The 56,598-nt window shown below is 68.0% G+C and carries 52 protein-coding genes and 1 pseudogene (2 of these 53 only partly in view); 28 read left to right on the forward strand and 25 right to left on the reverse strand.

The window, feature by feature from the left end; all coding sequences use genetic code 11:
- The 3 genes from IB259_RS04280 to IB259_RS04290 all read left to right on the forward strand — a co-directional run.
- A protein-coding gene (locus tag IB259_RS04280; protein WP_054454611.1) for a glyoxalase/bleomycin resistance/dioxygenase family protein crosses the window boundary here: on the forward strand, positions 1–163 show its end. Its footprint begins 188 nt before the window's first position; only the last 163 of its 351 coding nucleotides appear in the window; the start codon falls outside the window, past its left edge; its stop codon occupies positions 161–163.
- 8 nt (positions 164–171) lie between these two features.
- Positions 172–1,101, forward strand: coding sequence for a CysB family HTH-type transcriptional regulator (locus IB259_RS04285; RefSeq protein WP_192327699.1), 930 nt, complete (start codon positions 172–174; stop codon positions 1,099–1,101).
- Positions 1,102–1,219: 118 nt separating this feature from the next.
- Positions 1,220–3,424 carry a rhodanese-like domain-containing protein gene (locus IB259_RS04290; RefSeq protein ID WP_192327702.1) on the forward strand — a complete coding sequence of 735 codons (2,205 nt, stop codon included), beginning with the start codon at positions 1,220–1,222 and terminating at the stop codon, positions 3,422–3,424.
- Between the two features lie 25 nt (positions 3,425–3,449).
- Here IB259_RS04290 and IB259_RS04295 read toward each other — a convergent pair whose 3' ends face one another.
- From IB259_RS04295 to IB259_RS04320, 6 genes are all read right to left on the reverse strand, one after another.
- Positions 3,450–4,823, reverse strand: coding sequence for a 3-deoxy-D-arabino-heptulosonate 7-phosphate synthase (locus tag IB259_RS04295; RefSeq protein ID WP_192327705.1), 1,374 nt, complete (start codon positions 4,821–4,823; stop codon positions 3,450–3,452).
- A gap of 68 nt (positions 4,824–4,891) precedes the next feature.
- Entirely contained in the window at positions 4,892–5,377 is a 486-nt protein-coding gene (locus IB259_RS04300; protein ID WP_054454605.1) for a heme-binding protein, read from the reverse strand.
- 141 nt (positions 5,378–5,518) lie between these two features.
- Positions 5,519–6,127 (reverse strand): response regulator transcription factor, encoded by a 609-nt coding sequence (locus tag IB259_RS04305; protein ID WP_119451527.1) that lies wholly within the window; start codon positions 6,125–6,127, stop codon positions 5,519–5,521.
- 17 nt (positions 6,128–6,144) lie between these two features.
- Positions 6,145–7,584 (reverse strand): ATP-binding protein, encoded by a 1,440-nt coding sequence (locus IB259_RS04310; RefSeq protein ID WP_192327708.1) that lies wholly within the window; start codon positions 7,582–7,584, stop codon positions 6,145–6,147.
- Between the two features lie 64 nt (positions 7,585–7,648).
- The gene (locus tag IB259_RS04315) at positions 7,649–8,809 is read right to left on the reverse strand and encodes an HPP family protein (protein ID WP_370127593.1); all 1,161 of its coding nucleotides are present in this window, start codon (positions 8,807–8,809) and stop codon (positions 7,649–7,651) included.
- A 92-nt stretch (positions 8,810–8,901) separates the two neighbouring features.
- Positions 8,902–9,354, reverse strand: a complete 453-nt coding sequence (locus tag IB259_RS04320) for a MarR family winged helix-turn-helix transcriptional regulator (protein ID WP_054454602.1) — start codon at positions 9,352–9,354, stop codon at positions 8,902–8,904.
- A gap of 80 nt (positions 9,355–9,434) precedes the next feature.
- Between IB259_RS04320 and IB259_RS04325 the strand changes: the two genes are divergently transcribed.
- The gene (locus IB259_RS04325; RefSeq protein ID WP_175180890.1) at positions 9,435–11,222 is read left to right on the forward strand and encodes a chloride channel protein; all 1,788 of its coding nucleotides are present in this window, start codon (positions 9,435–9,437) and stop codon (positions 11,220–11,222) included.
- Here the strand turns inward: IB259_RS04325 and IB259_RS04330 are convergent.
- On the reverse strand, positions 11,208–12,101 hold the full coding sequence (locus IB259_RS04330; RefSeq protein WP_175160735.1) for a LysR family transcriptional regulator: 894 nt from the start codon (positions 12,099–12,101) through the stop codon (positions 11,208–11,210). The genes IB259_RS04325 and IB259_RS04330 overlap by 15 nt on opposite strands.
- 132 nt (positions 12,102–12,233) lie before the next feature.
- Here IB259_RS04330 and argC point away from each other — a divergent pair, with 132 nt between their 5' ends.
- Positions 12,234–13,166, forward strand: a complete 933-nt coding sequence (gene argC, locus IB259_RS04335) for an N-acetyl-gamma-glutamyl-phosphate reductase (protein WP_192327711.1) — start codon at positions 12,234–12,236, stop codon at positions 13,164–13,166.
- 39 nt (positions 13,167–13,205) lie between these two features.
- Here argC and IB259_RS04340 read toward each other — a convergent pair whose 3' ends face one another.
- Positions 13,206–14,111, reverse strand: a complete 906-nt coding sequence (locus IB259_RS04340; RefSeq protein ID WP_254593287.1) for a LysR family transcriptional regulator — start codon at positions 14,109–14,111, stop codon at positions 13,206–13,208.
- 122 nt (positions 14,112–14,233) lie between these two features.
- On the opposite strand from IB259_RS04340, the pseudogene IB259_RS04345 reads away from it, so the two are divergent.
- From IB259_RS04345 to IB259_RS04360, 4 genes and pseudogenes are all read left to right on the forward strand, one after another.
- Positions 14,234–15,814 (forward strand): annotated as a pseudogene (locus IB259_RS04345) (ATP-dependent acyl-CoA ligase); the annotation flags it as partial.
- Positions 15,815–15,850: 36 nt separating this feature from the next.
- Positions 15,851–17,164, forward strand: coding sequence for an MFS transporter (locus IB259_RS04350; RefSeq protein ID WP_054454595.1), 1,314 nt, complete (start codon positions 15,851–15,853; stop codon positions 17,162–17,164).
- Positions 17,161–18,309 carry a thiolase family protein gene (locus tag IB259_RS04355; RefSeq protein ID WP_054454592.1) on the forward strand — a complete coding sequence of 383 codons (1,149 nt, stop codon included), beginning with the start codon at positions 17,161–17,163 and terminating at the stop codon, positions 18,307–18,309. The genes IB259_RS04350 and IB259_RS04355 overlap by 4 nt, the downstream gene beginning before the upstream one ends.
- Complete coding sequence (locus IB259_RS04360) at positions 18,306–18,629, forward strand: hypothetical protein (protein WP_175180894.1); 324 nt, start codon at positions 18,306–18,308, stop codon at positions 18,627–18,629. Before IB259_RS04355 ends, IB259_RS04360 begins: the two co-directional genes overlap by 4 nt.
- Before the next feature lie 12 nt (positions 18,630–18,641).
- Here IB259_RS04360 and IB259_RS04365 read toward each other — a convergent pair whose 3' ends face one another.
- A complete protein-coding gene (locus IB259_RS04365; RefSeq protein WP_192327717.1) occupies positions 18,642–19,472 on the reverse strand; it encodes a prolipoprotein diacylglyceryl transferase family protein in 831 nt (276 codons plus the stop codon).
- A gap of 29 nt (positions 19,473–19,501) precedes the next feature.
- Complete coding sequence (locus IB259_RS04370; protein WP_054454586.1) at positions 19,502–20,266, reverse strand: IclR family transcriptional regulator; 765 nt, start codon at positions 20,264–20,266, stop codon at positions 19,502–19,504.
- A 219-nt stretch (positions 20,267–20,485) separates the two neighbouring features.
- On the opposite strand from IB259_RS04370, the gene IB259_RS04375 reads away from it, so the two are divergent.
- The 9 genes from IB259_RS04375 (at position 20,486) to IB259_RS04415 (ending at position 30,371) form a co-directional block, all read left to right on the forward strand.
- On the forward strand, positions 20,486–22,030 hold the full coding sequence (locus IB259_RS04375) for an acetolactate synthase large subunit (protein ID WP_192327720.1): 1,545 nt from the start codon (positions 20,486–20,488) through the stop codon (positions 22,028–22,030).
- 31 nt (positions 22,031–22,061) lie between these two features.
- Entirely contained in the window at positions 22,062–22,856 is a 795-nt protein-coding gene (locus IB259_RS04380; protein ID WP_054454582.1) for an SDR family NAD(P)-dependent oxidoreductase, read from the forward strand.
- 30 nt (positions 22,857–22,886) lie between these two features.
- A complete protein-coding gene (locus IB259_RS04385; protein WP_054454580.1) occupies positions 22,887–23,930 on the forward strand; it encodes a glycosyl hydrolase in 1,044 nt (347 codons plus the stop codon).
- A 19-nt stretch (positions 23,931–23,949) separates the two neighbouring features.
- Positions 23,950–24,435 (forward strand): VOC family protein, encoded by a 486-nt coding sequence (locus IB259_RS04390; RefSeq protein ID WP_054454578.1) that lies wholly within the window; start codon positions 23,950–23,952, stop codon positions 24,433–24,435.
- Positions 24,436–24,484: 49 nt separating this feature from the next.
- Positions 24,485–25,087: an amino acid synthesis family protein gene (locus IB259_RS04395; RefSeq protein ID WP_119451517.1), complete on the forward strand. Its 603-nt coding sequence runs from the start codon at positions 24,485–24,487 to the stop codon at positions 25,085–25,087.
- A 12-nt stretch (positions 25,088–25,099) separates the two neighbouring features.
- Positions 25,100–25,942, forward strand: coding sequence for an alpha/beta fold hydrolase (locus IB259_RS04400; RefSeq protein WP_192327723.1), 843 nt, complete (start codon positions 25,100–25,102; stop codon positions 25,940–25,942).
- Between the two features lie 54 nt (positions 25,943–25,996).
- Positions 25,997–27,682, forward strand: coding sequence for a bifunctional 3-(3-hydroxy-phenyl)propionate/3-hydroxycinnamic acid hydroxylase (locus tag IB259_RS04405; protein WP_192327727.1), 1,686 nt, complete (start codon positions 25,997–25,999; stop codon positions 27,680–27,682).
- A complete protein-coding gene (locus IB259_RS04410; protein WP_192327730.1) occupies positions 27,679–29,274 on the forward strand; it encodes a sulfatase-like hydrolase/transferase in 1,596 nt (531 codons plus the stop codon). Before IB259_RS04405 ends, IB259_RS04410 begins: the two co-directional genes overlap by 4 nt.
- A gap of 134 nt (positions 29,275–29,408) precedes the next feature.
- Positions 29,409–30,371, forward strand: coding sequence for a tripartite tricarboxylate transporter substrate binding protein (locus tag IB259_RS04415; protein ID WP_225596774.1), 963 nt, complete (start codon positions 29,409–29,411; stop codon positions 30,369–30,371).
- Between the two features lie 60 nt (positions 30,372–30,431).
- Here IB259_RS04415 and argE read toward each other — a convergent pair whose 3' ends face one another.
- From argE to IB259_RS04450, 7 genes are read right to left on the reverse strand one after another with little or no spacing between them, the layout of a single operon-like run.
- Positions 30,432–31,583: an acetylornithine deacetylase gene (gene argE / locus IB259_RS04420; protein WP_054454564.1), complete on the reverse strand. Its 1,152-nt coding sequence runs from the start codon at positions 31,581–31,583 to the stop codon at positions 30,432–30,434.
- A gap of 12 nt (positions 31,584–31,595) precedes the next feature.
- Entirely contained in the window at positions 31,596–32,006 is a 411-nt protein-coding gene (locus tag IB259_RS04425; protein ID WP_119451512.1) for a RidA family protein, read from the reverse strand.
- A gap of 45 nt (positions 32,007–32,051) precedes the next feature.
- Entirely contained in the window at positions 32,052–32,777 is a 726-nt protein-coding gene (locus IB259_RS04430) for an amino acid ABC transporter ATP-binding protein (protein WP_054454887.1), read from the reverse strand.
- Positions 32,778–32,791: 14 nt separating this feature from the next.
- A complete protein-coding gene (locus IB259_RS04435; RefSeq protein WP_054454560.1) occupies positions 32,792–33,751 on the reverse strand; it encodes an agmatinase in 960 nt (319 codons plus the stop codon).
- Between the two features lie 27 nt (positions 33,752–33,778).
- Positions 33,779–34,441, reverse strand: a complete 663-nt coding sequence (locus tag IB259_RS04440; RefSeq protein ID WP_088140317.1) for an amino acid ABC transporter permease — start codon at positions 34,439–34,441, stop codon at positions 33,779–33,781.
- Complete coding sequence (locus IB259_RS04445; RefSeq protein ID WP_192327736.1) at positions 34,431–35,111, reverse strand: amino acid ABC transporter permease; 681 nt, start codon at positions 35,109–35,111, stop codon at positions 34,431–34,433. Before IB259_RS04445 ends, IB259_RS04440 begins: the two co-directional genes overlap by 11 nt.
- Positions 35,112–35,122: 11 nt before the next feature.
- Complete coding sequence (locus tag IB259_RS04450; RefSeq protein ID WP_119451510.1) at positions 35,123–35,974, reverse strand: transporter substrate-binding domain-containing protein; 852 nt, start codon at positions 35,972–35,974, stop codon at positions 35,123–35,125.
- Positions 35,975–36,159: 185 nt separating this feature from the next.
- Here IB259_RS04450 and IB259_RS04455 point away from each other — a divergent pair, with 185 nt between their 5' ends.
- The 4 genes from IB259_RS04455 (at position 36,160) to IB259_RS04470 (ending at position 39,512) form a co-directional block, all read left to right on the forward strand.
- A complete protein-coding gene (locus IB259_RS04455) occupies positions 36,160–37,032 on the forward strand; it encodes a LysR family transcriptional regulator (RefSeq protein ID WP_054454549.1) in 873 nt (290 codons plus the stop codon).
- A 116-nt stretch (positions 37,033–37,148) separates the two neighbouring features.
- On the forward strand, positions 37,149–37,940 hold the full coding sequence (locus IB259_RS04460) for an amino acid ABC transporter substrate-binding protein (RefSeq protein ID WP_054454547.1): 792 nt from the start codon (positions 37,149–37,151) through the stop codon (positions 37,938–37,940).
- 143 nt (positions 37,941–38,083) lie between these two features.
- Positions 38,084–38,737, forward strand: a complete 654-nt coding sequence (locus tag IB259_RS04465; RefSeq protein WP_054454544.1) for an amino acid ABC transporter permease — start codon at positions 38,084–38,086, stop codon at positions 38,735–38,737.
- A 22-nt stretch (positions 38,738–38,759) separates the two neighbouring features.
- Positions 38,760–39,512 (forward strand): amino acid ABC transporter ATP-binding protein, encoded by a 753-nt coding sequence (locus IB259_RS04470; protein ID WP_054454542.1) that lies wholly within the window; start codon positions 38,760–38,762, stop codon positions 39,510–39,512.
- Positions 39,513–39,574: 62 nt separating this feature from the next.
- On the opposite strand, the gene IB259_RS04475 is transcribed toward IB259_RS04470, so the two are convergent.
- Positions 39,575–39,985, reverse strand: coding sequence for a hypothetical protein (locus IB259_RS04475; protein WP_147400278.1), 411 nt, complete (start codon positions 39,983–39,985; stop codon positions 39,575–39,577).
- Positions 39,986–40,129: 144 nt separating this feature from the next.
- Between IB259_RS04475 and IB259_RS04480 the strand changes: the two genes are divergently transcribed.
- The 3 genes from IB259_RS04480 to IB259_RS04490 all read left to right on the forward strand — a co-directional run bounded on the left by IB259_RS04480 (position 40,130) and on the right by IB259_RS04490 (position 43,344).
- A complete protein-coding gene (locus tag IB259_RS04480; RefSeq protein ID WP_192327740.1) occupies positions 40,130–40,756 on the forward strand; it encodes an ATP-binding cassette domain-containing protein in 627 nt (208 codons plus the stop codon).
- The gene (fetB, locus tag IB259_RS04485; RefSeq protein ID WP_192327743.1) at positions 40,747–41,544 is read left to right on the forward strand and encodes an iron export ABC transporter permease subunit FetB; all 798 of its coding nucleotides are present in this window, start codon (positions 40,747–40,749) and stop codon (positions 41,542–41,544) included. The genes IB259_RS04480 and fetB overlap by 10 nt, the downstream gene beginning before the upstream one ends.
- A gap of 189 nt (positions 41,545–41,733) precedes the next feature.
- Positions 41,734–43,344 (forward strand): glycosyltransferase family 39 protein, encoded by a 1,611-nt coding sequence (locus IB259_RS04490; RefSeq protein WP_192327747.1) that lies wholly within the window; start codon positions 41,734–41,736, stop codon positions 43,342–43,344.
- 74 nt (positions 43,345–43,418) lie between these two features.
- On the opposite strand, the gene IB259_RS04495 is transcribed toward IB259_RS04490, so the two are convergent.
- Complete coding sequence (locus IB259_RS04495; RefSeq protein WP_054454512.1) at positions 43,419–45,647, reverse strand: NADP-dependent isocitrate dehydrogenase; 2,229 nt, start codon at positions 45,645–45,647, stop codon at positions 43,419–43,421.
- 516 nt (positions 45,648–46,163) lie between these two features.
- Between IB259_RS04495 and ilvA the strand changes: the two genes are divergently transcribed.
- Positions 46,164–47,750, forward strand: a complete 1,587-nt coding sequence (ilvA, locus tag IB259_RS04500) for a threonine ammonia-lyase, biosynthetic (protein WP_119451545.1) — start codon at positions 46,164–46,166, stop codon at positions 47,748–47,750.
- A 10-nt stretch (positions 47,751–47,760) separates the two neighbouring features.
- On the opposite strand, the gene IB259_RS04505 is transcribed toward ilvA, so the two are convergent.
- Both IB259_RS04505 and kdgD read right to left on the reverse strand, forming a co-directional pair.
- Complete coding sequence (locus IB259_RS04505) at positions 47,761–48,696, reverse strand: hypothetical protein (RefSeq protein ID WP_192327749.1); 936 nt, start codon at positions 48,694–48,696, stop codon at positions 47,761–47,763.
- Between the two features lie 59 nt (positions 48,697–48,755).
- Positions 48,756–49,670 (reverse strand): 5-dehydro-4-deoxyglucarate dehydratase, encoded by a 915-nt coding sequence (gene kdgD / locus IB259_RS04510; protein WP_192327752.1) that lies wholly within the window; start codon positions 49,668–49,670, stop codon positions 48,756–48,758.
- Between the two features lie 303 nt (positions 49,671–49,973).
- Here kdgD and IB259_RS04515 point away from each other — a divergent pair, with 303 nt between their 5' ends.
- Positions 49,974–50,951: a tripartite tricarboxylate transporter substrate binding protein gene (locus IB259_RS04515; RefSeq protein ID WP_192327755.1), complete on the forward strand. Its 978-nt coding sequence runs from the start codon at positions 49,974–49,976 to the stop codon at positions 50,949–50,951.
- 528 nt (positions 50,952–51,479) lie between these two features.
- On the opposite strand, the gene IB259_RS04520 is transcribed toward IB259_RS04515, so the two are convergent.
- On the reverse strand, positions 51,480–52,439 hold the full coding sequence (locus IB259_RS04520) for a LysR family transcriptional regulator (protein WP_192327758.1): 960 nt from the start codon (positions 52,437–52,439) through the stop codon (positions 51,480–51,482).
- A gap of 161 nt (positions 52,440–52,600) precedes the next feature.
- Between IB259_RS04520 and IB259_RS04525 the strand changes: the two genes are divergently transcribed.
- On the forward strand, positions 52,601–54,307 hold the full coding sequence (locus IB259_RS04525; RefSeq protein WP_192327761.1) for a thiamine pyrophosphate-dependent enzyme: 1,707 nt from the start codon (positions 52,601–52,603) through the stop codon (positions 54,305–54,307).
- On the opposite strand, the gene IB259_RS04530 is transcribed toward IB259_RS04525, so the two are convergent.
- From IB259_RS04530 to IB259_RS04540, 3 genes are all read right to left on the reverse strand, one after another.
- Positions 54,295–55,038 (reverse strand): class II aldolase/adducin family protein, encoded by a 744-nt coding sequence (locus IB259_RS04530; RefSeq protein WP_175162810.1) that lies wholly within the window; start codon positions 55,036–55,038, stop codon positions 54,295–54,297. The genes IB259_RS04525 and IB259_RS04530 overlap by 13 nt on opposite strands.
- A 16-nt stretch (positions 55,039–55,054) precedes the next feature.
- Complete coding sequence (locus IB259_RS04535) at positions 55,055–56,047, reverse strand: tripartite tricarboxylate transporter substrate binding protein (protein WP_054454500.1); 993 nt, start codon at positions 56,045–56,047, stop codon at positions 55,055–55,057.
- A gap of 187 nt (positions 56,048–56,234) precedes the next feature.
- Positions 56,235–56,598: the final stretch of an aldehyde dehydrogenase gene (locus IB259_RS04540; protein WP_192327764.1), read on the reverse strand. The gene runs 1,133 nt beyond the window's last position; only the last 364 of its 1,497 coding nucleotides appear in the window; its start codon lies off the right edge, out of view; the stop codon is at positions 56,235–56,237.

A 56,598-nucleotide genomic window follows, 5' to 3' on the forward strand; every position in this document is an offset into this window, starting at 1 on the left:
AGTGAAGCCCGATTACCTCGCGCTCAGGACCGGCGACTATGACGTCATCCTGGCGCGCCTGCGCCGGGCTGGACACCATCCGGTCTGCTCCTTGCCAGACGCCGAGCCGCGCGTGATGTACGTGAAAGATCCGTCCGGCAATCAGCTGGCATTCCTGGGCTGAGGCGCGCGATGAACTTCCAGCAATTGCGCTCCGTGCGCGAGGCCGTACGCCAGGACTTCAACCTGACCGACGTGTCCGAAAGCCTGCACACCTCGCAGCCCGGCGTCAGCCGTCAGATCCGCGAACTCGAGGAAGAGGTGGGCGTCGACATCTTCGTGCGCTCGGGCAAGCGGCTGATCGGCCTGACCCCGCCCGGCGAGCTTATCCTGCCCTTGGTCGAGCAGATCCTGCAATGCGCCGATAACATCCGCCATGCCGGGGCGGAGTACGCCGACAGCCGGACGGGCGTGCTGTCCATAGCGGCCACCCATTCGCAGGCGCGCTACGCCTTGCCGCCCGTCATCAAGGAGTTCCGCGAACGCTATCCCGAAGTGGTGCTGCATCTGCATCAAGGTTCGCCCAAGCAGGTGTCGGAGATGCTGCTGGAGGGCGAGGCCGACATCGGCGTGGCGACGGAAGCGGTGGCCGATTATCCGGGGCTCGTCAACCTGCCTTGCTACCGTTGGAGCCACAGCATCATCGTGCCTCGCGGCCATCCTCTGGAACGGCAGCAGGACGGGGTCACGCTGTCGCAGCTGTCGCGCCATCCCATCATCACCTATGGGCGGGGCTACACGGGCCGGGCGCATATCGACGAGGCCTTCGCGCGAGCCGGCATCACGCCCGACATCGTCATGACGGCGATGGACGCGGATGTGATCAAGACCTATGTGGAGCTGGGGCTGGGCTTGGGCATCGTGGCCTCGGTGGCCTGGGACGCCGAGCGCGACACGCGCCTGTGCGCCATCGACGCCCGCCACCTGTTCGAGATCAACCTGACGCGGCTGGCGATACGGCGCGGCGCATGGCTGCGCGGTTACGCTTTTCACTTTATCGAGATGTTCGTGCCGACTTTGACGCGCGAGATCGTCGAACGCGAGCTCAAGGGCGAAGGCTGAGGCAAGCGGCGCAGGGACAGTCGTCCCGCGCATATCCATAGTTGCATCGCTTCGTTCCCGCCGCGGCGCCGCGCACGTAGGCTGACCTTTTCTTCCACACGGAATTCAGGGCCATCCCATGAGTACATCTGCACCGCTGTCCGCAACCGCGAGCATCCACAACCAACGCGCACGGGCCGTGCGCGAGTTCATCGCCCATGCACGGCGGCTGGCGCCCGATGCCGCCAGCGTCACGCGCGAACAACTGGCCGAAGTGGCAACGCTGCTGGAAGCGCTGGGGCGCCGCCGCGAGCTGTTCCCGGCCGAAGCGTTCGCCTTGGTCCCGGGCAGGCCGAACGCCATCTACCGGCTGGCGGAGGACCTGGACGGCGGCCATGCCCTTTACCTGTCGCTGGGCGCGCCGGGCAAGGCCCAGCCGCCGCACGACCACACCACCTGGGCCATCATCGCCGGCGTGCAGGGCAATGAGCGCAATGAGGTCTATGCGCGCGAGCGCAGCGCCGATCCGCTGCGCGATGTGCTGACCCACGTCCAGCGCGTGGATGTGCAGCCGGGCAGCTCCATCGTGCTGGGGCCGGCGGACGTACACACCATCGAACTGGTAGGTGACGAGCCTGGCGCGCACCTGCATTTCTATGGCCTGGCGCTGGACCGCCTGCATGGCCGTGTGGTGTTCGAAAGCACGGCGGGCGGCACCTACCGCACATTCTCGCCGCCTGCGGCGATCTATCATGCGCGTATTTCCACGCAGGCGCTGCAGGACGAACTGCGCGGCGCGGGCGAGATCGCCTTGCTGGACGTGCGCGAGGCGGGCCGTCATGCGCGCCGCCATCTGCTGCACGCCGTGCCAGCGCCCTTGTGGCGCCTGGAACTGCTGATCGACAAGCTGGCGCCGCGCCGCGATGCGCGCATCGTGCTGGTGGATGATGACGAGACGCTGGCACACCAGGCCGCGGCCAAGCTGACGCGCCTGGGCTGGAGCGATATTTCGGTGCTGGCGGGCGGGACGGACGCCTGGGAGCGGGAGGGGCGGGAGTTGTTCTCCGGCACCAACGTGCCCAGCAAGGCGTTCGGCGAAGTCATCGAGCATGAGAAGCGCACACCCTGGATCGACGTCGACGAACTCGATGCGCGCGTGGCGCGCGGTGACGACATCGTGGTGGTCGACAGCCGCACGCCGGAGGAATTCCATAACTTCACGCTGCCCTTCGCGCACAGTCTGCCTGGGGCGGAACTGGTCTATCGAATCCGCGAGCTGGCGCCGGACCCGGCTACCTTTGTGGTGGTGAACTGTGCGGGACGCACGCGCAGCATCGTCGGCGCGCAAACGTTGATCGACGCCGGCATACCCAACCGTGTCGCGTCGTTGCGCAACGGCACCATGGAGTGGCTGCTGTCGGGCCGCGAGCTGGCCCATGGCAGGCATGCGGCGCTGCCTGAGCCGGACGGCCAGACCTTGACTGCGGCCCGCCAACAGGCGGCCGGCGTCGCGCGCCTAGCAGGCGTCGCGCACATCGATACCGCCGCCTTGCTGGCATTCGAGGCGGAGCAAGACGTGCGCACGCTTTACAAGTTCGATGTGCGCACCCGCGAGGAGTACGAGACCGGCCATCTGGAGGGCTGGCGCTGGGCGCCCGGCGGCCAACTGGTGCAGGCCACGGACGAGTACCTGGCCACGCGCCGCGCCCGCGTGGTGCTGGCGGATTGGGACGGCGTGCGCGCCTTGACCACCGGCGCCTGGCTGGCCCAGCTAGGCGCGGTGGAGGTCTATCTGTACCGACCGCCGGCATCGGCCGCGTTGCAGAGCGGGCCGGAGCCGCGGCGGGTGCTGCGCCACCGGCCTGACGCCGGCGGTTTGCGGCCGCAAGCCTTGCGGGCCGCGTTGGAAAGCGGCCAGGCCGTGCTGTTCGACGTCGATGCACGGGTTGCGTACGAACGCGGCCACGTGCCGGGCTCCCGATACTCGGCGCCCGACCGCCTGGCCGAGTTCCTCCCCGAAGACCGGGACCGGACCATCGTGCTGACTTCCGCCGACGGCGTGCTGGCAAGCGTCGTGGCGGCCGAGCTGGCGTGGCGCAGCCAGCGGCCGGTGCGCTACCTGCTGGGAGGCACCCGCGCCTGGAAGGAACAGGGCCTTGAACTGGCCCGTGGCGGGCAAGGCGTGCTGACGGGGGACGACGACCAGAGCGTCAGCCCTTATCTGTTGGACGACCTGGCCGCGCGGGATCAGGGCTTCCGCGACTATCTGGACTGGGAGCTGGGACTGGTGGCGCAGCTGGAGCGCGAAGGCAGCCAGGAGTTTCGGTTGATCGCGCGGGAGTGACGGGAGCGGCCAGCGGGCCCCGGCTTCAGCGTGCAGTGCCTTTGATCGCGGCCATCAGGTCATCCGGGTGCGCCATCAGTTCGCGCGCCTGGCATAGCGTCGGGTACTGCTGCAGCACGCCGGTCCATTGCGCCGATTGCAGCAGCTGTTGCCAGACGGGCTCCAAGGTATCGCGGGCTGCGTCCAGGCCCTGCGCCAGCAGACCGGCATACTCCAGGCTGGGCGGCGCGGATAGCAGCTGCATGCGGCTGGCGGCGCTGAGCAGGCGCGGGATCGCGTCTGCCGGGCCATCGCAGACATAGAGCACGGTGGTATCGAGCCGCGGGCCTTCGGCCGGCAACGCCCGCAGCGCCGCGCCGCGCAGGGGGAACCGGCCCTGGCGCGTACTGAAGGCGTAGTCGGTCCGCGGATCGGCTTGCGCCAGCAGGCGCAGCCCGCGCAACAGGCGCGGGAAGTCGGTGGCGGCTGCGTCGGCCGAGGCCTTGGCTTCGAGAAGCAGGCACAGGTCCCAGGCCGGCGGCCCGCCATCGCCTTCCGCCTGGCGCAGCAGCGCGGCATCCCATTCGGTCTTGGCGCGGTCGGCGTTGGCGGGCATCGAAGGCGGTACGCGCATGGACGACACGGCCTGGTAGGCTGGGCTGCCATCGGCGTCGTTGAGGCGGCGTGCCAGGGCCTGGAGCGCTTGCAGCGCTTGCGCCTCGACGGCGTCGCCGCGCAACCGCGAGGCGTTGCCTTCGGCCAGGGCGCTGGCGCTGCCCGGGCGCGGGCCTTGCTGTTCCCACAAGGCGCGGTAGCGGCGCACGTCGCTGTCGGCCGTCAGGACGTCCAGGCGTTGCAGATGATCCAGCGCGGGGCTGGCGAGCAGACGGTCGAGAGCGGCAGAGGCCGGCTGGGCTTCGGCGGACAAACCAAGAAGCCGGCGCGCGGCATCGGGCAGCGCCGTCCAGGAGTCGGATGCTGCCGCAGCCTGCAAGGCGGCCATGGCGTCGCGCGCGGGGCCTGCCGGCATGCGTTCAAGCTTGGCGGGATGGGCGACTGCGTTGGCGGCGGCAATGATCTCGCGGCGGTCCTGGGCTGCGCGCGCGGCCAGGGAGGCATACTCGCGCACGAGCGGCAGGCGGTGCCGCAGCAGCATGGCCTGGAATGCCGGATCGCCGTCGGACTCGCGCATGGCGTCGCGGATCAGGCGCGCCAGGGCGTCGAGAAAGGCTCGCTCGACCGCGGCCGGCGGCGCGGCGCCATCTTCGACCGACTGGCGCGCCTGTTCGATGGCGACGGCCAGAGCGGTCGCGGGCGGGGCGTCTTCCGTGGGGATGCGGGAAATGGCCGGCACGCGATAGCGCCGGGCGGTGCGGCGCAGGATGGCGTCGAGCAGGGATAGGGAGGGCGGCTGGGGCATGGCGCCCCAAGCCTACCGCGATGCCGCCGGCGCGGCAAACGCACCGCGCCCTGGCCGGCAGCGGCTTCTTACTTGAACAGCGCGGCGTTTTCCTGCAAGGCGGTGTCGGCGCATTGCGCGTCCAGGTTGCCGCCGGGTGCGCCCGCCACGCCGATGGCGCCGATCACGGCCGAGCCGGCCTTTACGGGCACGCCGCCGCCCAGCACCAGGAAGCCCGGAATGTCGGTCAGGGTGGCTGCGGCGGGATTCTTCTGGACGTTTTCCAGCATCGTCAGCGTCGGGGTCTTGGCGGACGCGGCGGTAAACGCTTTCGCACGGCTGGCTTCGATGGTGTGCGGGCCGGCATTATCGGCGCGGGCGAAGGCCTTGAGCAGGCCGGCGCGGTCCACGACCGAGGCGCTCACGTTGTAGCCCTTGGCCTGGCAGGCGGCGACGGTGGCCGTCGCCAGCTTCTGCGCGTCGGCCATGGACAGGTTGCTCTCGTTGAGCACGGCGGCGTTGGCGGCGCCGGCGCAGGCGAACAGGGCGGCGAAAGCGATGAATTTGGGCGACATGTCTGTGTCCTTAGTGGGTCGGTGACAGGAACAGACAGATTAAAGATGACGGCCGATCGGCGGTATTCGGTCGGCTACGCTGGGGCCTCCGTAGGGCTACGGAGGGAGGCTGCGCAAGGCTGCCCGCAGCGTCGACAGCCTTCAGGCCAGCAGCCCTGCGTATTCGCGGATCAGTCCGGCCAGGTTGTCCGCTTCCAGCTTGGCGAAGACGTTGGCGCGGTAGGTCTCCACCGTGCGCGGCGACAGGTCGAATTCGCGCGCGATCTCCTTATTGCTCAGGCCTTGCACGACGCGTTCCAGCACATCGCGTTCGCGGCCGGAAAGCTTGTCCAGCCGTTCCTGCGCGGCCTGCGTCACGGCGAGTTTTTCGCGGCTGGCGATGTGGGTGCGCACGGCGGCCTGCACGGCGTCCAGGAAGACGTCGTCGTCCACGGGCTTTTGCAGGAATTCCATGGCGCCACCCTTGAACGCGCGGCGGCACAGGTCCACGTTGGCGTGGCCGGTCAGCATGACCACGGGCAGGTCCGATTGCTCGGCCAGCCGGCTCAGCACGTCCAGGCCGCTGATGCCGGGCATGCGGATGTCCAGGACCACGCAGCCGATGGCCTGCGGGTGCAACCGGGCCAGGAAGGCCTGCGGGTCGCCATGGCCCTCGCTGCGCAGGCCGACGCTGCGCAGCAGCAGCGCCAGGCCGTCGCGCACGGCGTCGTCGTCATCGACCAGATAGACCAGCGGGGATTGTTCGAACATGGGAGATTCCTGCGTCATCATGCGGCGGCGGCGGCGCGCGGCAGGCTGACCGTGAAGCAGGCGCCTGCCGGGCTGAGATTGCGCGCGGCGATACGGCCGTCCATGGAGCCGGCCAGCGTGTCGCACAGCGCCAGGCCCAGGCCCATGCCTTGCGGCCGCGTGGTGTAGAAGGGAGCGAACAGGCGCGGCAGCGCGTCGGCGGCGATGCCGGGGCCGGTGTCGCTGACGCTGAACAGGTAGGCGTCGCCATCGGCGCGGCCTTCCAGCAAGATCTGGCGCGGTCCGGGAACGTCGGCCAGCGCATCGGCGGCGTTCTGCACCAGATTGTGCAGGATCTGCTCCAGGGCCACGCGGTCGCCGAGCGGCCGCACGCCTGGGCTGGCGTTGTGCCAGCTCAGCCGTATGCCTAGCCGGGCCAGTTCCGTTTCGCGCAGAAAGCGCAGCGACGCCACCAAGGCGTCGGGGTCCAGCGCCTCGCGCCGGGCGGGCGAGCTGGGCTGCACCAGGGCGCGCATGCGGCTGATGATTTCGGCCGCGCGCTTGGCCTGTTCGGCGCTGGCCAATAGCGCGTGGCGCACGGCGGGGCGTTCCTCTTCGTCGTCCAGCAGCCGCTCGGCGGCGCGGGTCTGGGCCAGGATGGCGGTCAGCGGCTGGTTCAGTTCATGGGCGATGCCGGCGGCCATTTCGCCCAGCGTGCTCAGGCGCGCCATGGCGCCCAGGCGCAGTTGTTCCTGGTGGCGGCGGGCCTGGGCGCGCGAGCGCTGCCACGCCGCGGCGCCGGCCACCAGCAGCGCGCTGGCCAGGCCCCAGGCGAGCCAGGTGGCCCAGGGCCAGGCGCCGGGCGTCAGCGTGCGCGTGCTGCGCATCTGGAAGGGTTGGCTGGCCGCGCCCAGCGGCTTTTGCAGGGCCAGCGGCCAGCCGAGGCTGCCGGCGTCGGGCTGCTTGTCCAGCAGCCGCAGCGGGGTCTGGTCCACCGTCAGGGTGAGGTTGGCAAGGCCGGGAGGAAAGTCGGCCGCGGGTATCAGCTGGCTGGCGTCCAGCAGCAGGCTCCAGCCCGAGGGCGCCACCAGCCAGTAGCGGGCGCTGTCCACTGGCAGCGTCACCGGCCGGCCCTGGCCGCGCGCGCGGTCGACGGCGGCCGCAAGGCCCGGAGGTTCCGCCACGCTGCCGCTCCAGGCGCCGCCGGGCAGGTAGCCCAGCCCCAGCAGTTGGGGCATGGCCGGCCGCAGGCTGGGATAAAGGCGTTCCGGAGCAGGGGGATGGGAAAGGGCGGCCAGCGTCGCCAGCACGGCTTCATGCTGCACCGTTTTTTGGCTCAGCATGCGCTGCGCCACGCTGGTGCTCTGGGTGAAGCGTTCGTACTGGTCCACATAGTCCTGCCGCCCGATCCAGAGGGCGCCGAAGGTGAACAGGACCAGCCAGCAGAAGAAGGCGCGAGCGCGCGATAGGGGATTCACGCCTGAAATTATGCCTTGCGGCCAACGCGGGCAGGAATCCGTAGGGCTACGGAGGGGTGGGCGCTCAGGCCGCCAGCCGCTGGGCGTCCGGGTCCGGCGCCTGCGAGCTGGCCGCGAGCGCGATCTGGTACAGCGCCGCCACCAGGTCCGATTGCGTCACCAGTCCGACCAGGTTGCGCGCTTCATCCAGCACCGGCACGCAATGCAGGCTGTCCGACATGGGGCGGGCCAGCTCGATGACGGGCAGGCCGGGGGTGGCGAAAGGCACTTCGCTGCGCATGCAGTCGGCCACCAGCAGGTCGGGCGCGGCATCCGCATCGGCGGCGACGGCAGCCAGCCGGGTCCGGCGCGCCAGCACGTCGCCCTGGCTGACCATGCCGGCGTAGCGGCCGGCCGAATCCAGCACCGGCAATGCCTGCAGGCGATGCTTGTCGAACAGGCGCACGGTGTAGTCCAGCGGGTCCTGGGCCTGTACCGTGACTACGTCGCGCGACATGATGTCGGCGCAATGCACGTCGCCGAAGCGGCGCACGCTGGCGCGCATTTCCGCGGCCAGGACGATTTCTTCCAGGTCTTCCTTGCTGATGTCCAGCAGCTCGCCGCGCTGCGTGAGCGCGTCGTCCAGGTCGGCCAGACTGAAGCCCAGGCGGGCGCTGGGCGCGAGGTCGCGGGTGTTGTGGCCAGCGGCCGGGTCGGCGTGGCGGCGCGGATAATTGCGCTTGAGCGCGCCATTGAAGACCACGGCGATGCACAGCAGGATGGCGGAGTTCAGCGCCACGGGCCAGAGCGCAAAGCCGTAGCCCAGGCTGGCGACCGCGGGGCCGCCCAGCACGGCGGTCAGCGCCACTGCGCCGCTGGGCGGATGCAGGCAGCGCAAAGAGAACATGGCGCCAATGGCCAGCGCCACCGCCACGGCGGCAGCCACGCCGGGCACAGGGATGAACTGGGCGCAGAAGACGCCGATCAGGGCCGATACCAGATTGCCGGCCATGATGGACCAGGGCTGAGCGAGCGGACTGGCTGGGGCGGCGAACAGCAGCACGGCGGACGCGCCCATGGGGGCGATGAACCAGGGGCTGGCGTCGCCCAGCGCGTGGCGGCCCACCCATTCCGTGCAGAACAGGCCAAGCAGCGCGCCCAGCACGCCGTAGAGCTTCTCGCGTCCGTTGACGCCCACCGGGGCTGGCGCGAACGAGCCCAGCCAGCGCTTGATTGCTACACCCAAAACGATCTCCTCGCGCATCGATATGTCGCGGGGCGACAATTTATCACGCGAGGCAAAGCTGCGCTGCATAAGCTTATGCAGCAGCGCGTGGATCAGGCGTTGCCGGAGTCGTCGCCGATGCGGGTCAGCAGGCGCGTCAGCAGCGGGCGCATGGCGCGTAGCTCTTCCAGGTGGGAGGCCGAGAGGTCTTCGAGCATGCGCTCGGCCTTCGCGGTCAGCACGACCTCTACGCGGCGGCCGTCCTCGGGGTCCGCCTCGCGGCTGACCAGATCCAGGCGCGCCAGCCGGCCCACCAGTTCGGCGGCGGTGTGGGGCCGGATCAGGAGGCGTTCGGCGATTTCGCCCACGTACAAGCCGCGGCGGCCAGGGACGTTCTTGCGCGTGCCCTTGATGGCGAGCAGGGCCTGGTGCTGCTGCGGCATCAGGTCCAGTCCGGCGGCGGCGTTTTCGCTGAAGGCGGCAAAGCGGCGCAGCGCATAGCGGAAGTCGGCCAGGAGCTCGTAGTCCGTGGCGGTCAGCTGGGGTGGGGGCGAGGGCGGTTTCACCTGGGCGATTCTAATATATGTCGTGATACGATATATATGACATTTCGCAAATCCCTGCGCAATTCTTCCCGTCTTCGAACATGCCTCCCACTTCTTCCTCCGCCCGGGCCGCGCTGCGCCTGGGCGACTTCACCACGGACAAACGCGTGGTCCTGCTCATGGGCCTGGCCATCCCGGTCGGCCTGGCCAGCGTAGCCGCGGCCTGGGCCCTGCTGCGGCTGATCGCGCTGTGCACCAATCTGGCGTACCACCAGCAGTTCTCGTTCAAGGACCAGCCCATCACGACAGGCCACCTGGGCCTGGCTTCAGTCGCCATTCCGGTGGTGGGCTGCCTCATCATCGGCTTCATGGCGCGCTACGGTTCGGAAAAGATCCGCGGCCACGGGATTCCGGAGGCGATGGAAGCCATCCTGATCGGCAAGAGTCGCATCCAGCCCAAGGTGGCGGTGTTGAAGCCCGTGTCTTCCGCCATCTCCATCGGCACGGGCGGCCCGTTCGGGGCCGAAGGCCCGATCATCATGACGGGCGGCGCCATCGGCTCGCTGCTGGCGCAGACCATCCACCTGGACGACGGCGAACGCAAGACCCTGCTGGTGGCCGGCGCGGCCGCGGGCATGACGGCCATCTTTGCCACGCCCTTGGCGGCGGTGCTGTTGGCGGTTGAGCTGCTGCTGTTCGAATGGAAGCCGCGCAGCTTCCTGCCGGTGGCGATGGCGGCGCTGGTGGCGGCGGCCACGCGCGCCTTCGTACTGGATGGCGGACCGATATTCGCGTATTCGGGTTCGCTGGGGTTCACGCCCGCGCATCTGCTGGCCTGCGCCGCCGTGGGCGTGCTGGCCGGGCTGGGATCGGGCGTGCTGACCTCCATGGTCTATGCGGCCGAGGACCTGTTCGAAAAACTGCCGCTGCACTGGATGTGGTGGCCGGCCTTCGGCGGCCTGGTGATCGGCCTGGGTGGCTTGATCGAGCCAGCGGCGCTGGGCGTGGGCTACGACAACATCCGCCATCTGTTGGCGGGCGACCTGGCATTCCAGGCCGTGTTGCTGCTTCTGGCGGTCAAGGTCATCATCTGGTCCGTCGCGCTGGGTTCGGGGACCTCGGGCGGGGTGCTGGCGCCGCTGCTGATATTCGGCGGCGCGTTGGGGGCATTGGCCACGCCGTTGCTGCCGCAGGCCGATCCGGGCTTCTGGGCGCTGCTGGGCATGGCCGCAATGATGGGCGGCACCATGCGCGCGCCGCTGACCGCGACCCTGTTCGCGGTGGAACTGACCGGCGACATGGGCGCGCTGCTGCCAGTATTGGCCGCCTGCGTGTTCGCGTATGGGATGACAGTGCTGCTGCTCAAGCGTTCCATCCTGACCGAGAAGATCGCGCGGCGAGGCCACCATATCAGCCGCGAATACCGCGTGGATCCCTTCGACCTGCTCCGGGTCAGCCAGGTGATGACCACGCCGGTCCAGACGCTGCCGGCCGACTGGACGGTGGCGCAGGCCATCGCGCATTTCACGACGGCGCAGCCGGTGCATACCAGCTATCCGGTGCTGGATGCCGAAGGCGTGGTGGTAGGCGAAGTCACGCGCGCCGATACGCTGGCCTGGGCCATCGACGACGAGCAGACCGGGCGTACGTTGGCCGAGGCCCTGCAAGGCCGCGACCTGGTGTACGGCCATCCCGAGGAACTGGCCAGCCAGATCGCCGACCGCATGGCGCTGACCGGCGCCGGCCGCATACCCATCCTGGACCGGGCCAACGGCCGGCTGGTGGGCATCGTGGGGCGCAAGGACCTGTTCCGCTCGCGCGCGCGGCGGCTGCGCGAGGAAAGCCAGCGCACCGCGTACTTCCGCCGCACGCCTTCAGCGGGCGGGTGAGGCGCGCAGCTCCCACAATACGTCCAGCACGTGCCGGGTGGCTTGCTCCACCTGCCCGGCGCGGTGCGCGATGCCCAGCGGGCGCCAAAGGGCCGGCCGCAGCGCGCGCATCTCGATGCGCGGATCCGGCTGCGGCGCGGTGGCCTCGTGCGGCAGCAGCGTGGCGCCGTAGCCCGCGGCCACCAGGCTCTTGATGGCGTCGTTGTAATTCAGCTGGATGCGGGCGCGCGGGTTCAGGCCGGCGGCGGCGAACCATTCGCCCGTCAGGCGCGACAGCCGCGTGCTGGCGTCGTTCAGGATCAGCGGCCGTTCGGCCAGCCAGGCCGGCGTCAGGCGCGCGGGCGCTTTCCAGCTGGCGGGCAGGAAGGCCATGACCGGGTCGCGCCGCCAGGGGCGCAACACCAGGCCTTCCAGCGGCGGCTGGGGCAGGGCCACCAGGCCCACGTCCAGCGAACTGTCGGCCAGGCGCAGGAGCGTTTCCTGCGAAGTCAGCACAGCCACTTGCACGTCAATGCCGGGATGGTTGCGCCCCAGCGTTTCCAGGGCCTGCGGCAGCAAGTGGGCTATGGCGCCGGTGGAAGCCCCCAGCCGCACGCGCCCGGACAAGCCCTGCACCTGCCGCTGCACGTCGTCCAGCGCCTGGTCGGCATCGGCCAGCAGGCGGCGCGCGCGTTCCAGCAGGGTTTCGCCGATGGCGGTGGGGCGGACCTGGCCGCGCTTGCGCGTGAGCAGCGGCGCGCCAATGCGCTCCTCCAGGTCGGCCACATGCAGGCTGACGGTGGGCGGGGCCAGATGCAGCGCGCGCGCCGCGTCGGCGAACGAGCCCAGGTCGGCAATGGCAACCAGGGTGCGCAGGCGGTCCAGGCTGATTTCACGCATGGCGGTGTCGTTCAGGAAAGCTGAATTGGATAGTCATGATATTCGACTTTTGTTATCTGCCAGTCCAGCCGATGATGGAGTCCTGCGCCCGGAACCCCTTCCGGCGCGCCTTTGATCCAGGACGCAAGCGCCATGACCCAACCTCTAGTTTTCATCGACGGCGACCAGGGCACCACCGGCCTGCAGATCCATGAACGCCTGCATGGGCGCACGGACCTGCGGCTGCTGACGCTGCCCGAGGCGGAACGCAAGGACCCGCAACGCCGTGCGCAGGCGATCAACGGCTGCGACATCGCCATTCTCTGCCTGCCGGACGAACCGGCGCGTCAGGCTGCCGCGTCCATCGTCAATCCCGCGGTACGGGTGATAGACGCCAGTTCCGCCCACCGCACGACGCCCGGCTGGGTCTATGGCTTTCCGGAAATGAACGCGGAGCAGGCCGGACTGATCGCCCAGGCGCTGCGGGTCAGCAACCCGGGTTGTTATCCCACGGGCGCGGTCGCGTTGCTGGGTCCGCTGGTGCGGGCCGGGCTGGTGCCGGCCGACTATCCGGTGGTGGTGCACGCGGTATCAGGCTATTCGGGCGGCGGGCGCGCGGCGGTGGACACCTACGAAGCCGCGGACGGCGCGCCGGGACCGGCGTTCCAGCTCTACGGCCTGGGCCTGGCGCACAAGCACACGCCCGAGATCGAGCGGCATGCGGGCCTGACGCAGCGGCCGGTGTTCGTGCCGGCCTACGGCGCGTATCGCCAGGGCATCGTCCTGACCGTGCCGCTGCAGTTGCGCCTGCTGCCGGCGGGCGTCGACATGGAACGCCTGCACGCCTGCCTGCAGCAGCATTACGAGGGCGCGCGCCATGTGCAGGTCGTGGCGCCGCAGGACGCGGCCGCCCATACGCACCTGGATCCGCAGGCGCTCAATGGCACCAACGACCTGCGCCTGGCCGTGTACGGCAATGCGCAGCACGGCCAGGTGTTGCTGACGGCGGTCTTCGACAACCTGGGCAAGGGCGCGTCGGGCGCGGCGGTGCAGAACCTGGACCTGATGCTGGCCGCGCTGAAATAACCACCATGGCCCTGGGCTGCCGCAACGGCCCGCGCTGGCTCAGGCCGTAGCCCGGTCCGCCAGCGTCTCCACCACCAGGCGGCGCAGCCAGACGGTGCCCGGATCGCTTTCGAAGCGCGCGTGCCAATGCACCGTCACGGACAGCGGCGGCAGCGCGATGGGCAGCGGGCGTATCTGGAACGCGTCGTCGTGGTTGAACCAGATCGCGGCCCGCAGCGGCAGGGTCATGGTGAGATCGGTGCGCCGCACGATCTCGGCGGCCGCCGAGAAATGCGGCAAGGTCAGATATGGCCTGCGCGGCAGGCCGGCCTCGCTCAGCACGTCGTCCAGCAAGCGGTGGGCGCTGGCGCGCGAGGCCACCAGGATGTGGTCCAGGCGCTTGTATTGGCTACGGGTGAGGCCCGCCGACAACACCGGATGGCCGCGCCTGCCCATGCAGGTGTAGCGTTCGCTGAACAGTTCCGCGTGGCAGGTCTCGCTGCCCAGCCCGGCCAGGTTGCCGATGGCGAGATCGACCTCGCCGTCTTTCAGCGCCTGCGGCAGCCGTTCCAGCGGGATCTCCAATACTTCCACCTGCAGGCGCGGCGCCAGGGCGTGCACGCGTTCCATCAATGACGGCAGGAACACCATTTCACCGATATCGGACATGGACAGGCGAAAGCGCCGGGTGCTGCTTGCGGGCTCGAAGCGCTGCCGCAGGTTGACCGCTTCCGCAAAGCTGTTCATGCCGCGCTCTATGGGGTCGGCCAGGGCAAACGCGACCGGCGTGGGCTGCATGCCGGACGCCGTGCGCGCGAACAGGGGGTCGTCGAATTTTTCGCGCAAGCGCGCCAGCGCGTAGCTCACGGCGGGCTGCGTCAGGTTCAGGCGCTGCGCCGCGCGCGTGACGCTGCGTTCCTGCAGCACGGTCAGGAAAACCCGCATGAGGTTCAGATCGAAGTCCACGCATGCCTCTCATATCAGCTTGATTTATAAGATAAATAATATCCATAAATTTGACATATAAATAGTTGATTCCTAGACTAATTTCATAAGGCTGGGGCAACGCTTGCCGATGGCCGCAACACAGGGGAAGCACCGCCATGCATGCGTTGACACTGCCGTCGTTGTTGCTGGAGCAGGGCGCCCGATGGGGCGAGCGCACATGGGTGCAGGCGCCAGGCGGCGCACTGCGCTACGGCGATGCTCCCGGGCATGCAGCGGACTGGGCCGCGCGCCTGGCTTCGGCCGGCGTCGCCCGGGGCGACCGGGTCGGGCTGATGGCCGGCAACCGGCATGAATTCCTGTCCATCGTGCTGGGCTGCGGCTGGCTGGGGGCGGTGGTGGTGCCCATCAACACGGCGTCGCGCGGCATGCAGTTGCAGCACATCCTGGCCAACAGCGGTTGCCGCTTGCTGGTGGCCGACGCCGCGTCCTGTCCGGCGCTGGCTGCACTGGACATGCAGCCCCTGGCCTTGCACCGCATCTGGCTGCTGGACGGCTACGCCGACGCGCTGCCGGTGCAAGCGTGTCCGCCTCCTCCCGCACCGGACACGCCGCTGCCGCCGGCAGCCGACCTCGGGCCGGGAGATACGCTGGCCATCCTGTACACCTCGGGCACGTCAGGCCTGTCCAAAGGCGTGTGCTGTCCGCACGCGCAGTTCTATTGGTGGGGCAGGATCGCCGCGCGCAACCTGGAAATCGCCGAGAGCGACGTGCTCTACACGAGCCTGCCGCTGTTCCATACCAATGCCCTGAACGCCTGCTTCCAGGCGCTGGTCACGGGCGCGACCATCATCTGCGACGAGCGCTTCTCGGCCAGCCGCTATTTCGACCGGCTGGAGGCCACGGGCGCCACGGTGACCTATCTGCTGGGCGCCATGGTGCCCATGCTGCTGGCGCAGCCGCCTGCCGCAGCCGAACGGCGTCAGCGCGCGCGGATTGCGCTGGCGCCCGGGGTGCCCGAACGCTTCCATGCGGCATTCGCCGAACGCACGGGCATCGCGCTGCTGGAAGGCTACGGCTCGACCGAAACCAACTTCGCGCTGGGCGGCACGCTGGACGAGCAGCGGCCGGGCACGATGGGGCGCGTCGCGCCCGAATTCGATGCGATGGCGGCTGACGAGCACGACGCGGCGGTGCCAGACGGCACGCCGGGCGAATTGCTGTTGCGCTCGCACATCCCATACGCCATCGCCACCGGTTATTTCGGCATGGACGACAAGACGGTGGAAGCCTGGCGCAATCTCTGGTTCCACACGGGCGACCGGGTGGTGCGCGATGCGGACGGCTATTTCCGCTTCCTGGACCGCACGAAGGACGCCATCCGCCGACGCGGCGAGAACATTTCCTCGTACGAGGTGGAGCAGGTGCTGCTGGCGCATCCGGCGGTTGCCGCCGTGGCGGTCTACGCGGTGCGTTCCGATCTGGCGGAAGACGAGGTCATGGCGGCGCTGGTCTACAAGACCGGGCAGGCCATCGCGCCCGAGACGCTGTTGGACTTCTGCCAGCCCCGTATGCCGTATTTCGCCGTGCCGCGCTATCTGCGCGTACTGGACGATTTGCCGCGCACCGAGAACGGCAAGATCCGCAAGTTCCGCTTGCGGGACGAGGGCATTACCGGCGACGCCTGGGACCGCGACGCCGCCGGCTATCGCGTGGCGCGCTGAGCGTCATCAATCCATTCAAACAGACTAGGGGCGGCAATGACGATGGCATACAAAGGGGCGGCCGCGGCCGCTGGCGACGATGCGCGCAGAAAACGCACGCGGCGCGTGGTGATGGCGTCCGTCGCGGGCAACGCGATGGAATGGTATGACTTCTTCATCTACGGCACGGCGGCGGCGCTGGTGTTCGGCGAACTGTTCTTTCCCAAGGGCACCGACCCGCTGCTGGGCACCATGGGGGCGTTTGCCGGCTTTGCGGTCGGCTTCCTGGCGCGGCCGCTGGGCGGCGTGATCTTCGGCCATATCGGCGACCGCTACGGCCGCAAGCTGGCGCTGGAATGGACCCTGGGCTTGATGGGCGCCGCCACCTTCCTGATCGGGCTGTTGCCTACCTATGATCAGGTCGGCTTCTGGGCGCCGGTTGCCATGGTGGTGTTGCGCATCCTGCAAGGCGCGGCCGCGGGCGGCGAGTGGGGCGGGGGCGTGCTGCTGATCAGCGAGGCGGTCGGGGGCAAGCGCCGCGGCTACTTCTCGTCCTTCAGCCAATTGGGAGTGGCGGGCGGCTTCGTGCTGTCGTCGGGCGTCTTCATGCTGGCGCAGCAGCTGCCGCAGGAAGCCTTCATGAGCTGGGGCTGGCGCCTGCCGTTCCTCTTGAGCGTGCTGATCTTCGGCGTGGGCCTCTACATCCGCAAGCACATCCCCGAAAGCGATGAATTCGTGCAGGCCGCCAAGACCGCCAAGCGTGGCATGCCGGCAGTCGAAGTGTTCCGCCGCTATCCGCGCCAGGTCTTTACCGCGATGGGATTGCGCGTGGCCGAGAACGGCGGGTCGTACATCTTCCTGGCGTTTGCGCTGGCCTACGGCAAATTCCTTGGCATACCCAACGACGTCATGCTGGGCGGCGTGCTGGTGTCGATGTTCATCGAGCTCGGCACGCTGGTCTGGTTCGGCCACCTGTCCGATCGCATCGGCCGGCGGACGGTGTACCTGATTGGTTCGGCCGGCCTGGTGCTGGTGGCATTCCCGTTCTTCTGGCTGGTGCAGACCAAGGAGCCGGTGTGGATATTCCTGGCCTTCTTCCTGGGCAACACGGTCTGCCATGCCGCGATGATCGGCACCCAGCCGGCGTATTTCGCCGAACTGTTTCCCGCAGAGGTCCGCTACACCGGATTGGCGCTGGGGCATGAACTGGCTTCTGTATTCGCCGGCGGCCTGTCGCCGCTGATCGCCATGGCGCTGCTGCGCAAGTATGAATCGGCGACCCCGGTGGCGTGGTTCCTGGTGGGCATGGCCGCGGTCACCGTGATCACCTTGCTGCTGACGCGCGAACCCCCACGGCAGGAGTCGGCGTGAGCGCGGCGCGCGGCCCGGGCATCGTCGGCGTGGGCGAAACGCCTTCGCTGCGCCATCCCGGCCCGGGAACCAGCACGGCCGGCCTGATGGCCGAGGCGATCGCGCAGGCGCTGCGCGGCGCAGGGTTGAAGCCCGGCGATGTGGACGGCCTGGGCGTGGCTTCATTCACGCTGCGCCCCGACCGCGCGATCGATCTGGCGTGGCGCCTGGGACTGCGGCTGAACTGGTGCATGCAGGACGAAATGGGCGGCGCCAGCGCCATCAACCTGTTGCGCCAGGCCTGGCTCGCGTTGCAGGCCGGGCAGGCCGAGACGATCGTGCTGGTCGCGGGAGACCATTTCACGGGCGCCGATTTCGCAGGGCTGGTACGCGGCTACAACCGCAGCGCGCAGGACTATCTCAGTCCCCTGGGCTGCGAGGGGCCGAATCCCCTGTTCGCCATGCTCACGCAAAGGCAGATGGCGCGCGCCGGTCTTGCCCGCGAGGACTATGGCGCGCTATGCGTCGCGCAGCGGCTATGGGCAGCAGGCAACCCCAACGCCGCGTATCGCGATCCATTGAGCCTGGCGCAATACCTGGCCGCGCCCATGGTCGCGCCGCCGCTGGGACGCCTGGATTGCGTGCCGGTGGTCAGCGGGGCATGCGCGCTGGTGCTGAGCGCGCGTCCGGCGGGAATCAGCGTGCGGCTGCTGGCCAGCGATGCGCGCTACAACGACGACCAGCAGGAAGGCGACGGATTGCAGACCGGCATCGCGGCGTTCGCGCCAGCGCTCTGGCAGCGCGCTGGCCTGGGACCGGAAGACATGGATGTGCTCAGCGTGTACGACGACTATCCCGCCATGGCGCTGGCGCAGCTGTGCGATCTGGGCTTCGCCAGCATCGATGACCTGCCTGGCTTCATCGCGCGCCGCCTGGCCACCCGGGACTTGCCGGTCAACACCGCAGGCGGCCAACTGTCCGCCGGGCAGGCGGGCACCGCCGGCGGCATGCATGGCCTGGTCGAAGTGGCGCGCCAATTGCTGGGGCAGGCAGGGGAACGGCAGGTGCGCGGCGCGCGTCACGGCGTGGCTACCGGCTACGGCATGGTGCAGCTGCGTTACGGGATGTGCGCCAATGCGGCCGTGCTGGCGCGGGAGGAAGCATGAGCGTCGACGTCAGCCAATGTTGCAGCTGCGACCATCTGGTCTATCCCGTGCGGCTGTGGTGCCCGGCTTGCGGCCATGGACAGGCGCGCGCGGCGGCGGTGGAACAGGCCGAGTTGCAGGCCTGGACCGAATTGCCCTCGCGGAACGGTGCGCCTGCCGCAGTCATCGCCACGGTCCGGGCGCTGCCCGCGGGACCGGTCCTGGTCGTGCGGCTGGAAGAACCGCCCGCCCATGCGGGCCAGCGCCTGTGGCTATTCGAACGCGATACGGACGGGCAGCCTTTGCCTTGGGCCCGCGTCGCGGCCGAACCGCAGATCTGAAGCGCCAACGCGTCAATCGCCGCTGGCCGGCGCCTGGATCGCCTCCAGGCGCTGGGCCAGCGAAGCCGCGGACAACTCGCCCACGCGCAGGTCCACCAGCCGTCCCTGGGCGTCCAGGAACAGCGTGGCGGGCAGGCCGCGATTGCTCATCTGGCGCGAGGCCGCGCCTGCGGGATCGAGCAGCACGTTGCGCAGCGACGGCGCGTGCTGCGCCAGGAACGCCGTCACGTCCGGCGGCGCTTCGGCCTGGTTCAGGAAGACGAAATTGACATCGGGATGCGCCGCTTGCGCCGCGGTGAATGCGGGCATTTCGCGGCGGCAAGGCGGGCACCAGCTTGCCCATAGATTGATGACGGTAGGTTTGCCCTGGTAGGCCGCGAGCGCTGCGGGCGTGCCGTCCAGCTGACGCAAGGCGAGCGCGGACAGCTCGGGCAGGGCCTGCGGCGCGCGCGCCAGCCACCGCCCGCCGCCTATCCAGACCGCGCTGGCCAGCGCCAGCGCGCCCAGCAGCGCGGGCCGCGACGCCTGGCGGCGCAAGGCCGCGTACAGCGTGTAGAGCCATGCCGCGGCAAGCCCGGCCATACCGGCCCAGCCGCCATCACGCACGTCCAGGATCCGGAGCGGATTCTCGATGAAGTGGGCCTGGAACTGCCAGACAAAGCCGAGCCGGGCGACGACCAGGCCGATGATGAGCGCGCGCCACAACACCGTACTGGTGTCGGGCCGGGACTCCTGCCCGCGGGTCAGCAGCCTGGCGGCCAGCAGTCCGATAGCGGCGGCAACGATGAGAACCAGCAGGTCCGAGGGAAAGACGAGGGGACCGATACGGATGGCGGGCGTCATGCGTGAATCTGGAACTGGCGCGGCGGGGATCAGGCTGCCTGCTGCAGCTTGGCCGGCGCCTGCGCGATGCGGCGGGTGATTTCGGTGGCGGCGCGGCAGGTCAGGCCGGCGAGGTAGTCCTCGCGGAAGGCCGCGAAGGCGTCCTGCATGCCGATGAGCGTGATGCTGCCCAGCACATGGTTCTCTTCATCGAAGATCGGCGCGGCGATGCCGGTCTTGCCGGAATCCAGTTCCCCCGACGAGATGCAATAGCCGGCCTTGCGCACTTGCAGCATGGCCCGGGAAAAGGACTTCCAGTCCTGGCCCAGCCGCTGCATGTCGGGTGCATCGGCGTGTTCGTCGTAGACGCGGCGCAACTGGCGCGGCCCCAGATTGGCCAGGATCACGCGGGCGGTCGCGCTGCGCAAAAGCGGCATGTGCCGGCCGCGGCCGAAGTTCAGGGCCTGGGTATTGCGCCCGGCCTGCTGGTGCACGTTGATGACCTTGTCGTCGTAGCGCGCGCTGAGCAGCACGTCCAGGCCGGTCTGGCTGGATAGTTCCTCGATCAGGTCGCGGCTGACCGTCAGCATGGGGTCGTACTCCCGCATCTGCAGATCCAGCGCGATGATGCGCGGACCCAGCGCGTAGCCGGCTGGCAGGCGCACCAGCAGGCCGCAGGCGCACAGTTCGCGCACGTAGCGGTAGGCGGTGGCGGGCGCGTAGCCGCGCAGCTGGCAGATGGCATCGACGTCCAGGACCGGCCGGTCGGGCTGAAAGAGGTCCAGGACATCGAGCATGCGGCGAAGACTGTTCATGTGCGTGAGGTGTTGTAAGGCTGACGTGCTGCGAGGGTGCACCAAGGGGCGCGTATTGGCAAATCGTCCCGCCGCGCGCGCAGCGTGCACGCGCGTATAGGAGATCCGCGCAGAACTATCAAATAGATAATTCTAATAAATTATCCAGCATCAATCCGCCAAAAAAAATTGCACATTTATCAAATTACGATAAAGTAGCGAAAAAAGGAGGCGGTAATCATGACCGGAGCTAGTGCCTTGCTGGAGGCTCTGCGCAAGCAGGGCGTGGAAGTCTGTTTCGCCAATCCCGGCACGACCGAGCTGGACCTGGTGCGTGCGATGGAGGAGGTGCGCGGCATGCGCTGCGTGGTCGGCCTGCAGGAGAACGTCTGCACCGGCGCGGCCGACGGTTATGGCCGGCTGGCTGGAAAGCCGGCCGCGACCCTGCTGCATCTGGGGCCGGGCTTCGCCAATGGCATCGCCAATCTGCACAATGCGCGGCGCGCCCGCACCCCCATCGTCAACATCATCGGCGACCACGCCAGCTGGCACCTGGAATGCGACGCGCCCCTGACTTCGGACATCGAGTCGCTGGCGCGCCCAGTCTCCGGCTGGGTGGAGCGCATCGCGTCCGCCCAGGACGCCGCTGGCGCCGCCCGCGCCGCCGTGCAGGCCAGCCTGGCCGATGGCGGCCAGGGCGCGACGCTGATCTTTCCCGCCGACTTCCAGGCGGAAAGCGTGACGCCGGATTCCGCGGATGCTGCCGCCGAGGCCGCTGCGCAGCCCGAGACCTTCGACGCCGCCGCCGCATGGCAGCGCCTGAGCCGCGCGCAAAAGCCGCTGTTCCTGCTGGGCGGGGGCGGTCCCGCCAGCGGCCTGGGACGCCGCGCGCAGATTGCGGCCGCGCGCCTGTGCGCAGCCCTGAGCGGCAAGGCTTACGCCGAGACCTTTCCCGCCAGATCGGAACGCGGCCGGGGCTTGCCGGACTTCGACCGCCTGCCGTATTTCCCGGAACCCGCTCGCGCTGCCCTGGACGCTGCCGACCTGGTGGTGCTGGTGGGGGCGCTGCCGCCCGTGACCTACTTCGGCTATGCCGGTCACCCCAGCCGGTTGGTGCCGGCGGAACGCCTGCTGGAACTGGCCGCTCCCGGCCAGGATGCGGCCTCGCGCCTGGAGGCGCTGGCCGAATTGGCGGGCGCGCCGGCTTTCGAACCCGCCGCCGCGCTACTGCCCGAGCCTGCGCCGGGCGCCTTGACGCCGCAATCCATTGCCGCAGTGGTGGCGCGGGCCTTGCCCGAAGACGCCATCGTTTCGGTCGAAGGCGGCACCTGCGGCTATCCCCTGTATGCCGCGTCCGCCGGCGCCGCGCCGCACACGGTGCTGACCAATACCGGCGGCGCCATCGGCCAGGGCTTGCCGGTCGCGATGGGCGCCGCCATCGCCTGCCCGCAGCGCCGAGTGGTGGCCGTGCTGTCCGACGGCAGCACCCAATACACGATCCAGGCATTGTGGTCGCTGGCGCATGAAAACCTGCCGGTCACGGTGCTGATCGCCGCCAACCACCAGTACGCCATCCTGCGCAACGAGCTGCGCCGCGGCAACGCCGTGCTGGGCGAACGCGCGGCCGAACTGACCGCGCTGGACCGCCCGCGCATCGACTGGGTGGGGCTGGCCTCCAGCTACGGGGTGCAGGCCAGCCGCGCCGCGACCTCGGAAGAATTGGCCACGCAGCTGGAATCGGCGCTGCGCCAGCCGGGCCCGGTCCTGATCGAGATGGCGCTGTAGGCGCCGCCATATATATAAGGAGCATCAAAGCATGGACTTGCAACTCAAGGGGAAAGTCGCGGTGGTCACGGGCGGCAGCCTGGGCATCGGGCGCGCGGTGACCGAAGCGCTGGCCGCCGAGGGCGTGCGTGTGGCCATCGTGGCGCGCCGCCAGGCGCAGCTGGACGAAGTGGCGGCTGAAATCACCCGGGCCACGGGCGTGGAAGTGCTGGGCGTGGCGGCCGACGTGTCGGACACCGCCCAGGTCAACGCGATGATGCAGCGCGTGGCCGAACACTTTGGCCGCATCGACATCCTGGTCAATGGCGCGGCCCATCCCGGCGGCCTGGTGCGCAGCGAGATCGACGAGGCCGATCCCGAAGGCCTGCTGGAAGACATCAACATCAAGGTCGTGGGCTACATGCGCTGCGCCAAGGCTGCGGCGCCGCACATGCGCCAGGGCGGTTTTGGCCGCATCGTCAACATCGGCGGCCTGACCGGGCGCGGCAGCAAGCAGCTTTCGGGCATGCGCAACGTGGCCATCTGCCACATGACCAAGACCCTGTCGGACCAGCTGGGTCCGCATGGCATCACGGTCAACGTGATCCATCCGGGCGTGGTCGAGACGCCCCACATCCATGAACTGTACGAAAAGGAAGCCGCCAAGCAGGGGCTGACCCCCGCCCAGGTCGAGGCCAACTATGCCAAGGCCACGCCCATACGCCGGGTGCTGCAGCCGGCCGAGATCGCCGACGCGGTGCTGTTCCTGGCATCGCCGCGGGCAGGGGCCATCACCGGCGAATCGCTGGGGGTGGATGGCGGCATCACGCGCGGCATCTTTCTTTGAACCGCTGAACCTCATTCGGGGAGTCTGGATATGCAAGGCACGATACTGGTCGGCACCGCCGGCCAAGGAATACTGCGCAGCGTGGACGATGGCGCCACCTGGCACCGCCTGGGGCTGAAGGAAGCCATCGAGTTCGACGGCACGGTGCGCAGCCTGGCCGTGGACCCGGCCGACCCGCGCCGCGTCTTTGCCGGGGCCGACGCCGGCATGTGTGTCAGCACCGACGGCGGCGCGCATTTCACGCGGGTGGACAGCCCCATGAACGGCATGACCGTCTGGGCCATGGCCATCGATCCCACGGATCCGCGGCGCATGTACGCGGGCACCGGCGCGCCGTCGCGCGCAGCGATGTTCCGTTCGGTGGACGGCGGCGCCAGCTGGCAGCGCCTGTCGCCCGAACTGCCGGAGTTCTGCCGCGGCGTGAACCGCCCGCGCATCCTGTCGGTCTGCGTGGATCCGGACGACGGCCGCGAGGTCTGGTTCGGCGTCGAAGAAGGGGGCTTGTGGCGCAGCCGCGACGGCGGCGATACCTGGTCGCGCGAGGACGATGAAGGCAATGCCGATGCCATCGCCAACCCCGACATCCATTGCGTAGCTGTCCTGCCGGCCACGGCCGCCGCGCCCAAGACCGCCATGGTGCTGACGGTGAACTCCGTCTATCTCAGCGAGGACGACGCCCGGCGCTGGAATGGCGTGGCTTCCAAGTCGCGCTTTGACGGCATGTACTACACCCGCACGGTGCAGGCGCTGCCGGACGATCCCGACACGCTGCTGCTGGCCATCGGCGACGGCACGCCAGGCACGCGCAGCAGGATCTACCGTTCGTCCGACCGCGGCCGCAACTGGCAGCCGGCGCTGCTGCACACGCCGCCAAATTCCACCTTCTGGGCCTTCGGCGTGCACGCAGCCGACCCGCGGCTGGCGTTCGCCGGCACCAAGTACGGCCATCTGTTCCGCTCCACCGACGGCGGCCGCAGCTGGTTCAAGGAATGGCGCGATTTCAGCGAAATCACCGCCGTGGCCTGGACGCCGTACGCCGCGCCCGTGACCGCGCACCCCCAGTCCATCAACTGACAACCCGCCCGAGACCGCCATGTCCACCAACACCACGCTTGCGCCGGCAGACCGCCGGCCGCGCATCGCGCGCACCCACCTGGCCCTGTTCGTGCGCGACCCGTTCGCGTCGGCGCCCTGGTACGAATCCGTGCTCGGCATGCAGGAGACCGCGCGCGGCGAGCAATGGGTGTTCCTGTCCTTTGGGCGCAAGCACCACGACATCGCCCTGATCCGCGCGGCCGAAGGCGAGCCCGCCCGCGGCCCCGTCAACATGCAGCACTACGGGCTGGAGATCGAGGGCGACGTGGACGAGCTGCGCCGCCTCTACGGCATGTTGCTGGCCAAGGGCGTGGACGTCGTGAAAATCACCGATCACAAAGTCGGCTACGGGCTGTACTTCACCGACCCCGACGGCCACCGCTTCGAGTTCTTCTGCGAAACCGTGCACGGCGACGAAGAGGGCAAGCAGGTCCTGCACGACCACAACGCGCCCAGCGTCCCCATGACGCTGGACCCGCTTTGACCGCCCGCACGGCGCACCCCTTCCTGATCCCACATTTTCTGGAGCATCCATGAGCAGCACCAACTTCGGTCCCTACCGCATCCGCAAGTGGTATTTGCAGATCGACGACACCCTCACTACTGAAACCGGCGAACCGGCCGACGGCGAGCCGCTGCGCAAGATCGTCATCGCGGCCGCGCTGCACAACCCCTATGCCGGGCGCTTCGAACGCGACCTGTCGGGCTATGTCGAACCCTCGGGCATGCTGGGCGAGGAGTTCGGCCGGCGCATCATCGCCGCGGCCGGCGGCCAGCCGCTGGAAAGCTACGGCAAGGCCTGCGTGGTGGGCACGGACGGCGAATACGAGCACGGCAACGCGTTGTTGACCACCATCTTCGCCGAACCCGTGCGCGCGGCGCTCGGCGGCGGCAAGGCCTGGGTGCCTTCCACCGGCAAGCGCGGCGGTCCCGGCACCGTCATCGACATTCCGCTTGCCCACAAGGACGCGCTCTATGTCCGTTCGCACTACGACAGCGTGACCGCGCTGTTCGGCGACGCGCCCAACCGCGACGAAGTGCTGATCGCCTTCGCGTTTGCCACGCGCGGGCGCCTGCATGCGCGCCTGGGCGGCATCCCCGCCAGCGAAATCCAGGGCAAAGACGGACTCTGCTGAAAGGAAGCCGATATGCAACGCCGCGACACCGCTATCGCCGTCAACGGCATGACTTTGCATCTGACCGAGTGGGGCCCCCAGGCGGGGCGTCCGCTATTCATGCTGCACGGCATCCGCGGCTATGCCGAGACCTTCGCCGGCATCGCGCAGGCGTTGCAGCCGGATTTCCGCGTCCTGGCCTATGACCAGCGCGGCCGCGGCGCCAGCAGTTGGGATCCGCAGCGCAATTACTACACCGACGCCTACGTGGATGACCTGACGGGCGTGGCCGACGCGCTGGGCCTGGACCGCTTCGATCTGCTCGGCCATTCGATGGGCGGCATCGCCGCCATCGTCTTTGCCGCCCGCCATCCGCAGCGCGTGCGGCGCCTGATCATCGAGGATGCCGGACCCGCCGCCTTCGAAGGCAGCGCGGGCGCGGCGCGCATCCAGCGCGAATTGCGCGAAACGCCCGAGTTCTTTCCCGACATCGCCGCGGCCCGCGAGTACCTGCGCGCGCTGCGGCCCAGCGTGACCGAAGCCGCCCGCGAGGAACGGCTGCGCCACATGTTGAAGGAAGACGGAGCAGGCGGCTGGACCTGGCGCCACGACCATGCGGGCATCGCCGCGACCCGGCTGGACCCCGATCCGGCGCGCGTGGTGGACCTGTGGCCGCAGGTCCAGGCGCTGGGCTGTCCGACCCTGGTCGTGCGCGGCGGGCGTTCGGACTACCTGCAGGCCCAGACCGCCCGCGACATGGCGGCGCGCAATCCGAACGTGGAATGGGTCGAGATAGAAGGCGCCGGCCATTACATCCATGACGATCAGCCGGCCGCCTTCGAGCAGGCCGTCGGCGGGTTCCTGCGGCGCGCCTGAGGCGTCTGAGCGCAACCCGTCAGGCAAAAGACAAGAATCCAAGGGAGAGCCGAGATGGCGCATATCGTAGAAGTGCCGGTGCTGGTGGTGGGCGCCGGGCCGGTCGGCGTGACGCTGGCCAATCTGCTGGGCAGTTATGGCGTGGAAACGCTGGTGCTGGAACGCAACCAGGACGTGCTGGACTATCCGCGCGCGGTGGGCCTGGACGACGAAGCCATGCGCACCTTTCAGAGCGCGGGCCTGGCCGATGAAATGCTGCGCGACATGATCCAGAACGTGCCCATGCGCATGTACACGCGGACCAAGCGCTGCTTTGCCGAGATCCTGCCGGCCACGCGCGAGTTCGGCTGGTATCGCCGCAATCTGTTTTCGCAGCCGCTGGGCGAACGCACCCTGCGCGCCGGTCTGCGGCGCTTTCCCCATGTGACGCTGGAACTGGGCAGCGAGCTGCTGTCGCTGGCGCAGGACGAGCGCGGCGTCACGGTGCGGGTGCGCGATGCCGAGGGCGCCGAGCGCGAGATCCGCACGCAATACCTGCTGGCCGCCGACGGCGGGCGCAGCACAGTGCGCGAACGCCTTCTGCAATTGCCCTTCGACGGCAATACGCATCCGCGCAAATGGGTGGTCATCGAATGCGACCAGGACCCGCTGGACGCCCCTTATACCGCGCTGCATTGCGAGCCGCGCCGCCCCTATGTCTGCCTGCGCCTGCCTTACGGCCTGCGGCGCTGGGAGTTCATGCTGTTTCCGGGCGAGGACGGCGAGCAGATGCTGCAGCCGGAAAAGGTGCAGGAACTGCTGCGCCATCACGTGGCCGACCCGGCCAGGTTGAACGTCATCCGCGCCCGCGTCTATACCCACAATTCCCGCGTGGCGCGTACTTTCGTCTCGGGCCGCGTCTGTCTGGCGGGCGACGCCGCGCACCTGACCCCGCCCTGGATCGGCCAGGGCCTGAACGCCGGTCTGCGTGACGCTTTCAACCTGGCCTGGAAGGTGGCCTGGATCGTGCAGGGCCGCCTGGACCCGGCAGCCTTGCAGAGCTACCACGACGAACGCCACAGCCATGCCCGCGCCATGATTTCGCTGGCCGACATGTTCGGCGCCATGCTGTCGCAGACCAACCCGGTACTGGCGGCGCTGCGCGACACGTTCTTCCTGTCGATCCGGAATATTCCGAAGATCCGCGACTATGTGCTGCAAATGAAGTTCAAACCCATGCCGCGCTATAGCCGCGGCGTGGTGGGCGACAGCGCCGACAAGACGCAGCGCGAGTGCATCGGCCGCATGTTCATCCAGCCGCTGGTGGAAGGCGAGAACGGCGCCACGCTGCGCCTGGACGAAGCGCTGGGCGCGGGCTTCGCGCTGATAGGCTGGCGCCGCGATCCGCGCGCAGGGCTGCCGCCGGTCCTGCGGGCGCAGCTGGACAAGCTGGGCTGCCGCTACGTGGCGGCGCAGCGCGCGCGCAGCGGCTGCGATCCCGACGAACTGCAAGCCGGCGCCTTGCCCGTGTTGCAGGACACGGAGAACGCGCTGCATTTCTGGTTCCAGCGCACCCGCGCGGACTGGGTGCTGGTGCGGCCGGACCGCTACGTCGCGGCGCTGGGCCGCAGCGCGGACGCCGCCGACGCCCTGGGTCGCTTCGCCGCCCGCTTCGTACCCGGGGCAACCCAGATGGCCGCGCAGCCGGCAGGCAAGCCGTCTCACGCGCCCGGGGCGATCCTGAACGGAGCGCAGCCATGAACGCACCGGTCCAGCCCGCGGGCAACCCGGTCCGCAACGTGCTGTTCATCATGTGCGACCAACTGCGCGCGGATCACCTTTCCTGTTATGGCGGAGCCGGCGCCTTGCGCACGCCCCACATCGACCGGCTGGCAAGCATGGGCGTTCAGTACGACCGCGCCTACGTGACGTCCGCGGTCTGCGGCCCGTCGCGCGCGTCCTACTACACCGGCCGCTATCCGCTGTCGCACCGCGTCACCTGGAACCGGGTGCCGCATCCGGTGGACGAATGGTGCCTGGGCGAATACCTGGCCCAGGCCGGACTGCCGCTGCACCTGCTGGGCAAGACGCACTTCGTGCCCGACCGCGCCGGATTGCGGGGCAAAGGCTATGCGGCCGAGGACGAGCAACGTTTCCTGCAAGGCGGCTTCGTGCCGATCGAGCGTTACGACGGCCATTTCGAACTGGCCAAGGACAGCCCATACCGCCGCTACCTGCGCGAACGCGGCTACGACAGCGAACGCCCCTGGGAAGACTACGTGGTGGGCAGCCAGGCGGCCGACGGCAGCATCGCCAGCGGCTGGCTGATGCGCAACGCGCCGCTGCCCGCCCGCGTGGACGCGGCGGATTCCGAGACGGCCTATCTCACGGACCGCGCACTGGACTTCATGCAGGGGCAGGGCGACAAGCCCTGGGCGCTGCATCTTTCCTACATCAAGCCGCACTGGCCGTACAAGGCGCCGGCGCCATACCACGCCATGTACGGCGCGGAAGACTGCGCGGCGCCCGTGCGCTCGCAGGCGGAGCGGGAGCGCCCCCATCCTGTGCATGGCGCCTACCAGCGGCTGGAAGAGTCGCAGTCCTTCGCCCGCGACGAAGTCTGGCGCAGCGTACGGCCGGTCTACATGGGGCTGGTCAAGCAGATCGACGACCAGATCGGTCGGGTGCTGGACTTCCTGGAGCGCAGCGGCCGGCTCAAGGACACGCTGATCCTCTTCACCTCCGACCACGGCGACCACCTGGGCGACCACTGGTTGGGCGAAAAGGAATACTTCTACGACAGCGCGATGCGCGTGCCTTGCCTGGTCTATGACCCGGCGCCGGCCGCCGACGCGACCCGCGGCAGCCGCAGCGACGCATTCGTCGAATGCATAGACGTCGTCCCCACGGTGCTGGAGGCGCTGGCGCTGCCGGGGCAAGAACACCGCATCGAGGGCCGCTCGCTGCTGCCGGGGATCCGCGGCGTGTCGGAGTCTGCGCCGTCCGCGCGCGAGTACGTGGTGGGCAGCCTGGACTACGCCTACCGCGAGGCGCGCCTGTTCCTGGGACGCGGCGAGCGCGAGTGCACCGGCCTGATGGTGCGCGACGAGCGCTACAAGTACCTGCATTGGCAGGGCTATCCCGCGCAATTGTTCGACCTGCGCGACGACCCGGGCGAGCTGCATGACCTGGGCGCCGATCCGGGCATGGCGCCGGTGGCGGCACGGATGCGCTCGGCGCTGCTGGACTGGCACGAAGGCCTCAAGCGCCGCGCCACCGAGACCGACGAGGAAGTACGCGAGCGCACGCATGCGCACGAACGGATGATGGGCATTCTGATCGGCCGCTGGTGAAGCGGACCGGTCCTGATCTGGATTTCCAGCCGCCCGGGTCCGTCCTGGCCCGGAGCGGCAACTCAGTCGCCGGACTATTCCGGGAAACGACATATACAAGGGGAAGTACCATGGGATCGCCGTACCGTTGTTGTTTGCAACCCGTCTTGTGGGCCGCGCTGGCGCTAGTGCCGGCCGGCCAGGCCGCGGCCCAGTCCTGGCCGTCGGACACCGTGAAGATCGTGGTGCCGTATCCGCCCGGCACCGAACCCGACGTGCTGGCGCGCGACCTGGGCAACCGCCTCTTCAAAGAGAGCGGCAAGACCGTGGTGGTGGAAAACCGCCCCGGCGCCAACGCCATCATCGGCAGCGATTACGTCGCCAAGGCGGCGGGTGACGGCAATACGCTGCTGATGGTCGACCGCCTGGCGCTCGAGACCAATCCCTTCCTGTACGCCAAGGTGCCGTACCGGTGGCAGGAGGATTTCAAGCCCGTCACCGACCTGGGCCAGGTGCAGCTTTACGTGGCGGTCAGCAATGCCTTTCCGGCCAAGACCTACAAGGAGTTCATCGACTACGCCCGGGCCAATCCGCAACGCATCAACGTCGGCACCGGCGGCCAGGGCCACGTGAACCATCTGGGCATGGCCATGCTGGCCGGCGCCGAAGGCGTGCAGTTCACCTATGTGCCGTTCAAGGGCGTGGCGCCGGCCATGACCGCGACCATGGCTGGCGACGTGGACAGCGTCATGGCTGGCGGCCTGGCGGTGTCGGAACAGTACAAGGCCGGCAAGATCCGCGTGCTGGTCGCCGGCGCTTCGCAGCGGGCGGCGATGATGCCCGACGTGCCGACGCTGCAGGAAGCGGGCGGCAAGGCCGGCAGCATCCCGTCCACGGTCTTTACCCTGTTCGCTCCCGGCAAGACGCCGGACGAGCTGGTGGCGCGGATCAACCAGGCGGTGACGGCGGTCACGGCGGATCCGGCGTTTCGCCAGACCTACGAAGCGCGTGGCCTGCTGGTGCGCGGCTCCACGCCCCAGGCCACGCTGGCTGCCATGAAGGAAGAGGCCGGCCGCTATGAAACCCTGATCAAGTCCGCTGGCATCAAGCCGGATTGAGCACGCGTCCCGGCGCCGCCGCGGGTGGCGTCCGGGGACGTGGAAACGCCGGGGCCGGCGCTATAGCGCCGCCAACAGCCGTTCCAGGAATGCATCGCACTCGGCGAGTTGCGCGCGCGAGATGAATTCGTCGGGCTTGTGGGCTTGCGTGATGGATCCCGGACCGCACACCACCACGGGGACGTCCAGGTGCCGGGTGAACAGCCCGCCCTCGGTGCCGAAAGCCACCTTGGTCTTGCCGGTCCCGGCGGGCAGCAGGGATTCCACGAAACGCACGGCCTCGCTGGCCGGATGCGTGTCCAGCCCCGGATAGGCGTTGATCTGCTCTATCCGGATATCCGCGGCGGGCGCACGCAGGCGCGCCTGATCGCGGATGTCCTCGGCCGCCTGGCGCAAGGGCGCAAGCAGCGCGTCGGGATCGTCCTGGGCCAGATGCCGGATCTCGAAGTCGACCGCGCATTCGTTGGGCACGATGTTCAAGGCGCGTCCGCCGTGGATGCAGCCCGCGTGGACGGTTGCATAGGGCACCTCATAGGCCGGGTCGCGCGCGCCATGGGCTTGCAGCTCGTCCTGCAGGGCGCGCATGGCGCCGACCATGTCGCACGCCAGATGGATGGCGTTCAGCGCCCGCGGCGCCAGCGCGGAATGGCCTTCGAGTCCCTGGCAGACGGCGCGCAAGGCCATCTTGCCCTTATGGCCGGTGGCGATCTGCATGGAGGTCGGTTCGCCCACGATGCACAGCGCGGGCCGGGTGGGCGCCATTTCCATGACGTCCAGCAGCCGGCGCACGCCGACGCAGCCGATCTCCTCGTCGTAGGACAGCGCCAGTTGCAGCGGCCGCCGCAACGGACGCTTGCTGGCCAGCAGCATCGCGTTGACGGCACAGGCCACGAAGCCCTTCATGTCCGCTGCGCCGCGGCCATACAAGAGCCCGTTGCGCTCGGTCAGCGCGAAGGGCGGCACGGTCCAGGCCTGTCCGGCGGCGGGCACCACGTCGGTATGTCCCGACAGCAGCACGCCCGGAACATCGGCGGGGCCGACGGACGCGTGCAGGTTGGCGCGGGTGCCGTCGTCGCTGCGCACCAGCGTGCAGGCAATGCCGTGCGCCGCCAGCAGTTCGCGCACGGCCTCGATCAGCGCCAGGTTGGGCGTGAGGGTCACCGTGTCGAAGGCGATCAGGCGCGCCAGCAGCGCCTCGGAAGCGGTAGGCATGGCGTTGCCGCCTCAGCCCGGAATGACCGCGGTCACGTCGATTTCCACCAGCCATTCGGGCCGTGCCAGGGCCGAGACCACGATACCGGTGGAGACGGGGAACACGCCCTTGAGCCAGCGGCCAACCACGTTGTAGACCTCTTCGCGGTAGCGCACGTCGACCAGATAGACGGTGAGCTTGCATATGTGCGAGAGTTCGCTGCCGCATTCCTGCAGCAGCATGGCGACGTTGGCCATGGCTTTTTCGGCCTGGGCGGCCACGTCGCCGACGCCCACCGATTCCCGGGTGTCCAGGTCCTGGCCGATCTGGCCGCGCAGGAACACGGTGTTGCCGGCGATCACGGCTTGGCACAGGTCGTTGTCCAGGCGTTGTTCGGGATAGGTTTGGCGAGTATTGAATTTGCGGATGCGGGTGTGGGCCATATTGAGTCCTGATGCGGGCGGATGGATCTGGCGGCTATCCGGCCGTCAGTGGGGAAGGATCTTGGAAAGAAAACGGCGCGCCTGGGGGCTGGCCGCGTCGCGGAAGAAGCTGTCCGTGGGGCAGTCCTCGATGATGGCGCCGTCTTCCATGAAGACCACGCGATTGGCCACGCGGCGCGCAAAGCCCATCTCATGGGTGACGACCATCATGGTCATGCCTTCCTCGGCCAGCTCCACCATCACGTCCAGCACTTCATTGACCATCTCGGGGTCCAGCGCGGAGGTCGGTTCGTCAAACAGCATGGCCATCGGATCCATCGAGAGCGCGCGGGCGATGGCTACGCGCTGCTGCTGGCCGCCGGACAGCTGGCCCGGATGCTTGCCGGCATGGGCGGACAGGCCCACGCGTTCCAGCAGCGCGCCGGCCTTGGCGCGGGCCGAGCCGATATCCCGCCCCAGCACGATCTGCTGCGCCAGGGTCAGGTTGCGCATGATGTCCAGGTGCGGAAACAGCTCGAAGTGCTGGAACACCATGCCGACCTTGGTGCGCAGCTTGGGCAGGTCGGTGGCGCCCGTCACCGAGGCGCCGTCGATCAGGATGTCGCCTGCCTGGATCGGTTCGAGCGCGTTGACGGTCTTGATGAGGGTGGATTTGCCGGAGCCGGACGGCCCGCAGACCACCACGATCTCGCCCCGGTTCACGCGCGTCGAGCATTGCTTGAGCACCTGGTGGCTGCCGTAGAACTTGTCCACGCCGCGGATTTCGATGATGGGGGCGGGCGCGTTCATTTGTCGTAATGCCCTGCGCGGATGGACGCGCCGATGAGATTGAGGATCAGCCGGCCGGCCGTGATGCAGGAAATCTGGTTCAGGTCCTTTTCGGGCTGGATTTCGACGATGTCCATGCCCACCACGCGGCCCTTGCGCACCAGGCCGTGGATCAGCTTGCGGGCCTGGACGAAGGTGACGCCGCCCGGGGCCGGGCCGGCGACCGCCGGCATGGTGGCGGGATCCATGCCGTCGGCGTCGATGGTCAGGTAGTAATTGCCGCCGTCCGGAATGCGCTCGAGCACCGCGTCCATGCCGATGTCATGCAGTTCGTACGCGGTGACCAGTTCGGCGCCATAGGCGCGCGCCGCTTCCAGCTCTTCGGGGCGGCCGCTGCCCTGGGCGCGCAGGCCGATCTGGATGATGCGGTCCACGTGCGCCATTTCGGAGGCGCGCCGGATAGGGCTGGACAACCCGTCACGCACGCCGTTGACGTCGTCGCGCCAGTCCAGGTGGGCGTCGATGTGCACCAGCGTGATCGGACCCTGCTGGTCCAGGCCGCGCAGGACGGGCGTGGTGATGCCGTGGTCGCCGCCCAGCACGATGGGCACGGCGCCCGCGGCGGCGATGCGCCGCACCGCGGCCTCGGCGCGTTCATAGTGTTCGCCGCGGGGCTTGGACAGGTCGGGGATGATGTCGCCGCAATCCACGAAGCGGATGTCGTCGCGGCCTTGCAGCAGCGGCCCGTCGATGTCGAAATCGTAGTGCCCTGGGCGGCGCACCACGCGGTCGGTCGCCTGGCGGATCGCCGTGGGCGCATTGGTCTGGTCGTTGCTGAAGTCCGCGGCCGAATAGGGCGAGCCGTAGGGCATGCCCAGCACGGCGACATCGGCCTGCAGGTTTTCCAGGTCCAGCGCCAGCGTGGAGTACAGCAGGGTGGGGTGGCCGGTGCGGGGAGGGACCGTATAGGTGCTCATGTTCTCGTTTCCTTGATGGTGGGAGGATCAGGCCTGGCGCGTCTTGCGGCGGACCAGGGTTTCCAGGCGGCGGCCCGTGCCGGCCATCAGCACGCTGCACACCCAGTAGATGAGGGCGGTGGTGCCCAGCACTTCCAGGTAGGCGAAGGTGTTGGCCGTGAGCAGATTGCTCTGGTAAGTCATTTCCGGCAGGCTCATCACCGAGAAGATCGCCGAGTCCTTGAACATCATGATGACCAGGCTGGTGGTGGGCGGGATGAGAAAGCCGAACAGCTGGGGCACGACGATGTGGCGCTGCGTCTGCCAGTAGGTCATGCCCAGCGACAGGGCGGCGCTGGTCTGGCCGCGCGGCACGCTCTTCAACGCGGCGCGCAGCACCTCGCAGAAGTAGCCGCCGGTGTAGAAGGCGGTGCAGCCGATGGCGACCGACATCGCCGAGGCCGGCACCCCCAGCTTGGGCAGGCCGAAGAACGACAGGTACACGAGGATCAGGTACGGGATGTTGCGCACCAGTTCGACGTAGGCCAGGGCCACTGGCCGCAGCAGGCTGCGCGACTGCGCGGCATAGGCCGCGATCGTGCCGATCAGGATGCCCAGCGGAATTCCGATGAGACTGACCAGGGCGGTGATCCGCAGGCCCTTGAGCAGGACCGGGACGGACTGCCCGACGATGGAGAGATCAATGGGCATTGGGCAGCATCCTGGACACGCGGCGCTCGCACAGGCGCGAGGCGGCCGACAGGCAGAAAAGAATGATGAAGTACACCGCGGCCGTCACGGTGAACACCTGCAGCGGCAGGTCGCTTTGCAGCGTGGCGTTGCGCGCCACGGTGGCCAGCTCCGGAACGGCGATGATGGACATCAGCGACGAGGCCTTCAGCAGTATGGTGAGTTCGCTGGTCAGGGGCGGGATGGCGCGGTAGAACACCTGCGGCAGCAGCACGTGGCGCCAGATCTGCCGGCTGCGCATGCCCAGCGCGCGCGCGGCCGCCACCTGGCCGGACGACAGCGTGCCCAGCGCCCCGCGCAGGATCTCGACGATGTAGGCGCTGGTGTTGCAGGCCAGCGCGCCGATCCCGGCCGCCAGCGGCGACACGGAGATGCCCAGCAGGGGCGGCACCACGTAGTAGGCGATCAGCATATGGATGAGCGCGGGCGTGCCGCGTATGGCGCTGACCCAGAACATGACTAGCCCGCGCAAGGGCGCGTAGGGGGACAGGCGCGCCAGCAGCAGCGCGACCCCCAGGCAGATGCCGATGGCGAACGCCGCCACCGATGCCGCCAGGGTGATCGCCGTGCCCGAGACGACGCCGTGCAGGAACGGCGCCAGGGCGCCGTTCTGATTCAACCAATCCAGCATGGGAGGTCCGCCTAGATCGCGCCGTCAGGCAGGTAGTTGGCGCGCGGCGTGTCCATGGGGGCGCCGAACCACTTCTTCTGCAGCTCCAGCAGTTGGTTGCTGGCGCGCAGTTCGTCGAAGGTGTCGTTGATGAACTGGCGGATCTCCAGGTCCTTGGGGTTGGCGACCCATGCCAGCAGCTTGGCCTGGCCGATCTCGCCGGCGATGCGGAACGCTCCCGGCTGCTTGCGCATCTGCACGGCCGCGATGTTCGAGGGCATCAGCGCCACGTCCACGGTCTTGTTGGCCAAGGCGTTGGAGACGTCCGGGTAGGCCTGGAACAGCTTGGTGTCGGCATAGCCCTTGCCGTTCTTTTCCTTCAGCCGCTTTTCGAATTCTTCGGCCACCGGCTGGGAAGACGAGCCCATCTGGGTCCCGATGATCTTGCCGGCGATATCCATGTCCTGCTTGATGGACGCATCGTCCACCCGCACCATCAGCACCGAACGCACCACGCCCACGGGCTGGGTGAAGGCGAAGCGGCGGGCGCGTTCGGGGGTGATGCCCACGCTGGTCGCGACAAAATCGAACTTGCGCGACATCAGGCCCGGCAACAGACCCTGGAACGGCAGGTTCATCTGTTCCAGCTGCACGCCGAGCTTGGCCGCCATCAGCTGGAGCACGTCGTGCCCATAGCCCACGACCTTGCCGTTCTCGACGAATTCGAACGGTTCGTAGGCGGCTTCTGTGCCCACGGTCAGCTTGCCGCGCTTCTTGATGTCGGCCAGCGATCCGCCCTCGGCGTAGGACAGCGAGGGCAGGGCCAGCGCGGCCCCGGCTGCGAGCGTAGTCGCGACAAAACGCCTTCTGGACAGGTTCTGCATGATTTTTCCCTTGTATGTCGTCATGGTTCCGGCACTGGGCCGGCGGATATCCCTTGCGGAATGTGCCGGGGTCTGCGCCCCTGGACGCCAGTGCTGGACCCACTGTATCTGCCGGGTTGGGTTGTGAAAAATGATTTTTTTAGTGGTATGGTTTCGAAAACCGATACCTTTTCAGAGCCGCCGCCTTGTCCCGTCCCGAGTTCACCGAACGCGACCTGCGTTCCCTGCGGATCTTCTGCGCCGTGGCCCAGGCCAACGGCTTCGCGGCGGCGGAAAAACAGCTGCACATGTCCAAGGCGTCCATCAGCCGGCACGTGCGCGAGGTCGAGGAAACCCTGGGCGTGCGGCTGTGCGACCGCGGCCCCTCGGGCTTTGAACTCACGCAAGCCGGCAAGGTCGCCCTGGAGCTGGCCCGCGATGCCCTGAAATCGCTGGAGCGGATCCGTCCCGAAATCGACGCGGTGCGCGGCGTGCTGTCGGGCACCCTGTCCATCGGCATGGTCGAGCACGTCATCACCGACGCCGACTGCCATATCCCGGAAGCCCTGGCGGCCATGCGCGTCGAGGCGCCCGACGTCAAGGTCGAACTCACCGTCATGACCTTCAACGAGCTGGACCAGGCGCTGCGCGAGCGGCGGGTGCAGGTCGCCATCCGCGGCATGTACCGGCGGGAAAGCGGCTTCAACTATCAGCGGCTGTTCATCGAGCGCCACCAGATCTTCGTGGCGCGCGGCAGCGTGCGCCAGGCCCGCGACCTGCCGCTGGTCTACCGTTCGCACCCATTCGTGCACGACGCGCTGGGCGTTTACGGCTTTGCCCGCGGGCCGGAGGCCACCGGGCTGGAGGCCATCGCCATGCTGGTGTCGTCCGGTCACTGCGTGGGCCTGCTACCCGCCCACTACGCAGATTCGGTCTCGCGCCGCCACGCCCTGACCCGCCTGCCGGGCGGACCCACCTACGAAAACACCCTCTGCGCGATCACCGAGGTGTCGCGCCCGGGCTCGCGCGCCGTGGAACTGTTCCTGCGCCTGCTGGAGCGTTTCCACCCGGCGCAATAGCGCACGCCAGCCCGGGTCCGCGCCCGCGGTCGCGGGGGAGGCTAAAATACCGGCTCGCGGCTTTTTGACTGGCCATTCCGGCATTCTTCATTCTTGCGCCCGGCGCATCCATAACGATGAAAAAACTGACAGCTGTACTCCTCGCTTCCGCAACCGCGCTGCTGACCGCTTGCGGTCCCAGCGACAATGCGCCCGCCGCCAGCGCGCAGGCGCCTGCCGCCGCCAAGAAGGTCGTGGTTGGCCTGGATGACAACTTCCCGCCGATGGGTTTCCGCGATTCGAACAACCAGATCGTCGGTTTTGACATCGACATGGCCAAGGAAGCCAGCAAGCGCCTGGGCCTGGAAGTGGAGTTCAAGCCCATCGACTGGAGCGCCAAGGAAGCCGAACTCAACGGCAAGCGCGTCGACGTGCTGTGGAACGGCCTGACCATCACCGAAGAGCGCAAGAAGAACATCAGCTTCACCGCGCCCTACATGGCCAACCACCAGATCATCATCGTCGGCAACGCCTCGCCCGTGAAGCTCAAGGCTGACCTGGCGGGCAAGGTCGTGGGCGCCCAGGACGGCAGCAGCGCCACCGACGCCATCGCCAAGGACCCGGTCGCGGCCCAGATCAAGGAAGTCAAGAAGTTCGGCGACAACGTCACCGCGCTGATGGACCTGGCCGCCGGCCGCCTGGACGCCATCGTGGTGGACGAAGTGGTGGGCCGCTACCTGATCAGCAAGCGCGCCGGCGAATACCGCGTCCTGGACGAGAACTTCGGCACCGAAGACTACGGCGTCGGCGTGCGCAAGGACGACACCGAGCTGCTGGGCAAGCTGGATAAGACCCTGGACTCGATGAAGCAGGACGGCACCGCCGGCCGCATCGCCACCCAGTGGTTCGGCGCCAACATCATCAAGTAAGGGGCGGGCGGCGTCCGCGGCCATTGGGCCCGGGCGTCCCGGCCTGTATTTCGCAGCCCGCCGCGGCGCCATGCGCCAGGCGGGCTTACTCATGAAACGATCTTGCCCTGGCGTCCGCGGACGCTGACGGCGTGAACCCAAGCATGGACTACGTACTCTCCCTATTGGGGCCACTGGCGCAAGGCGCGAAAGTCACCTTGACGCTGTTTTTCATCACGCTGGCGCTGGCCGTCCCGCTGGGCCTGGTGCTGGCGCTGGTGCGGATTTCCAAATGGCGGCTGGCCAGCAGCCTGGTCAACGGTTACATCTGGCTCATGCGCGGCACGCCGCTGATGCTGCAGATGCTGTTCATCTACTTCGCGCTGCCGTTCGTGCCTGTGATCGGCATCCGTCTGCCGGACTTTCCCGCCGCCGTGGTGGCCTTCGCGCTGAACTACGCGGCCTATTTCGCCGAGATCTTCCGCGCCGGCATCCAGTCGGTGGACCGCGGCCAGTACGAGGGCAGCAAGGTCCTGGGCATGACTTATCTGCAGACCCTGCGCCGCATCGTGCTGCCGCAGATGGTGCAACGGGTGCTGCCGCCCATGAGCAACGAGACCATCACGCTGGTCAAGGACACCTCGCTCATCTACGTGCTGGCGCTCAACGACATCCTGCGCACGGCGCGCGGCATCGTGCAGCGCGACTTCACGACCACGCCGTTCCTGGTTGCCGCCGCCTTCTATCTCATCATGACGCTGATCCTGACGTGGTTCTTCCAGCACATGGAAAAGCGCTATGCCAAATATGACCAGTAATTCTCCGTCCGCGCGTCCCGTCATGATCGAGGCCCGCGAAATCATCAAGTCGTTCGGCTCCAACCGCGTGCTGGACCGGGTGTCGCTGACCCTGGGCCAGGGCGAAGTGGTGGCGGTGATCGGACCGTCCGGCTCCGGCAAGAGCACCTTCCTGCGCTGCCTGAACCACCTGGAAACCATCGACGAGGGCAGCATCGAGGTCGAAGGCGAGGCCATGGCCCGCGCCGTGCCGGGCGGACGCAGCCAGTACGCCAGCGACGCCGACGTGCGCCGTATCTGCCGCAAGATGGGCATGGTGTTCCAGTCGTTCAACCTGTTCCCGCACATGACCGTGCTGCAGAACATCATCGAGGCGCCCATTACCGTCAAGGGGATGAGCCGCGCCCAGATCGTTCCCAAGGCGGAAGAGCTGCTGCGCAAGGTCGGCCTGCTGAACAAGCGCGACAACTATCCGACGCGCCTGTCCGGCGGCCAGAAGCAGCGCGTGGCGATCGCCCGCGCGCTGGCCATGGAGCCGGACATCATGTTGTTCGACGAGCCCACCTCGGCGCTGGACCCGGAACTGACCGGCGAAGTGCTGCGCACCATGAAGCAGCTGGCCGACGAACGCATGACCATGCTGGTCGTCACTCATGAAATGGGCTTTGCGCGCGAAGTCGCGCACCGGGTCATCTTCATGGACGAAGGCCGCATCATCGAGGAAGCGCCTTCGGCGGATTTCTTCCGCGCCCCGCAAGAGGCGCGCAGCCGCGAGTTCCTGGCGCATATGCTCTGAGGCGTCTGCGTTGCAGGACAAGGCCCGCTCAGGCGGGCTTTTTCATTTCTCAGCGGTGCTTGTCATTGCCGGGAGGTGCCCAGGGAAGAGCAGACCGTCTCTGCGATGAGCGCAAAGGGCAGCTTCTGGGCGCTGCGCGGGAGCTGGGCGGAACGGAAGCCGTCGGCCAGCCAGTCCTCCACGGTATGTTCCGGCCGCTCTTGCGGGGAGGCCGCCGCCACCGTCTTGGGTACGGAGATGGCAAGCAACAAGGACTCCTTTTTCGCGTAGTACCTGGCGGTGGAGGAAAAGCCTTCTGGTCCGTAGTCGGTGATGCTGCCGCCGATCCACAACTCGATGTCGATGGTTCCCAGGCCGTTGACGGACAGGTCCGCCAACGCGGACTTCAGCTTCGGCCGAAGCTGGACGATGCTGGCGAGCCAGGCGGCTCCGGCCTCGGGACCGCCCATTCTGCAACTCAAGGAAACTTCCATCGATACTCCTGAAAAGGCAGACAGGCTGCAATGCGCGGCGCGCCATCGCCGCATGTTACGCGGCAGCCCAGGGGTACTTGAGAGTAACGCATCGCCGATGTGGCTCCAGGAGCAGGGCGGCGCCAGGCGCTAAGATCTCTATCCATGCCGAACACCACCATCGACGCCCACCCGCTGCTCAGGCTGCGCGGTATTTACAGCGAACGCCTCTCTCCCGTCAGCCTGGATCTCGCCGCGGGCGAGTGCGCAGCCATCATGGGTCCTTCGGGCTCAGGCAAATCCCTGTTGCTGCGCCAGGCCGCCGATCTGGACCCCGGGCATGGCGAGGCCTTGCTGGATGGCCGGCCGCGCTCGGGCATGCGGGGCTACGAATGGCGCCGGCAGGTCATGTACTGCCAGGCCGAGGCCGGCTGGTGGGACGACCTGGTCGCGCGGCATTTCACGGACCGCGCCCGGGCCTTGGCCATCATGCAACGCCTGGGGCTGTCCGCGGACAAGCTGGACGCCTTGGTGCATGAACTGTCCACGGGCGAACGCCAGCGCCTGGGCCTGGTGCGCGCATTGGCGCTGGCGCCGCGCGTGCTGCTGCTGGACGAGCCGACCGCGGCGCTGGACCAGGCGGCCACGGACCAGGTCGAAGCGGAGCTGCGGCGCTACCTGGAGGGCGGGGCGGGGATCCTGATGGTGACCCATAGTCCAGCCCAGGCCGAACGGCTTGCGCGGCGTTCCTGGCGCATGGAACAAGGCAGGTTGGAGCCGCTATGGACGTGATCAAACTGCAGGCCTCGGACCTGGCCATTGCCTCGCTGCTGGTGCTGCTCAGCGCCGGGATTTCCTTCGCCTTGCGCCTGAACCTGCAGCGACAGGTACTGTGGGCCGCGCTACGCACCGTGGTGCAGCTGCTGCTGGTCGGCCACATTCTGCGCATCCTGTTCGCGCACGCCGCCCCCTGGCTGACGGCGCTGGTGGTGGCGGTGATGATGGCGCTGGCGGCCAGGGAGGTCGCCGCGCGCCCGAAGGCCAGGCTGACGCAACGCGGAAACGGCTGGGTCGGCGCGATGGCGGTGGCGGGGACCACGGTCATCACGGTGCTGTTCATCCTGAACACGGCGCTGCGTCCGGACCCCTGGTACGACCCGCGCTACACCATCGCGCTGATCGGCATCGTGCTGGGCAGCGTGCTCAACGCCGCCAGCCTGGCGCTGGACGGGGTGCTGTCCGGCGCTCGCCGGGAAAAGCTGGCGATCGAGGCGAGGCTGGCGCTGGGCGCGACCGTGCACGAGGCATTTTCGTCCTTGCTGCGCGAATCGGTGCGGCGCGGCATCGTGCCCAGCATCAACCAGATGTCGGCCGCCGGCATCATCACGCTGCCGGGCATCATGACCGGGCAGATCATCGCCGGCATGGATCCGATCGAGGCCGCCAAGTACCAGATCCTGCTGATGTTCCTGCTGTGCGGCGCCAGCGGCATGGCGGCGATCGCCGCAGCCTACGGCGCCATGCGCCGCCTGACCGACGAGCGCGGGCGGCTCAGGCTAGACCGGCTGCATCCGTCCTAGGAAGCGGCGGCTTTTCCGGAAATTTCATGAAAGCTTGACGCGCGCTTGGCGATACTGCGCGAAATCTTGCATTTTCCTGAACCTTTCCCGGATCCCCATGCCTTTTGCTTCCCATTCCGCGGCGCCCCCGCAGCAGCTTGCTTCCGCTCAGCGCAGCCTCTCTGAGCGCGCCTTGCCGGAGCGCCGGGCATGAGCGTTTCCATGACCGCATCGATGGCGCCTGCGGCGCGCCGCGCTGCCTTTCCAGGCTGGCTGGTGCTGGCGTGCCTGGCTCTCTGGCTGGGGGCGCTGGCCTGGGCCCGCTGGCTGACCTTGCCCGACGAAGGCCGTTACGCCGGAGTGGCCTGGGAGATGTTGCGCAGCGGCTCGCCGATGGTGCCGCTGCTTGACGGCATGCCGTACTTCCACAAGCCGCCGCTGTATTACTGGCTGGCCCAGATCAGCTATGTGCTGTTCGGCGTGCACGAATTCAGTGCGCGGCTGCCTTCGCTGCTGGGCGCCTGGAGCGCGGGCGCCGGGCTCTATGCCTTCGTGGCGCGCTACCGCAATGCCGCGCAAGCGCGCTGGGCCGTGGTGATCCTGGGCATGATGCCGCTGTTCTTCGGCGCCGCCCAGTTCGCCAATATGGACATGCTGGTGGCCAGCATGATCACGCTGTGCGTGCTGGCAGCCGCCGACACCGTCTTGCGCCGCGCCGCGGGGCGCCCGTTCCGCGCGATGTCGGTGGCCACGGGCGTGCTGGCTGCGCTGGCGGTGCTGGCCAAGGGACTGATCGGAGTGGCGCTGCCCGGCGCCATCGTGCTGGCCTGGCTGCTGCTGCGCCGCGACTGGCCCGGCGTGCGCGCCTTGCTGTGGGTGCCAGCCTTGCTGGGGTTCGCGGCAGTGGCGGTGCCCTGGTTCTGGCTGATGGAGCTGCGCTATCCCGGCTTCTACCAGTACTTCTTCGTCTACCAGCAGTTCGAGCGTTTTTCGCAGGGAGGCTTCAACAACGCGCAGCCGTTCTGGTTCTACCTCCCCATCGTGGCGGGGTTGGCGCTGCCGTGGTCGATTTGGGGCGCGTCGGTCTTCAGGCCGTCTTACTGGCGCGAGACCGATCCGCAGGGCCTGCGCCGCCTGGCGGCGATCTGGATGGCGGTCGTGATCGTGTTCTTTTCCATCCCGCATTCCAAGCTGATCGGCTATGTGCTGCCGGTGTTTCCGCCGCTGGCGTTCCTGGTCAGCGAGCGTATCGCGCCTGCCTGGGCGGCGGGCAAGCGCAGGGGCGTCTGGATCGCCGCCGCGGTGTCGGCCGTGATCTGCCTGGCCGCGGTCATCGTCGGGGCGTCGAATCCGCGCGGCAGCGCGGGGCCGCAGGCGCGGGAACTGCGCCGCGAAATGCAGCCGCAAGACATACAGGTCGCGCTGCATGCGTTGCCCTTCGACCTGGGTTTCTATACCCAGGCCCGCGAGCCCGCCTGGATCGTCGACGACTGGCGGAACCCCGATATCCCCAAGCGGGACAACTGGCGCAAGGAGCTGTACGACGCGGCGCAATTCGATCCGGCCACGGGCAAGCGCGTGCTGATCGACGACCAGGACTTGCGTCTGCGCATGTGCGAGGCCGCCGACGGGGCGCGTTTCTGGATCTGGGGCCAGAAGGAGGACGGCGGACGATATCCCGTACTCAACGGCGTGGCCGCGCGGCTTGCAAGCGAGAAGCGGAGTATTTGGCGCATCGACGTGGACGCGGCGTTCCGCCAGCGTGCGTGCGCCGGTCTGCCGTCCGCCAATCCGACCCCAATGCCGCAGCCCGGGCCCTGAACCCGAGCGCATGAAAAAAGGCCGGCAGCCCGAGGGCTGCCGGCCTTTTCCTTGCCGCTATGCGCGGCAGGCGCTTAGCCGATCGAGGCCAGGGCCTGGTTCAGCGTGGCGCTGGGGCGCATGGCCTGGCTGGCGAGGGCTTCGTTGGGCTGGTAGTAGCCGCCGATGTCGACGGGCTTGCCCTGGGCAGCCTTCAGTTCGGCCAGGATCTTGTCCTCGCCGTCGGCCAGCGCGCGGGCCGGCGCCGCGAACAGGGCAGCCAGTTCGCGGTCGTCAGTCTGCGCGGCCACGGCCTGGGCCCAGTACATGGCCAGGTAGTAGTGGCTGCCGCGGTTGTCCAGGCCGCCGACCTTGCGCTCGGGCGACTTGTTCTCGTCCAGGAACTTGGCGGTCGCCAGGTCCAGGGTCTTGGCCAGGACCTGTGCGCGGGCGTTGCCGTAGCTGCGGCCCAGGTGGTCCAGCGATTCTGCCAGGGCCATGAACTCGCCCAGCGAATCCCAGCGCAGGAAGCCTTCTTCCAGGAACTGTTGCACGTGCTTGGGCGCGGAACCGCCCGCGCCCGTTTCAAACAGGCCGCCGCCGGCGACCAGCGGCACGATCGACAGCATCTTGGCGCTGGTGCCCAGTTCCATGATGGGGAACAGGTCGGTCAGGTAGTCGCGCAGCACGTTGCCGGTCACCGAGATGGTGTCCAGGCCTTCGCGGATGCGCTTGACCGAGAACTTGGTGGCTTCCACCGGGCTCAGGATGCGCAGATCCAGGCCGCTGGTGTCGTGGTCCTTCAGGTAGTGCTTGACCTTGGCGATGATCTGCGCGTCGTGGGCGCGGTTTTCGTCCAGCCAGAACACGGCGGGCGTCTTGGTGGCGCGGGCGCGCGTGACGGCCAGCTTGACCCAGTCCTGCACGGCGGCGTCCTTGGTCTGGCACATGCGCCAGAGGTCGCCGGCTTCGACGGCCTGTTCCAGCAGCACCTTGCCCGAAGCGTCGGTGACGCGCACGGTGCCGGCAGCCGGGATGACGAAGGTCTTGTTGTGCGAGCCGTATTCCTCGGCGGCCTGGGCCATCAGGCCGACGTTGGGCACGCTGCCCATCGTGACCGGGTTGTAGGCGCCATTGCGCTTGCAGTCTTCGATGACGGCCTGGTAGACGCCGGCGTAGCTGCGGTCGGGGATCACGGCCTTGGCGTCCTGCAGGTTGCCTTCGGCGTTCCACATCTTGCCCGAGTCGCGGATCATGGCGGGCATGGACGCGTCGACGATGACGTCGCTGGGCACGTGCAGGTTGGTGATGCCGCGGTCGGAGTTCACCATGGCCAGCTGCGGCAGGGTCTTGTAGCCGGCGTCGATGTCAGCGGTGATCTCGGCCTGCTTGTCGGCCGGCAGGGACTGGATCTTGGCGTACAGGTCGCCGATGCCGTTGTTGGGATCGAAGCCCGCTTGCTTGAGCGCGTCGGCGTGCTTGGCCAGCACGTCCTTGTAGAACACGGACACGACGTGGCCGAAGATGACCGGGTCGGAGACCTTCATCATCGTGGCTTTCAGGTGCACCGAGAACAGCACGCCGGTGGCGCGGGCATCGTCGATCTGGGCTTGCAGGAAGGACTTCAGCTTGGCCGTGGACAGCACGGCGGCGTCGATGATCTCGCCGGCCTTGACCGGGGTCTTTTCCTTCAGGACGGTCTTCGCGCCGTCGGCGGCGGTCAGTTCGATCTTGACGTCGCCGGCTTCCGAAATCAGCGCCGACTTTTCGGTGCCGTAGAAGTCGCCTTCGCTCATGTGGGCGACGTGCGACTTGGAGTCAGCCGACCAGGCGCCCATCTTGTGCGGGTGCTTGCGGGCGTAGTTCTTGACGGACAGCGGGGCGCGGCGGTCGGAGTTGCCTTCGCGCAGGACCGGGTTCACGGCGCTGCCCTTGACCTTGTCGTAGCGGGCCTTGACGTCGCGCTCGGTGTCGTTGGCGGGGGCGTCCGGGTAGTCGGGCAGCTTGTAGCCCTGGTCCTGGAGTTCCTTGATGGCCGCCTTCAGCTGCGGCATGGACGCGCTGATGTTGGGCAGCTTGATGATGTTGGCTTCGGGCTGCACGGCGAGGGCGCCGAGTTCCGACAGGGCATCGCCCAGTTTCTGGCTGTCTTCGAGGTAGTCGGGGAAGACCGAGATGATGCGGCCGGCCAGCGAGATGTCGCGGGTCTCGACCGTGATGCCTGCGGGCTTTGCGAAAGCCTGGACGATGGGCAGCAGCGAACGGGTTGCAAGCGCCGGAGCTTCATCGGTGAGGGTATAGATAATCTTCGGAGTAAGAGACATGATCCTTGAATCTGTTCGGCAGGCGCTAGGCGCAAACCCGAACATGCTATGCGGCCAGAAGCCGGTAGATGTTGTCGGAGAGTGGGTTCGTATGGGCAAGCACGCGGACGCGTCCAGGACCTGGTCGGAAGGCGTATACCCAACATGGCTGGCGCCTGCCCTTTTTTGATTTGGGGAAGTGCGACTGCCACGAACCTTCCATTGTAATACCGCGCTACGCCTGCTGCGCAGCAAAAACCCGCGGATTCGGCCGGGATGTGGCCATAATGGCGCCAAATTAAACGGGGACATATTAAATCAGGCGCGCCATGGCCGATTGCCCGTTTGACAAAGCGCCGCACAAGGAGGAAGCTACGTCCCCATGAATTTCCGCGCCGTCCGCATTTCGCTGATTATTACCATCATTCCTGGAATGGTGGGTTAGCGCGCGACCGCAACAGTCACAGCCACCCGCCCCTCGAGGCGGGTTTTTTGTGGCCGCCTCTGCCGGGCAAGCACACCGAAGCAGAGAGCCAGATGCACCACACCCCGCAAGCCAGCCAGCAAACCGCCACGCCGACCGCATTCCAGGACGGCCGGGCTACGCCGATGGAATACCTGAGGCAGATCCTGACCGCCCGCATTTACGACATCGCCCGCGAAACCGAGCTGGACCGCGCCCGCGGCCTGTCGGCCCGGCTGGGCAATCCGGTCTACTTCAAACGCGAGGACAATCAACCGGTCTTCTCCTTCAAGGTGCGCGGCGCCTACAACAAGATGCGCAATACGCCGCAGGCCGCGCTGGATCGCGGCGTGATCACGGCGTCCGCCGGCAACCATGCGCAGGGCGTGGCGATCTCGGCGGCCAGGATGGGTGTGCGCGCCATCATCGTGGTGCCGCAGACCACGCCGCAGGTGAAGGTGGATGCGGTCAAGGCGCATGGCGGCCCCACGGTGACGGTGGTGCAGGCGGGCGATTCGTATAGCGATGCCTACGGCCACGCCCAGAAGCTGGCCAGCGCGCAGGACCTGACCTTCATCCCGGCCTTTGACGATCCCTATGTGATCGCCGGCCAGGGCACGGTGGGCATGGAAATCCTGCGCCAGCACGCGGGCCCCTTGCATGCTGTCTTCGTGCCGATCGGCGGCGGCGGGCTGGCCGCGGGCGTGGCGACCTACATCAAGGCGGTGGATCCGGGCGTCAAGGTCATCGGCGTGCAGACCGAGGATTCCTGCGCCATGTCGCTGTCCATGCAGGTGGGCGAACGGGTCAACCTGCCCGAGGTGGGCCTGTTCTCGGACGGCACGGCGGTCAAGCTGGTGGGCGAGGAGACCTTCCGCCTGTGCCGTGAACACCTGGACGAGATCATCCTGGTGGATACGGACGCGGTCTGCGCGGCGATCAAGGACGTATTCCTGGACACGCGCAGCGTGTTGGAGCCGGCCGGCGCGCTGGCGGTGGCCGGGCTGAAGAAGTACGTGGAACGCGAAGGCGTGCAAGGCCTGCCCATGGTGGCGGTGACCTCGGGTGCGAACATGAACTTCGACCGCCTGCGCTTCGTGGCGGACCGCGCCGAGGTCGGCGAAGCCCGCGAGGCGGTCTTTGCCGTGACGGTGCCGGAAGAGCGCGGCAGCTTCCGCCGCTTCTGCAGCGTGATCGGCCAGCGCAGCGTGACGGAATTCAACTACCGCATCGCCGATGCGCGTACCGCTCACATCTTCGTCAGCATGCAGATCTCGCGGCGCGGCGACGCCGCGGAAATCATGACGGCGCTGCAGGAGCAGGGTTTCTCCGTCGGCGACCTGAGCAACAACGAAGTGTCCAAGCAGCACATCCGCTACATGGTGGGCGGCCGCTCGCCGCTGGCAGCCGGCGAGCGCCTGTTCCGCTTCGAGTTTCCTGAGCGTCCCGGCGCCCTGATGAAGTTCCTGTCCGAGATGGCGCCCAACTGGAACATCAGCCTGTTCCACTACCGCAACCAGGGCACGGAGTTCAGCTCGGCGCTGGTCGGCATCCAGGCTCCCTTGGCGGACAGCGCCGCGCTGGACGCATTCCTGCGGCAGTTGGGCTACGCCCATACCGAAGAAACCGCCAACGAGGCCTATCGCCAGTTCCTGATCTGAGCGGGCGAGATCAACCCGGCGCGCAGCCAGGCTTGCGCGGCAGGGCCACGCCCGGCTGCAGGCGCAGCGCGGCGCGCCCCTGCGCCGCCTGCGTCAGCTGCAGGGTGGCGGCGCGCCAGGCCGGCACGTCGTCGAAGGCCACGTCGGGCGCTGCCGACGTCTTGGATAGCGCGTCCGGCCGGTCGAACTGGATCGCGGGCAGGCGCAGGCAAGGGTCCTTGAAATCCAGGCGGGCCAGTTCGCGCCCGTCGCTCATGCGCACCGCGCGGAACGCCACCGGAGTGTCCACGAACTTGGTGATGGCCGGCACGATCTGCAGATAGCCATCGGCATCCTTGACCCGCTTGGTGGGCTCGATCTCGATCACGTCCCTGCCTGGCGGCACGGCCAGGTAGGCCACGCCGTCGGCCACGTCCAGCAGCTTGCCCGGGCCCAGGTTCAGGGCGGCAAGCGGCGCGTGGCGGATCATCACGGTTTCGTTCCAGGAAGTCTGGACGCGTGTCCAGCCGGGCAGGCGCGCGTCTTCGAAGCGGGTCGTGGAGATGCGGTCGCGCTCGGGCTTGGCGGACAAGGCCAGGCGCTCGACCCGCAGCGCGCCGTTGGCCACGCGCAGTTGCGCCAGCACGGTATTGGCGCTTGAACTGGTGAAGTAGGCCAGCACCGCGTCCGTTTCCAAGGCCTTGGCGGTGGACGCGCAAAAGAAGGCGCGGGCCTCGATGCGCTGGCCATCGGGATAGAGCAGGGCGCCGACGTCCTTGCCGCAAAGTGGCTGGCCCCGGTAGGTGATGGTGGTGGCGCGGGTGGTCTGCCGCTGGCCGGTGTTCCAGTCGCTGCGGCTGCCGGTGGCGGCTTCGACCACCAGTCCATGGTTGTCGTAGACCACGTCTGCGCCCGCGGGCGCGGCAAGCATGCTGAGCACAAACGCGAGGCTGCGTCGACGCGCCATGATCGGACTCCCTGGTGTGGCTGGACGGGTCTATATATACCACCGCCAGGGAGCGTCCCTTACTGCGGGCCGAGCTTGCGGATCAAGGCGTCCAGCATCTCCAGTTCTTCAGTCCGCAAGTCCGTCAGAGGCGCGCGTACGGGACCCGCATCGTGACCGACCAATTTGGCGCCCGCCTTGACGATGCTGACGGCATATCCCGGCACGCGGTTGCGGATGTCGAGATACGGCAGGAAAAAATCGTCCAGCAGGCGGTTGGTGGTGTCATGGTCGCCCGCGGCGATCGCGCGGTAGAAGTCCATGGCCATACGCGGCACGAAATTGAACACGGCCGACGAATAGACCGGCACGCCCAGCGCGCGGTAGGCGGCGGCATAGACCTCGGCCGTGGGCAGGCCGCCCAGGTAGGAAAAGCGGTCGCCCAGCTTGCGGCGGATGCGCACCATGGCTTCGATATCGCCCACGCCGTCCTTGAAACCCACCAGGTTGGGGCAGCGTTCGGCCAGTTGCGCCAGGCTGTCGGCCGAAAGGCGCGACTGTGCGCGGTTGTAGACGATGACGCCGATGTTCACGGATTTGCAGACCTGCTCGACGTGCGCCGCGATGCCCTGTTGCGAAGCCTCGGTCAGGTAGTGGGGCAGTAGCAGTATGCCCTTGGCGCCCAGGCGCTCGGCTTCTTGCGCGTAGGCGATGGCAGTGCGGGTCGGACCGCCCGCGCCGGCCAGGATGGGAACCTTGCCCGTGCAGGTCTGCACCGCGGTGCGGATGACGTCGGCGTATTCCTCTGGCGCCAGCGAAAAGAACTCGCCCGTGCCGCCGGCGGCGAACAGGGCGGTCGCGCCGTAGGGCGCCAGCCATTCCAGGCGCTGCGCATAGTTCCTGGCGTTGAAGTCGCCGTTCTGGTCGAAATCGGTGACGGGGAAAGACAGCAAGCCTTCCGAAACGATGTGCTTGAGTTCCTGCGGGGTGGTCATGTTGCGTTGATCCGTATGGGGCGCCATCGAACGGCAAAGTCTGCCGGCAGCCTGGTTAAGTGGTAAGTCATCGTACAACATGAAATATCGCCATTCAAGGAAAATTCATTGCCGTAGGCTCCGGGATAGGTGCATACCCGATGGGGATATATTTTGCTTTCCAATAATAATTTCATAGTTGTACGATGACTATGGTCTAGCCGGACGAAGCTGGCGCAGGTGCGCGCGGCGGCCGTTCCCAAAAGGCTGCGGCAGTGCGCCGGGGACGGCGTCCGCGCGCAAGATAATTCCAGAGGAGACTGCATGAACCCGAGCAAGAGACAATTCCTGGGCGGCGCTGCGGCGCTATGCCTGTCGCCGTGGTTGCCGGCATGGGCGCAGCCGGGCGACTGGCCGACGCGCGCGGTCCGCATCATCGTGCCTTACCCGCCCGGCGGCTCGTCGGACATCATCGCGCGCATCCTGGCGCCGCGCCTGGCCGACGCCCTGAAGCAGACCGTGGTGGTCGAGAACAAGCCTGGAGCCAATGGCAACCTGGGCGCCGGCCTGGTGGTGCAGGCGGCGCAAGAGGGCCATACCGTGCTCTTGTGCGACGTGGGGGCGCTGGCGATCAGTCCGTCCGTGTACACCAAGCTGTCTTTCGATCCGTCCAAGGACTTGCGCGCGGTCGGCATGCTGGCCTATTCGCCGCACGTGCTGGCCGTGCATCCCGACGTGCCGGCCAAGACGGTGACCGAACTGGTGGCCCTGTCGAAGAAGCAGCGCCTGAACTTCGCGGTCACGGCGATCGGCAGCGCGCCGCATCTGGCCGCGGTCGCCGTGCAGCAGGCGACGGGCGCGCAATGGGAGTATGTGCCCTACAAGGGCGGTTCGCAGGCGGTGACGGACACCATAGGCGGGCAGACCCAGGTCATCATGAATGGGTTGCTGGCCACGTTGCCCCACATCAAGGCCGGCAAGCTGCGGCCGATCGCGATCTCCAAGCGCGAACGCATGCAACTGGTGCCTGACATCCCCACCATTTCCGAACAGGGCGTGGCGGGCTTCGAGTCCGGCACCTGGCAAGGGGTGATGGCGCCCGTGACCACGACCGATCCCGTCGCCATCCGCTTGTCGGAACTGATGGCGCAGATCGTCAACCAGCCGGACGTGAAGGCGCAGTTGAACGAACAGGGCGCTGAAATCGTCACCCGCAATCCCGCCGAACTGGCGCAGTTCTTCAACAGCGAACGCGCGCGCTGGGCGTCGGTGGTGAAAAGCGCGGATATCCGGCTGGATTGACGGCGGGGCTGCCTGGACAGGCATTCAGGCGCGGGAGCACACTGGAATCATCCCGCGTCCGTCCAGGCCCCGGCGCGACGCGGGCCCGGGCTGCGCAGGCAACATCGCGCGCGGCCGCAGACCAGGGGCAGAGGGGCTGCAGCCATGAAAATTCTTTGCGCCGCCGCGCTGCTGGCGGCGGCCTGCGGGCCAGCCGTCGCGCAAGGCGCCGGACCCGCGGTTCCCCAACCCCCGCCTTCGGCCCGCGTCATACCCGATGCCTGCGTCGGCGCATCATGTCCCCGGCTGATCAATCCGGGCGCTACCCAGGAACCCTGCCTGGGCACCGGTTGCGCCACCGCGGGCAGGCCGCCTGGCCCGCCCGCGCCACCCTCCAGTGGACCGAGCCGGCAGCCCGGCTGGATGAGCCCCGCGCCATCCCGCCTGCCGCCGATGCCCGCGCAGCGCGGCGTGCCGACGGGGCCGCTGACGCCTGCGCCGCCGTTGCCGGTGCCGAGGTGATGCGGGGGGATGGAAGGCGGCAAAACCTCATGGCGGTGCCGACCGCGCATCCGCCATCCGCATGTACGACCGATAAGGCTCCGCCTCAACCATGTCCCGCAGCAATTCACGCAGGATGTCCTGCACTATCTTCACCGCCTGCGTCAGCGGCCGGTTCGATGCGGTGGCCAGCATCAGGCGGGTGGACAGGGCAGGATTGACGATCCTGCGGGCGACGAGCTGGCCGCTGTTCAATTTGCCTACCACTGCAGGCAGGGCCAGCACCGTGTGGGCCAGTCCGTTCAGGACGATTTCCTTCATCAGTTCCAGCGCGTCCATTTCGAACACGACATTCAGGGGCGCATCGGCCTGCGCTGCCGCCTGTTCCAGCGTGCGGCGCAGACCATGGCTGCGCGTGGGCAGCGCCAGGGGCAGATCGCCCAGTTGAGCGAAGTCGATGGAGGGCAAGGCCCGCGCGGCGGGGGACAGGTTCTGTGCGGGCGATACCAGCGCCAGGTCCAGCTCGGCCAGGGGATCGACCACCACGTGCTGGGAACGCCGCGCATCGTGCAGCACCGCGATGTCGACGCGGGCGTTGGCCAGCCATTCGTGCACATAGCCGCTGTAGCCGGTGATGACGTTGAGCTGGATGCGCGGATGGCGCTTCCAGACTGCCGCCACCAGCGGCATGCCGACCATGTGGGACAGCGTGGGCGTCAGGCCCAGCGTGACCTGGCCGGAGGGCGATTTCTGCTCGTCATGGAATTCGGTCACCACCCGCGCCATTTGCGCCAGCAAGGGGCGCAGGCTATCCAGCAGTTTCTCGCCTTCCGGGGTCAAGGACACGCCGCGGCCGTTGCGGTAGAGCAGGGCGCAGCCGCATTCGTCTTCCAGCTTTCTGACCTGGCGGCCCAGCGCCGATTGCGCGATGCCCAGCACCGAGGCGGCCTTGGAGAAGCTGCCCGAGTCGGCCACGTGGATCAGGTTTTCGATCTTGCGCAGGTCCATCGCGATGTCTCGCCGCCAGCGCTTGCGGGCGGCTCCTCCTTGTGTGCGTTTTTTGTATATCTGATAGGCACAGTATGCCTACATGGCCTGCCGCCAGCCACCCTAGAATTCCTGCGTATCAGACCCGCGCCTGCGCGCTTGCCCTTGGTTTCCTGCCCTCCATGACACCTGCTGCCGAACTGAACACGTCTTCCCACGCCTTGCTCGGGGTCTTCGCCCGCAACGGCATCGACCGGGTCTTCCTGGTCCCTGGCGAAAGCTATCTGGGCGTGCTCGACGCCTTGCACGATTTCGCCGGCATCGACGTGGTGACCTGCAGGCACGAAGGGGGCGCGGCATTCATGGCGTGCGCCGATGGCCGGTTGACGGGCCGCCCGGGGGTGGTCATGGTGTCCAGGGGACCGGGCGCGGCGAATGCAGCCATCGGCGTGCATGCCGCGCAGCAGGACGGCGTGCCGCTGATCCTGCTGATCGGGCAAGTGCCGCGCAAGGACCTGCGCAAGGAGGCCTTCCAGGAGATCGATTACCAGAAGATGTTCGGTTCGATCGCCAAATGGGTGCATGAGGTGGCGGCGCCCGAGGACGTGGCCTGGGCCGCTTTCAAGGCTTTGCGCGTGGCCGCTTCGGGTACGCCAGGGCCAGTGGTGCTGGTGGTGCCGGAAGACGTCCAGCAGGCCTGCGTGCCGCAACCGGACTGGGTGGCCGAGCCGGCCAGTCCCGCGCAGCCGGCGCCCGCCGCGCTGACGCGACTGCAAGCCTTGCTGGACGCCGCCCGCAAGCCGCTGATCATTGCCGGGGGCGCCTTCAACGCGCCGGGCGGCCGCGAGGCGCTGCGGCAGCTGGCGGAGCGGCACGGCATACCGGTGGCAGTATCGTTCCGCCAGCATGACTTGTTCCCCAACACGCATCCGCTGTACGCCGGCGACCTGGACCTGGCGACGCAGCCCGCGCAGGTGGAGGCGTTCGATTCCAGCGATCTGATCCTGGCCCTGGGCACGCGCCTGGGCGACATCACCACCCAGGGCTACACGTTTCCGGCCTATCCCAGGCCGTCGCAGACGCTGGTGCATTGCCATGCCGACGCGCATTTCGTGAACCAGCACTTTGCGGCGGACGTGGGCATCATCGCGGATCCGGTGGCTACGGCGCAGGCGCTGGCCGCGCTGCCGGCGGCGGACCGTGGCGGGCGCGAGGACTGGGCGGAATCCTTGCGCGCGATCCGCGAGCGCTCCGCCGCCTGGCCCGATCCAAAGGCCGACGATGGCGTGCCCTTCGTGTCGGTGGTGCGAGCGCTGGCCGAACAGGCGCCGCCGGACCTCATGGTTTGCCTGGACGCGGGCACCTTCGCGGCGCCGGTGTATCGCCACTTTCCCTTCGTCTACCCGCAACGGCTGATGGCCTCGCAATCGGGCGCCATGGGCTACGGCACGCCGGCGGCGATTGCCTCGCAGCTGCGCAATCCGCATGGCAAGGTGGTGTGCCTGGTTGGCGACGGCGGCTTCATGATGACGGGCAACGAGATGATGGCCGCGGCCGAGCGCGGACTGCCGGTGTTCTTCATCGTCTCCAACAACAATTGCTATGGCTCCATCCGCCTGCATCAGGCGCGCACCTATCCCGGGCGCTACGCGGGCACCAATCTGGCAAGTCCCGATTTCGCGATGATGGCGCGCGCCTTCGGCATGCAGACCGAGTATGTCACCCATCCGGACCAGGTGGCCGCGGCCATCGCCCGCGGGCTGGCCTCGGCCGCGCCGTACTTCGTGGAGGTCAAGACCAGCCTCGCCGCGATCCTGCCGGACGGCGCGGACAGCGCGGCCGGCATCGACCTTCTGGGGCGAGACCAGGCAGGGACTCAATCGCGGTAGCCAGGATCCTTCCTGTCCATCAGACGCAGCATGGCCGGCCATTCCAGTTCGCCGAAGGGGCGGCGCGTTGTCGGCTGATACAGGTGCCAGGTCTTCTCGACGACCTCTGGCGGCGGCACGCATAGTTCGCGGTTGGCGGCCAGGGCGTCGACCTGCGCCTTGCAGGCCATTTCCAGCCAATACAGTGTGTTGAATGCCTGCGCGATGCTCGGGCCGGCGGCTAGCAGGCCGTGGTTGCGCAGGATCATCGCCTCGGACTGGCCCAGGTCCGCCACCAGGCGCGCGCGCTCGTCCAGGTCGATGGCCACGCTCTCATAGTCGTGGTAGGGAATCTTGGCGAAGCGCATGGCGGTCTGGGTCAGCGGCAGCAGGCCGCATTGCAGCGCCGATACCGCCATGCCGGCCCGCGTGTGGGTATGGATGACGCATTGCACGTCGTGGCGCGCGCCGTGCACGGCGCTGTGGATCACGTAGCCCGCAGCGTTGATGCCGTACTCGCCGGGATTGTCCAGCACGTTCCCGTCCAGGTCTATCCTGATCAGGCTGGAAGCGGTGATTTCGTCGTACATCATGCCGTAGGGATTGATCAGCAGATGGCCCTCGGGCCCGGGTATGCGCGCGGTGATGTGGTTGTAGATGAGATCGCTCATGCCAAAGTGGGACACCAGCCGGTAGCAGGCGGCCAGTTGAATGCGGGTGTCGCGTTCCGCGGGGCTCATGGCTTTTTGCATGGTTCGGGTCTCCGGTTCAGTCGCTGGCCTTGACGTTGAAATCGCGGACCACCTTGCCCCACGATTCGTATTCGGATTTCATCAGCGCGCCGAACTCGGCGGGCGTGGCGGTGGTGCGGACCTGGGCGCCCAGGTCCGCCAGCTTGTCGCGCACGGCGGGGTCTGCCAGCACGGCGTTGACCTCGACGGCCAGCTTCTGCTGGATCTCGGGCGGGATGCCGGCGGGCGCGATCAGGCCCAGCCAGGCGCCCATGTCGAAACCGGGGTAGCCCTGTTCGGCGACGGTGGGCACCTCCGGCAGGCTCGCGACCCGCTCAGGGGTGCTGACGGCGATCGCCTTCAGGCGTCCCGCTTTAACCAGGGCCAGCGAGGACACCATGGTGTCGAAGGTGGCGTAGGTCCGCCCGCCCACGATATCGGTCTGCGCCTGGCTGCTGCCTTTGTAGGGCACGTGGATCATGCTGGCGCCGGCCTTGGCCAGCAGCACCGAGGTCACCAGATGGCTGGTGGTGCCGACGCCGGTGGTGGCGTAGGTGTACTGGTTCGGTTTGGCCTTCACGGCAGCGAGGAAGTCCTGCAGGTTGTTGGCCGGATTGTCGGGGCTGACGACGAACAGGTAGGGCAGCCAGGTCAGCAGGCCGATGGGCGCGAAATCCTTGCGCGCGTCGTAGTTCAGGTTGGGATAGACATGCGGGTTGATGGCTTGCGGCGCGGACGCGCCGATCATGAGCGTATAGCCGTCGGGCTTGGCGCGCGCGCCCAGGCCGGCGGCGATGGAGCCGCCCGCGCCAGGCTTGTTCTCGACGATGAACTGCTGGCCCAGACGCTGCGCCAGGCGGTCGCCGACCATGCGGGCGACGGTGTCGGTGGCCGTGCCGGGCGGGAATCCGACCAGGATCGTGACGGGCTTGGAGGGATAGGGGGCTTGCGCCCAAGCCGGCCCGGCTGCGGCCCAGGCTGTGGCGGCCAGCATGGCGGCCAGCGCGGCTCGCGTTGTCGCATTGCGCATCGTAGTCTCCAGTCATTGTTCTGATGGCGGGAGAGCGCCTGCGCCTGCCCGCAACGGAACCGCGGTGGGCAGCCCGTCGCCGTTCAAGGTCGCACAAGGGCCCACCGCCTTCAATGGCGCTGGCGGCCAAGCAGATAACGCGAAATGGCAAGGATGGCGGACGCCGCGCGGGCGTCCGCCCAGGGGATCAAGCCGTCAGGCTGATCCAGGTCGTCTTCAGGTCGCTGTACTTGTCCAGCGCGTGCAGCGACTTGTCGCGGCCGAAGCCCGACTGTTTGACCCCGCCGAAAGGCACGGTGATGTCGCCGTCGGCGTAGCAGTTGACCCACACCAGGCCCGCGCGCAGGCGGCGCGAGAGACGGTGCGCGCGCGACAGGTTGGCAGTCCAGAGCCCAGCGCCCAGGCCGTAGATCGAATCGTTGGCCAGCCGCACCGCGTCGTCCTCGGTGGCGAAGCGCTGCGCGGCCAGCACCGGGCCGAAGATCTCCTCGCGCACCAGGCTGCTGTCCTGGCTGGCGCAATCGAAAATCGTCGGTTCGATGTAGTAGCCC

It is taken from the genome of Achromobacter sp. ACM04 (assembly GCF_014851465.1).
GTDB lineage: Bacteria > Pseudomonadota > Gammaproteobacteria > Burkholderiales > Burkholderiaceae_B > Achromobacter > Achromobacter aegrifaciens.

Bases quoted from the DNA above. Each gene is read 5' to 3' on its own strand.
- IB259_RS04440 (WP_088140317.1), bottom strand. From the start codon at position 34,441: ATGCCCATTGATCTCTCCATCGTCGGGCAGTCCGTCCCGGTCCTGCTC.
- IB259_RS04470 (WP_054454542.1), top strand. From the start codon at position 38,760: ATGATCGAGGCCCGCGAAATCATCAAGTCGTTCGGCTCCAACCGCGTG.
- IB259_RS04425 (WP_119451512.1), bottom strand. From the start codon at position 32,006: ATGGCCCACACCCGCATCCGCAAATTCAATACTCGCCAAACCTATCCC.
- IB259_RS04390 (WP_054454578.1), top strand. From the start codon at position 23,950: ATGTCCACCAACACCACGCTTGCGCCGGCAGACCGCCGGCCGCGCATC.
- IB259_RS04350 (WP_054454595.1), top strand. From the start codon at position 15,851: ATGACGATGGCATACAAAGGGGCGGCCGCGGCCGCTGGCGACGATGCG.
- kdgD (WP_192327752.1), bottom strand. From the start codon at position 49,670: ATGACCACCCCGCAGGAACTCAAGCACATCGTTTCGGAAGGCTTGCTG.
- IB259_RS04505 (WP_192327749.1), bottom strand. From the start codon at position 48,696: ATGGCGCGTCGACGCAGCCTCGCGTTTGTGCTCAGCATGCTTGCCGCG.
- IB259_RS04395 (WP_119451517.1), top strand. From the start codon at position 24,485: ATGAGCAGCACCAACTTCGGTCCCTACCGCATCCGCAAGTGGTATTTG.
- ilvA (WP_119451545.1), top strand. From the start codon at position 46,164: ATGCACCACACCCCGCAAGCCAGCCAGCAAACCGCCACGCCGACCGCA.
- fetB (WP_192327743.1), top strand. From the start codon at position 40,747: ATGGACGTGATCAAACTGCAGGCCTCGGACCTGGCCATTGCCTCGCTG.
- IB259_RS04535 (WP_054454500.1), bottom strand. From the start codon at position 56,047: ATGCGCAATGCGACAACGCGAGCCGCGCTGGCCGCCATGCTGGCCGCC.
- IB259_RS04370 (WP_054454586.1), bottom strand. From the start codon at position 20,266: ATGAACAGTCTTCGCCGCATGCTCGATGTCCTGGACCTCTTTCAGCCC.
- IB259_RS04435 (WP_054454560.1), bottom strand. From the start codon at position 33,751: ATGAGCACCTATACGGTCCCTCCCCGCACCGGCCACCCCACCCTGCTG.
- IB259_RS04295 (WP_192327705.1), bottom strand. From the start codon at position 4,823: ATGCCCCAGCCGCCCTCCCTATCCCTGCTCGACGCCATCCTGCGCCGC.
- IB259_RS04530 (WP_175162810.1), bottom strand. From the start codon at position 55,038: ATGCAAAAAGCCATGAGCCCCGCGGAACGCGACACCCGCATTCAACTG.
- IB259_RS04330 (WP_175160735.1), bottom strand. From the start codon at position 12,101: ATGCGTGAAATCAGCCTGGACCGCCTGCGCACCCTGGTTGCCATTGCC.
- IB259_RS04365 (WP_192327717.1), bottom strand. From the start codon at position 19,472: ATGACGCCCGCCATCCGTATCGGTCCCCTCGTCTTTCCCTCGGACCTG.
- IB259_RS04405 (WP_192327727.1), top strand. From the start codon at position 25,997: ATGGCGCATATCGTAGAAGTGCCGGTGCTGGTGGTGGGCGCCGGGCCG.
- IB259_RS04520 (WP_192327758.1), bottom strand. From the start codon at position 52,439: ATGGACCTGCGCAAGATCGAAAACCTGATCCACGTGGCCGACTCGGGC.
- IB259_RS04380 (WP_054454582.1), top strand. From the start codon at position 22,062: ATGGACTTGCAACTCAAGGGGAAAGTCGCGGTGGTCACGGGCGGCAGC.
- IB259_RS04475 (WP_147400278.1), bottom strand. From the start codon at position 39,985: ATGGAAGTTTCCTTGAGTTGCAGAATGGGCGGTCCCGAGGCCGGAGCC.
- IB259_RS04375 (WP_192327720.1), top strand. From the start codon at position 20,486: ATGACCGGAGCTAGTGCCTTGCTGGAGGCTCTGCGCAAGCAGGGCGTG.
- IB259_RS04360 (WP_175180894.1), top strand. From the start codon at position 18,306: ATGAGCGTCGACGTCAGCCAATGTTGCAGCTGCGACCATCTGGTCTAT.
- IB259_RS04325 (WP_175180890.1), top strand. From the start codon at position 9,435: ATGCCTCCCACTTCTTCCTCCGCCCGGGCCGCGCTGCGCCTGGGCGAC.
- IB259_RS04460 (WP_054454547.1), top strand. From the start codon at position 37,149: ATGAAAAAACTGACAGCTGTACTCCTCGCTTCCGCAACCGCGCTGCTG.
- IB259_RS04400 (WP_192327723.1), top strand. From the start codon at position 25,100: ATGCAACGCCGCGACACCGCTATCGCCGTCAACGGCATGACTTTGCAT.
- IB259_RS04385 (WP_054454580.1), top strand. From the start codon at position 22,887: ATGCAAGGCACGATACTGGTCGGCACCGCCGGCCAAGGAATACTGCGC.
- IB259_RS04300 (WP_054454605.1), bottom strand. From the start codon at position 5,377: ATGTCGCCCAAATTCATCGCTTTCGCCGCCCTGTTCGCCTGCGCCGGC.
- IB259_RS04285 (WP_192327699.1), top strand. From the start codon at position 172: ATGAACTTCCAGCAATTGCGCTCCGTGCGCGAGGCCGTACGCCAGGAC.
- IB259_RS04410 (WP_192327730.1), top strand. From the start codon at position 27,679: ATGAACGCACCGGTCCAGCCCGCGGGCAACCCGGTCCGCAACGTGCTG.
- argE (WP_054454564.1), bottom strand. From the start codon at position 31,583: ATGCCTACCGCTTCCGAGGCGCTGCTGGCGCGCCTGATCGCCTTCGAC.
- IB259_RS04525 (WP_192327761.1), top strand. From the start codon at position 52,601: ATGACACCTGCTGCCGAACTGAACACGTCTTCCCACGCCTTGCTCGGG.
- IB259_RS04450 (WP_119451510.1), bottom strand. From the start codon at position 35,974: ATGCAGAACCTGTCCAGAAGGCGTTTTGTCGCGACTACGCTCGCAGCC.
- IB259_RS04465 (WP_054454544.1), top strand. From the start codon at position 38,084: ATGGACTACGTACTCTCCCTATTGGGGCCACTGGCGCAAGGCGCGAAA.
- IB259_RS04290 (WP_192327702.1), top strand. From the start codon at position 1,220: ATGAGTACATCTGCACCGCTGTCCGCAACCGCGAGCATCCACAACCAA.
- IB259_RS04480 (WP_192327740.1), top strand. From the start codon at position 40,130: ATGCCGAACACCACCATCGACGCCCACCCGCTGCTCAGGCTGCGCGGT.
- argC (WP_192327711.1), top strand. From the start codon at position 12,234: ATGACCCAACCTCTAGTTTTCATCGACGGCGACCAGGGCACCACCGGC.
- IB259_RS04305 (WP_119451527.1), bottom strand. From the start codon at position 6,127: ATGTTCGAACAATCCCCGCTGGTCTATCTGGTCGATGACGACGACGCC.
- IB259_RS04515 (WP_192327755.1), top strand. From the start codon at position 49,974: ATGAACCCGAGCAAGAGACAATTCCTGGGCGGCGCTGCGGCGCTATGC.
- IB259_RS04490 (WP_192327747.1), top strand. From the start codon at position 41,734: ATGAGCGTTTCCATGACCGCATCGATGGCGCCTGCGGCGCGCCGCGCT.
- IB259_RS04495 (WP_054454512.1), bottom strand. From the start codon at position 45,647: ATGTCTCTTACTCCGAAGATTATCTATACCCTCACCGATGAAGCTCCG.
- IB259_RS04445 (WP_192327736.1), bottom strand. From the start codon at position 35,111: ATGCTGGATTGGTTGAATCAGAACGGCGCCCTGGCGCCGTTCCTGCAC.